Source organism: Microbacterium yannicii (assembly GCF_024055635.1).
In the GTDB taxonomy this organism is placed as follows: domain Bacteria; phylum Actinomycetota; class Actinomycetes; order Actinomycetales; family Microbacteriaceae; genus Microbacterium; species Microbacterium yannicii.
The window spans coordinates 55665-107572 of the sequence record NZ_JAMXMB010000039.1 but is presented as its reverse complement, the minus strand read 5'-3'; the positions used below and the strand labels follow the sequence as shown (position 1 = coordinate 107572).

Genomic DNA, 51908 nt, shown 5'->3' with positions numbered 1-51908 from the left:
CGACCGGCGGGCTTGTCGGAGGTGAAGAGCATGCGGGCGAGCACGAGCATCATGAGGGCGAAGCCCGCCACGAAGGCGACCGGCGCCCACCACCAGCCGACCGTGAACACCAGCACCGCGATGACGGCGAAGGTGACCAGCCAGATCGCGGCGGTGTACACGCCGAAGCGCGCGGCGGTCTCGGGCTCGCGCTCGAACCGGTTGGGCGGCTCGTTCCGCAGCGCCTCGCGGGTCCAGGCCTTGTGGCGGTTCGTCTGGGTCGCGCCGAGGAACGAGAAGAGGACGATCGAGGCGATCACTCCCAGCGCCGCGAACACGACGCCCCAGACGGGCATCGTGCCGAACGCGACGAGAGCCGCGAAGCCGAGCCCGTAGGCACCCAGCAGCGTCGCGAGGAAATACCCGGCAGCCCGGTTCTGCGGCAGCGGGTGATTCGTCGTGGTCTCTTGGGAGAGCGAGTCGCCGACCAGGAGCGCGATCCCCGTCGACGCGAGGCCGAACAGCGCGATCTGCGGACCGAGTGACAGCGGCAGCACCCCCGTCGCACCCAGGATCCCGAGCGTGATCCCGACCACCGCAGCGATCGACCACACCACGGCCCGCACGACGAACCCCGGCTTGGGACGCACGTGATGGCGCAGGACGAGCGACGCGTAGTCGTCGGCTCCGCGCTGCGGTGCGGCATCGGGCGTCTCATCGAGCAGGGCGCGCACGTCGCCGAGCTCGGCGATCGCCTGGCGCGCGGCATCGTCCGGCGTGGCGCCGGCTGCCGCGAGCTCGTCCGCGCGCGCCATCAGGTTCGCGCGCATCTCCTCCTTCAGGTCCTGGGCGTCGGGTGTCATCTCGATGCCCTGGAAGGCTTCGTCGAGGAGACGGTGGATGTCGGGGTTCATTGCTGGCTCTCCTTCACGTCGAGCAGGGCGTCTATGATGCGCCGGGTCGCGGTCCATGCCGCGACGTTGCCGCGGAACACGGCTCGGCCGGCGTCGGTGATGCGGTAGTACTTGCGGCGGCCGCCCTGGGATTCGTCGCCCCAGTAGGACTCGACCAGGCCGTCCTTCTCGAGGCGGCGGTACGTGGCGTACAGCGTGGCCTCTTTGATCTCGTGCTGACCGCCGGTCGCGTCGCGGATGGCCTTGTAGATCTCGAAGCCGTACGCGTCGCCGCGCCGGAGCACCCCGAGCACGATCGTGTCGGTATGACCGCGCAGCAGGTCGGCCGCGAACGCGTCGTCTTGTGTCATGTCCAGTACTGTATCACATCAAGTACCTGTGACCATGGAATACTTGACCAGGCCGATATCACCCCGACGCGAGTGCGATTGAGAGGGAGCGGCCCGAGGTCAGCTCGCGGTGAGCCTCTTCTTCTCGGCCTCGACGTCGAAGGTCGCGGCGGGCCAGTGCGGGTCGATCTCTTCGAGCGCCTCCAGCAGCAGGTGCTGCACCGCGAGGCGTGCGTACCACTTGCGGTCGGCAGGAACGACGTGCCACGGAGCGTGCTCGGTCGAGGTGCGCTCGAAGACCGTCTGATACGCCGCCATGTACGACGGCCAGAGCTCCCGCTCGTCGACATCGCCCGGGTTGTACTTCCAGTGCTTGTCGGGGCGCTCGAGCCGTTCCATGAGCCGCGACTTCTGCTCGTCGGGCGAGATGTGCAGCATCACTTTTACCACCCGCGTGCCGGTCTTGGTGAGGCGCTTCTCGAAGTCGTTGATCGCGGTGTAGCGACGCTCGATCTCCTCCGCCGGCGCGAGCTGGCGCACCCGGCCGATGAGGACATCCTCGTAGTGCGAGCGGTCGAACACGCCGATCAGGCCCGACGCCGGCAGACGCTGTTCCACCCGCCACAGGAAGTCGTGTTCGAGCTCCTCGGGCGTCGGCTTCTTGAAGGCCGAGAGCACGACGCCCTGCGGGTCGACCGAGCCGACCACGTGCCGGATGATGCCGCCCTTGCCCGCGGAATCCATCGCCTGCAGCACCAGCAGGACGGCGGCATCCGTCGCATCGACACGGCTGCGCGCGAACAGCCGCTCCTGATACTCGTCGAGCTCCCGGGCGCCGGCCTTCAGGTCCTCGGCGGCGTGCACCTTGTCCTTCGCATACCCGGGCGTCGAACGGGTGTCGACGTCGGCGAGCACGAAGCCCTCGCCGACACGGAGGAGATCGGCGACGTCGCCGCTCCAGTGCTTCTGACTCGAGGCGATCATGGAGCCATCATGGCGGATGCCGCGGCTCAGCGTCCCAGCGGCACTTCGATGAGCTGTCGGCCCTCGATCGGCGAGGTGAGCGCCTGGTCGAGTGCGGAGCGCGTCGTGACCCGGAGGTACTCCCAGCCGTAGGCGAGAGCCAGCTGCTCGAGGTGCACCGTGTGCGGCGTGTAGAGCACCCGATCCATCACGTCCGAGCCGGCCACGGCTGCCACTTCCAGCCCGTCGAAGATCGTGCCGCCGCCGTCGTTGCCGACCACCAGCTGCAGCCGCGGCTCCTGCTCGTGCGGAGGCAGCAGCAGGGCGCCGACGTCATGCAGCACGGCGAGGTCGCCGAGGATCACGCGCGTGACGCCCGGGCTGCCGGCCGTCTGGCTCGCCAGCGCGATGCCGGTGGCCGTGGCGACCGTGCCGTCGATGCCCGCGAGCCCGCGGTTGGCGTGCACCGGCACCTTCTTACCGGGCAGCACCTCATCGGCCACGCGCACCAGCCGCGATGAGCCGAACACGAGTCGGTCGTGAGGCCACGTGGCCCGCCAGACGGCGTCGACCAGCGCTGCGCGATCGATCGGCGCGCGGATGACCTCGAGCTCGGCGGCGATGGCGCCCAGCCGCTCACCCGGTACAGCAGACGAGAGACCGTCGGCGTCGGGGGCGGGCGGGGTGAGATCGACGGATGCCGCGCGCGACGCCTGCAGCCACTCCCCGAGCCAGTCGCGGTCGGGGTCGCCGGTCGCGACGGCGATGCGGTCGGCCGCGAACGTCGCGCCGTTGAGGTTGAGGGGCTCGCCGGGGCCGCGCACGGCCACGACCTCGATATCGGCATCCGCCAGCAACCTCGCGGTCTCGCGGCTGAGGGTCGGATGCCCGAGCACGACGACGCGCTCGACGCGCCCGCCGAGCTCGGGGTCGCGCAGCAGCTCACGGTACCCGTGCACGAGCTGGCGTCCGTAACGGGCACCGCTGACGATCTCGGCGATGAGCGGCCACCCGCCCACGTGCGCGAGCTCCTCGGCATCGGGGCCGGCGTCGGCGCCCGCGAGCACGATCGTGCGTGGTCCTCGTTCGAGGACGAGCGGCGCATCCTCCGGCTCGGTCGGGACGTCGGACTCGCCGATGCCGCCGCCGCCCTGGTACAGCGCGCCGGATGCCTCGTCCTCGACCTCGGCGTCGACGGGCGGCCCGTCGGGGTCGTCGTCGACGGCGGTCTCGAGCTCCGACGCGGGCACGCCCATCCAGGCGGGGAGCGCTCCGGCCAACGGCTCGCGGTACGGCAGGTTCAGGTGCACGGGGCCCGGCGCCCGCGTGCCGGCACCCAGCGCGGCGGCGACGGCCTCGTCGGCCAGCGCCCGCAGCATCACGCTCTGCTCGTGCGTGCCGTCGGGATCGACCGCCTCCGGCACGGGCACATCGGCTTCGAGCCGCACGGTCGGCGCGAACATCCCCGGCTGACGGGTGGTCTGGTTGGCGCCGACGCCGCGCAGCTCCGGCGGCCGATCGGCCGTGAGCAGCAGCAGCGGCACGCCGGCGTGGTGGGCTTCGAGCGCGGCCGGCAGCAGGTTGGCGACCGCGGTGCCCGACGTGCAGATCACGGCCGCCGGCATCCGTGTCTCGCGTCCGATGCCGAGCGCCGTGAAGCCGGCGACCCGCTCGTCGATGCGGACGTGCAGGCGGATCGCGCCACGGCGCTCGAGCTCGGCGGCGACCAGCGCGAGTGCCTGCGACCGCGAGCCGGGGCTCAGCACGATGTGGCGGACCCCGAGTTCCACGAGCCGGCACAGCAGCGCCGCCGCGGCATCGCTCGCGGGCGCGGAGTCGAGAGCGCCGTCGTCGGCGCGCGTCCCGCTCACGTCAGCCGATGGCCCCGCGCTGACCGCGGGCGTCGTCGTCGCCCTCGGCGGGCCGGGTCGGCGGCTTCGACTGCGGCGGGGTGCCAGGCGCGGTCGTCCCTCCGGCGGCGGCAGGAGCGATTCCGCCCGGCGCGGCTGTGTCGTCGGATGCCGCCGGTGTGCCCGGCGGGTTCCACCGGGGATCGTCGCTCTCGGAGTCGAGCTGTGCGAGCTCCTCCTCCAGGCGGCGGATGCGCTCGTCCTGGTCGCTGATGCTGCCGATGCGGCCGAGGAATTCGGGATCGTCGTCCGGCGCACGACGGGCGGCGACGGTCGAGGCGCGCATGCGTCCGACGATGAGCCAGAGGATGCCGCCGAGCACGGGCAGGAGGATCACGATGAGGATCCACACCGGCTTGCTCACCCCGCGGTGCCGGTTCGGGGGCTGGACCGCGCAATCGACGATGGTGAAGACCCAGAACGCGGTCGCCACCAGGGCCAGAATCAACAGCACCCGAGGCATCTTCCCATCCTAGGCGGGCGGGGCCCGGTGTGGGCGGCCGGCATTGCTCCGTGACGCAACCGTCGCCGAAAACCCGCGTGCGCCGCGAACGTAGGATGGACGGGTGAAAGCGCGCTCGGCCATCGTCTACTCGGTGCTGCGGCTGCTGGCATTCCTCGTGCCGTTCGGCATCCTCATGCTGTTCCCGATCATGCAGGAGTACTACTGGCTCGCGGCCATCTTCGCCGCACTCATCGGCCTCAGCCTGTCGGTGCTCTTCCTGCGCAAGCCGCTGGCCGACGCGACCTCAGGCCTCGCCGAGCGCCGCGAGCGGTCGCGGTCCGTGGCTACGGACGAGCAGGCGGAGGATGCCGCGGCCGACGCCGTCGCCCCTCCCCCGGCGCCCGACGCCGACAAGCCCGACACGGCCGCCTGATCAGCGACTCCGCGCCGCCAGCTCCTGGAAGACCTGGAGCGAGCTGTTCGGCACCCGCTCCAGCCCCTGGTCGGCGCCGCGGACGAGGTCGATCAGACCGAACTCCCGGAACCATTCGTCGGGCTGCTTCTGGTCGTAGCGGTACAGCCAGTCCACGAGCGTGAAGAACGGGAACCACGTGAAACCCACGATGTCGTGGCCTTCGGAGCGCAGGGCGGCCAGCTCCTCCGCCGAGTCGCGCAGCCACTCCTCCTTCTCTCCGGGGGTGCCGACGAGCGACGACTCGGTGATCGCGAGCGGCCCGCCGTACCGGGCGGAGTAGAGCTGCACGAGATCCCGCAGGCCTGCGGCATCCGCTCGCTGAGGGGTCATCACGCCGTCCTCGATGCGAGCCGTCGTGAAGCGCGGGTAGTAGTTGATGCCGATGACGTCGGGCGTCACAGCGTTGTCGCGGAACCACTGGAGTTCGGCGGCCGAGACGCCGTGGGATGCCAGCCAGACGCCGAGCACCGAGTCGGACTCCACGCGGCCGGTGATCAGATCGAGCGCGACGAACCTGCGCTCCTCCAGGAACTCGCGCGACACCGGCGACGTCTCGCCCTCGTAACGGAAGCCGGCGTCGACGTGCACGAAGACGGCATCGGGGTGCACGCGTGCGATCTCCTGCTGCGTGCACACCATCCCCCGCGCCAACTGCATCGTCACCTTGACGAAGCCGTCATGGCCGACGAGATAGGGCGGCCACGCGCCGTTCTCACCACACCACTCCGCGTTCACCACGGGTTCGTTGAGCGGCGTGAAGTCGGACCAGACGTCGCGATAGCGCTCGGCGACGGCCCGCGCGTACGCCGCGACCCGCTTCGGGTAGTCAGCGTTGAGGAACGAATTCTCGAGCCACAGCGGCGTTCCGTAGTGCATCAGGTCGACGATGCAGCGCAGACCCAGTTGCTCCATCTTCGCGGCCACCCGGTCGATCCACGACCAGTCGAACACGCCCGGCTCAGGCTCCACGAGGTACCAGGGGATCCCCCAGCGGAGGAACTCTGCGCCGCTCTGCGCGACGAGCTCGAGATCTTCCTCCCAGCGCGCATAGTGCTGAGTCAGCTCGTACTCGTCGAGCTTGCGATGCCCGATCCGCTCCTGCGGGATGAAGGTGTCCTCGATCCCTACGCCGTAGCGGAGTCGGCCGTCGCGATACCAGGGGGCGCCGGTCATTCGGCATCCTTTCTCAGGGGTCGTGCCCGCGTGATCACGGGACAGCTCATTTCAGTCCCGTCGTGGCGATGCCCGCGACGAAGCTCTTCTGGATGAGGAGGAAGAACACGATCACGGGCAGCAGCGCGAGCAGAGAGCCGGCCATCAGGAGTCCGTACTCCACGACATGCTGTCCCATGAACAGGGCAAGCCCGGCCGGAAGCGTCGAGGTCTGCACCTCCGACGACATGACCAGCGGCCAGAGCAGATCGTTCCAGTTGTACTGGAAGTGGAACAGACCCAGTGTGAGCAGCGCAGGCTTGGCGAGCGGCATGATGATTCCCGAATAGATGCGCCACTCCGACGCCCCGTCAACGCGCGCAGCCTCTTCCAGATCCTTCGGAAGGGACAGGAAGAACTGCGTCAGGAAGAAGATGCCGAACGCGTTGGTCATCCTCGGGATGATGAGACCCGGCAGCGTGTTCGTCAGCCCCATCCCGTTGAGCATGTCGTAGAGGGGGATGAGCGTCACCTGGAACGGCAGCATGAGCAGGAGCAGGATGCCGACGAAGACGACGCCCCGCCCTTTGAACGGGAGCCGCGCCAGGGCGTAGGCGGCCATCGAGTCGAAGAGCAGCGAGATGACCGTGACGCCGCCCGCGAAGATGATCGTGTTGATGTAGAGCCGGGCGAACGGGATGCGGTTCCACACGTCGATGAAGTGGTCCAGCGTCAGCTCCCGCGGCCACAGCGTGGGCGGGTAGCTGACGATGTCTGCCTCCGGTTTGAACGCGGTGAACACCATCCAGATGATCGGCAGCAGCATGAGCAGCCCGATGATCGTGGACACGATCGCGAGCAGCCAGCTCGTGCTGCGCTGCAGGCGCGCGGCGCGCCCGCGTGCAGGGCGACGCGCCGCCGCGGCGCGATCATCCTCGACGGTGGGGAGAGCTGTCACAGCCATCAGTAGGTCACCTGCTTCCGGCGAAGGTAGCCGAACTGGATCATCGACAGGATGAACACGAATATCAGCAGGACGAATGAGATCGCCGACGCGTAGCCGAAGCGGAGCTCCTGGAAGCCCTCGCGGTAGATGAGCATCACGAGGGTCTCCGTGCGGAAGAACGGCCCGCCCCGGGTCATCACGTAGATCTGATCGAAGGCCTGCAGCGTCGCGATCAGCGCCAGCACCATCACGAGAAGCGTCTGGTTCGACAGGAGTGGCAGCGTGATGCTGCGGAACCGCTGCCAGGGCCCCGCGCCGTCGAGACGGGCGGCCTCGTACATGTCCACCGGAATGGACTGCAGTCCAGCCAGGTAGATCACCATGTAGAAGCCGACGTTCTTCCACACGCCCACGAGCATGACCGCACCCATGGCGTAGCGCGGATCGCTGAGCCATCCCTGCTCCGGCACGATGCCGACGAAGCCGAGCCAGTAGGACAGCAGACCGATGTTGGGGTCCAGGAGGAACGCCCACGCGATCGCGATGATGCCGAGCGACACGATGAAGGGCAGAAAGATGGCCGTGCGTGCGAATGCCCGACCGCGGAACGCCTGGTTCAGCATGATGGCGAAGAGAAGAGCGAGGATCACGGTCACCGGAGTGACCACCAGCGCGTACACCACCGTGTTGGTGAACGCGTTCCAGAAGGGCGCCGATTGGAACAGCTCGACGTAGTTCGACAGGCCGACGAACTCGGCTGCACGGATGAGGTTGTAGTCCGTGAACGACAGGTACACGGCCTGGATCATCGGGTACAGCGTGAACGCGACCAGGATGATGAGCGACGGTGCCAGGAACAGCCAAGCGGTGAGGGCGCGGCGTCCGCCCGCCCGCAGGCGGCGACGAGGGGCCGCGGAGCTCGTTCCGGTCGCGGGGGGTACGGCGATCGTGGTGGTCATGAAGAGCCTTCCCGTGAGGGGCGGGTGGCGCGACGCGCACCACCCGCCTCACATACGGTCACTTGTCGAGCTCGGCCTGAGCCTCTTCGGACGCCTGTGTGAAGATCTCCTCGACCGTCCCCTCTCCATTGAGCGCCCGCTGGAGGGCAGGTGTGAACACCGTCTCCAGAATCGGCCCGCCTGCCGCCACACCGGGCATGAGCACGCGCGCGCTGTCGGCGACGTCGGGAGCGCCGAAGATGGCCGGATACGGGCTCTCGGTGATCTGGTCGGAGACGTCCGCCCGCGTGGGCGGGAAGCCGGACCCGTTGGCCCACGTGATCTGGCCGTCCGGCGAGTTCCAGTACGCGAAGAACTTGTAAGCCGCCTCCTTGACCTCGTCGCTCGCGTTCGACGGGATACCCATCGACACGACGTCGGCAAGCACCGCGTCATCGACGGGCCCCCCGAACGGCTTCGCCAAGCCGTAGTTGATGTCCGCCTCGTCGAAGCCGGTCGTCATCCACGGCCCGACGATCTCGATGGCCGCCTTCTCCGTCTGGAAGAGCTTGTCGGCGTCGGCGCCGGAGAGCCCCACAGGCGCTGCCTTCTGCTCGGTGACCAGGTCGACCCAGAACTCGAGTGCCTCGATCGACGCGGGGTCGCCGAGCATCGACGTCGTGCCATCTTCCGACACGATGCCACCGCCTGTCCCCCACAGCAGCGAGGGGAAGATCGGCACAGTCTCGTGATCGGCGAGGGCGATCGCGTATACGTCGGGCTTGCCGTCGCCGTTGTCATCTGTCGACAGCTGCGGCACCATCGCGGCGAACTCGTCCCACGTCGTGGGCGGCGCTTCGGGATCGAGTCCCGCCGCGGTGAAGAGGTCCTTGTTGTAGTACATCATCATGGTGGCGTAGTTGACCGGTACGCCGTAGTTCGCTCCGTCGAACATCGACGCCTCGACGGCGGCCGGGGTCAGCGCGGCGGCGTCGTTGGCCTCATCGTCGTAGTAGTCATCGACGGGCATGAACATGCCTTCATCGGCGAATTGCGGGATACGGGAAGCCGACATCGCGATGATGTCGGGACCGTTGTTGCCCGCGACCGACGTGAGCACCTTCTGGTACAGCGTGTCCCAGGGCATGATGTTCGTCTTGACTTCGATCTCATCCTGGGAGTCGTTGAAGTCGTCGACGACCTGCTGAAGCGCGGGCCCGTCCGGGCCTGTGAAACCGTTCCAGAAGCTCAGGACGATCTTTCCGTCGGTGGTGGTGTCGTCGGCGCTGCCGGACCCCTGGCCGGCGCAGCCGGCGAGCGTCAGCGTCGAGATGGCGATGATTGCCGTCGTCGCCGTCACGACGCGGAGGTGACCGCGGCGGGCGCTGCGGAGTGGTTGCTGTGCGTTCATCGATCTTTCTCCTTCGAGTGCCGTTCAACGTTGAACGATGGGATCGAATACTGTTATACATGACCGGTAATCGTTGAACAAGACAGGCGACTCGTGAGAGTGTGAGCGACGCCGGATCGCAGGAAGGGGTGGAGGCGATGACGCGGACGACGCTCAAAGACGTGGCGGCGCGGGTCGGCGTCTCCGCCAAGACGGTGTCGAACGTCGTGAACGGCACGGGGTGGGTCACCGATGAGTTGGCCGCTCGGGTACGGGAGGCCATCAGCGAACTGGGCTATCGGCCGAACGTCGCCGCTCGGCAACTGCGCAGCGGAAGAAGCCGCATGATCGCTCTCGCCCTCCCCGAGCTCAGCCAGCCCTACTTCGCCGAACTCGCCTCGGAACTCGTGCGCGCCGCCCAAGAGCGGTCGATCACGGTCCTCGTGCATCAGACCGACGGTCGCGCCGACATCGAGCGCCGCATCAGCGACGGCATCGACGCTCCGGTCATGGACGGGCTGATCATGAGCCCCCTGGCCCTGGGTGCCAAGGATCTGGACACACGCATCGACCCCACTCCCCTGGTGCTGCTGGGTGAGCACATCGGCGACGGCGGCTTCGCACACGTCACCGTCGACAACACCGCGGCGGCCGCGACGGCGACGGAGCATCTGCTGTCGCTCGGCTGCCGGCGGATCGCCGCGATCGGAGCCCAGACCACCGGTCCGAACGAGACCGCCGTACTCCGCCTGGCGGGCTACCGCATGGCCCTGGAGGCCGCGGGCATCGAGTATGACGACCGCCTGGTGTTCGAGGTCGACGAATTCCATCGTGCCGATGGGGCCGCGGCGGCCCGCCGCATCCTGGAATCCGGCGCGGAGCCCGACGCCGTCTTCGCCTTCAACGACCTCCTCGCCCTCGGCGCGATGCACGTCCTCATCACGGGCGGCGTACGGGTGCCCGACGACATCGCGGTGATCGGCTTCGACGACATCGAGGAGTCTCGCTACAGCACGCCCGCGCTCAGCTCGATCTCGCCGGATACGCCGGCGCTGGCCCGGCTCGCGATCGACCTGATCTACGAGGGGCCGCCGACCCCGGGCATCCACACGGTGGGTTTCACCGTCGCACACCGGGCGAGCACGAAAGGACCGACCGAATGAGCAGCCACGGAGCAGTGGACGCCACGGCGCAGGACGGAACGTATCCGAGACCCCAGCTCGTGCGCCCCCAGTGGCATGACCTGTCGGGCGAGTGGGACTTCGCGCGCGACGACGGGATGGCCGGGCAGGTGGACGACATCGTCTTCGACCGGCGCATCGTCGTCCCTTTCCCGCCCGAGTCACCGGCATCCGGCATCGGCGAGACCGGATTCACTCCGTGCGTCTGGTACCGGCGTTCCTTCGGCCGCGCCGAACTCGCCGATGCGGGGTTCGGCGCCGAAAGTCCGCGCGTGCTGCTGCACTTGGGCGCGGTGGACCACGCGGCGGAGGTGTGGGTGAACGGCCGTCTCGTGGCGACCCACTCCGGCGGTCAGTCGCCGTTCCACGCCGACATCACCCGCGCGGTGGATCCACAGGGCGACAATGCGCTGATCGTGCGCGCGATCGACCTGCCCGAAGACGTGTCGGTGCTTCGGGGCAAGCAGGACTGGCGGGAACGCCCGCACTCGATCTGGTACCACCGGACAACAGGCATCTGGCAGCCCGTCTGGCTGGAATGCGTGCCGGAGGCAGCTGTCGAGACCCTCACTTGGCGCACGGATCTGCCGACTGCGACCGTGGACGTGGATGTCGCCTTGTCGGGCGCCATCCCACGCGACGCGTGGGTACGGGTCTCGATCTCCCATGACGGCGAGCGGCTCGCCGACGTGCGCGTGCGGACCGGCGGACGGCGGCACTGTCCTGTCCGGCTCGTCATCCCCCGCCAGCTCAATGGTCAGCAGTACGAGGAGCTCCTGTGGAGTCCGGCGCGCCCGACGCTGCTGTCAGCGGCGGTGACTCTGGAGAGCGAATCGGGGACTGCTATCGACACCGTGGCCAGCTATGTGGGCCTGCGATCGGTGTCGGTCTCGGCCGCGAGCCTGCTGCTGAACGATCGGCCGATCCCGGTTCGCGCGGTGCTCGCCCAGAATTACTGGCCCGACACCCATCTCGCTGCCACCGCCGACACGCTCCGACGCGAGGTCGAGCTCATCCTCGAACTGGGCTTCAACACGGCACGCGTGCATCAGAAGGCCGAAGACCCGCGATTCCTGTTCTGGGCCGACCGGCTGGGACTCATGGTCTGGGCCGAGACCGCCAACGCCTACGCCTTCGACGAGCGCGCCATTGTCAGCCTCGTGGACGAATGGACCGCGCTCGTGCGACGCGATCAGTCACACCCCTCGGTCGTGGTGTGGGTGCCACTCAACGAGAGCTGGGGCGTTCAGCACATCTCGCATGACGCGCGGCAGGCGGCTTTCAGCCGGTCGATCGGCGATCTGACGCGCGCGCTCGACGGCACGCGGCCGGTGATCTCCAACGACGGCTGGGAGCACACTGACTCCGACATCATCACGATCCACGACTACGAGCCCGACGCCCACTCCCTCACGGAGCGCTACGGAGACCCGGCACGGCTGCGCGAGATGCTCGACGGCTTCGGCCCCGCCGGGCGGCGCATGACGGTCGGGCCACACGACGGCGCTGCGCCGGTGATCCTGTCGGAGTTCGGCGGTGTGAGCCTCGAGACGGGCGGTGCCGACGACTGGGGATACTCGTCGGCGAGCGACCCCGCCGCCTTCGAGAGGCAGGTGACCGCGATCCTCCGCGCGGTGCGGGAGTCCTCGCCACTGGCAGGGTTCTGTTACACCCAGCTCACCGACACCGGTCAGGAGACGAACGGCCTGCTGTTCGACGACAGGTCGCCCAAATTCCCGGTCGAGCGGATCCGTGCCGCCGTCACTGGCTGAGGAGCCCAGCGCCGCCGCGGCATCCGTTCTCAGCCGATGAAGGCCCACATGAGGAACGCGCCGTATGCCACCGAGGTCAGTGAGGTGAGCCCGAGCGCCACCACCAGCTCGCGCGGTTCGCGGTAGGTCCACACGATGAGCATCGCGGGCAATCCGGCGAGGAGGGCGAGGAGCGTGAGCCAGGCGATCGGGTAGCCGATCCACGCGAGGAACGCCGCGATGAGGAACGCCACCAGCACGAACACGGTGAACAGCCACCGTGTGGCGGTGCGTCCGATGAGCACCGTGAGCGTCTTCTTGCCCGCGACGCGGTCCTGGTCGATGTCGCGGAGGTTGTTGGCCAGCAGCACCGCGCAGGCGAGGAGTCCCACTCCGACGGCGCCGAACCAGGCCTCCTGCGGCAGCGCGAGCGCCTGGACCCAGGTCGTGCCGAGGGTGGCGACGAGACCGAAGAACACGAAGACGAAGAGCTCGCCCAGACCGTAGTAGCCGTACGGACGCTTGCCGCCGGTGTAGAACCACGCGGCGATGATGCAGACGACGCCGACCGCGATGAGCCACCACTGCTGCGTGCGGATCGTGATCGCCAGCCCGGCGACCGCGGCGATCGCGAAGAAGGCCAGCGCCACGAACAGCACGGTGCGCGGCTTGACCTTACGCGATGCGGTGAGACGTGCCGGGCCCACGCGGAAGTCGTCGGTGCCGCGGACGCCGTCGCTGTAGTCGTTGGCGTAGTTGACGCCGATCTGCAGCGACACCGAGACGATGAGGCAGAACAGTGCGATCACCCAGTGGAAGACGTCGGTCACCAGGATCGCCGCGCCCGTGCCGACGAGGATCGGCGTGACCGCGAGAGGCAGGGTGCGCAGGCGCGCGGCGCCGATCCAGTCCCCGACCGTGGGCTCCGGGATGCGCGCGGGGTCGCGCGAGACGCGCGCCTTCTGCGGATTCCCGCGGGGTTGCTGCTTCTTGCGGGCCGCGGTGCTGCGCTTCTTGCTGGGGGTTCCTGCCACGAATGCACATCATAGGGGTCGCGCCGATGAAGAGGAGCGCCGCACGTCAAGCCCCCTGCCGGACGTCGGCATCCTCCCCCATCATGGGGGCCATGTTGAGCATCGGATCCACCGTCCTCACGGTCGAAGACATCGGGCGCGCCGGCGACTTCTGGCGCGCGGCACTCGGGTACGACAACCGCAGCGAGCCCAGCGACGACTGGGTCATCCTCGATCCGCCGGGCAAAGCCCATTGGGCAGCGCCCGGGGCGAGCCTCGCCCTGTCGGTCACCGGCTACCCCCAGCACTTCCCGCCGCGGATCCACCTCGACCTGTACGCCGAGGACCAGGCCGCCGAGATCCAGCGGCTGCTCGGCCTCGGCGCCCGCGAGGTCGATTGGGACGGCTACCCGGACGACGCCGACTGGGTCGTGCTCGAAGACACCGAGGGCAATCGGTTCTGCGTCGTGCAGACCGGCCCGTACCCCGGTGCCGGGAGCTGACAAGGCAGCGCGAAGACGGGAACCCTGAGCTTCGGTCGTTGAGCGAGGGAGCGCCAGCGACCGAGACGAAACGCCTCGAACCTCGCGTCTGCGCCGGGTGCGCGCGTTTCGTCTCGCTCGTTCCTCGCTCGCTCAACGACCGGGGGGGACGACGGGGGTCGGCCGCCGTGTCCGCGCCGCCGACGCAGCGGCGACGCAGCGGCGACGGGTCAGTGCAGGGCGAGGACGGCGCGGCGGATCGCTTCGCGGTCGGGCTTGCCCGACGGCAGCGTGGCCAGCTCGTCCACCAGCACGAGGCGCGACGGTCGCGCGTGCGGGCCGATCTCGGCCTGCACAGCCGCGCGGGCTTCCTGCAGCTGCACGGCCTCGCTCCGGCGCAGCGCCTCGCCGCGGGAGGCGACGACGACGGATGCCTCGCCCCAGCGCTCGTCCGGAATCCCGACGACAACCGCCGTGTCGAGTCCCGGTATCCCCCGCACGATCCGCTCTACGCGGTCCAGGGAGATATTGACGCCGCCCGACACGATGACGTTGTCGATGCGCCCGCGCACCCGCAGCACGCCGTCGTCGAAGATGCCGGCGTCGCCGGTGCGGTACCACCGCGTGCCGTCGCGGTCGCGGAGGAACGCGGCATCCGTTCGCTCCTGATCACCCAGGTAGCCCGCGGCCAGAGTGGGTCCCGACACCTGGACCTCACCGTGCTCGATACGCAGCCGCACGTTCGCGAGCGGCACACCGTCGTACACGCAGCCACCGCTGGTCTCGGTCGAGCCGTAGGTCCGGACGATGCGCGCGCCGGCAGCCTCGGCGCGCTCCAGCGTCGCGGCGGGCAGCGCCTGGCCGCCGACGAGGATCGTCTCGAACGAGCGGAGGGCCGCGAGCACCGTGCTGTCGTGCGCGGCCGCATCGAGCAGCTTGGAGAGCTGTGCCGGCACGAGCGACGTGTAGGTCGGGACGCGTTCCCCTCGCTCCGACGACACCATCAGCAGGGCGGCGGCGGCGAAGGACTGCGGGGTGAACGCGCCGGAGAGGATCGCGGGCTCGCGGCCCGCGACGAGTGAGCGCACGAGCACCTGCAGCCCCGCCACGTAGCTCGCGGGCAGGGCGAGCAGCCAGGCGCCGTCCCCGATGCGGTCGGCGGTCGCCATCGCGCTCGCGGTGAGGGCGTCGCGGCCGAGCACGACGCTCTTGGGAACGCCGGTCGACCCCGAGGTCGTCACGACGACGGCGGTGCCCGGCCGGACCTCCGGCGGCAGCCCGCTCACGAGGCCGAGGCTGAGCGCGGGACCGGCGCCGTTCAGCGCGGCCCGCAGCGCCCGCAGGATCTCGCGGGGATCGTCGCCGACGACGGGCTCGAGCTTCATGCGGACATCAGCTCCTCAGAAGCGGGTCGACGCGGCGGGGTCTGGCCGTACTGATCGACCCGTCGCGCGATCTTGAGGAGTTCGTGCATGGCCGGCCTCAGAAGTGCCAGGGGTAGGGCGACCAGTCGGGGTCGCGCTTCTCGAGGAACGCGTCGCGACCCTCGACGGCCTCGTCGGTGCCGTACGCGAGGCGGGTGGCCTCGCCCGCGAACACCTGCTGGCCGACCATGCCGTCGTCGACGGCGTTGAACGCGAACTTCAGCATGCGGATCGCGGTGGGCGACTTGGTGAGGATGGTCCGCGCCATGGCGAGGGCCTCGCGCTCGAGGTCGGCGTGCGGCACGACCCGGTTCACGGCGCCCATCTCGTAGGCGCGCTGCGCCGAGTACTCCTCGGCGAGGAAGAACACCTCACGCGCGAACTTCTGCCCGATCTGGCGGGCGAAGTAGGCGGAGCCGTAACCGGCGTCGAACGAGCCGACGTCCGCGTCGGTCTGCTTGAACCGGCCGTGCTCGGCCGACGCGATCGACAGGTCGCACACCACGTGGAGCGAGTGCCCACCGCCCGCGGCCCAGCCGGGGATCACGGCGATGACGACCTTGGGCATGAAGCGGATCAGCCGCTGCACCTCGAGGATATGGAGGCGACCCGACCGCGCCTGGTCGATCGACCCGGCGCCTGGGCGCGTCGAGGGGCTTCCGGACGCGTCGACGGGCTCAGCGACCGCGTCGTCGGTCCCTGAGCTTGTCGAAGGGCCCCCGTCGCGCGCTTCGACAGGCTCAGCGACCGCGTCGTCGATCCCTGAGCTTGTCGAAGGGCCCCCGTCGCGCGCTTCGACAGGCTCAGCGACCCCGTCGTCGGTCCCTGAGCTTGTCGAAGGGCCCCCGTCGCGCGAGTCCGACGGCCCAGTGACCGCCTGCTCGTACTTGTAGCCGTCGCGACCGCGGATGCGCTGGTCGCCGCCGGAGCAGAACGCCCAGCCGCCGTCCTTGGGACTCGGCCCATTGCCGGTGAGGAGCACGACCCCGATGCGCGGATCCTGCCGGGCGATGTCGAGCGCGCGGTACAGCTCGTCGACCGTGTGCGGGCGGAACGCGTTGCGCACCTCGGGGCGGTGGAACGCGATGCGCGCGATGCGGCCGTCCTTCGAGACGTGCGAGGTGATGTCGGTGTAACCGCCCGCCTGTCCGCCCTCGCCCTGGCCCGGTGCCGGGGACCACTCGTCCTCGTCGAACAGTTCCGAAACGCTCACCCGGCCAGCCTAGGGCCGCGCGTCCGCGAGCGTCATCGGGCAACCGGACGACGCCGCCCGCAACTACCCTGGATCGGTGACCCCGACTCTTCGCTCCGTGGCCGCTGCCTCGGCATCCGCTGCCCTGCTCCTCGCCCTCGTCGCCTGCTCCGGCACACCGGACGCGGCCCCGACGCCCGCCGAGACCAAAACCGTCGCGATCCTCGACAGCGCGTGCGCCGACGACGCTGGGATCACCGTCGCGGTCGACGCGTCGGCGCTCGAAGACGGCGACAGCAAGGAATGGTGCATCGGCACGGAGGAGCCCCTCGCGGCGTCCGACGCCCTCACCCTCGTCAACGTGACGACGGAAGGCACCGACGAATACGGCGACGAGGTCGTGTGCCGCGTCAACGGCGTGCCGGCAGAGAACGCCGCGATCCCGGCGGCGGACGGCTCCGAGTACTTCGAGAAGTGCGAGTCGATGGCGCCCGCCTTCGCGTACTGGGGGCTCTGGGTGAAGCCCGCGGGCGGCGAGTGGGACTACGCCCAGGAGGGCATCTCGACCCTCGAGCTCCAGCCGGGCGAGTCTCTGGCGCTGCTCTTCACGCTGAACGGCGAGCCTGCCGCGCCGACGACCTGACATGACGTTCCGACCCGGTCCCCTGCGTGCCGCGGCGATCCTCGCCGCCGGCTTCGTGGCGGCCCGGGTCGCCTACCGCATCCTCTTCCATGGGGCCGACGGCGACGGCGTGGTGCTGCTCGACCTGCCCGCGGTGCGGCTGCCGTCGCCGTTCGCCCATGTGGTGCTGCTGGGTCCCGTCACGGTCGACGGACTGTGGGATGCCGCAGCCAGCGCCGTGCCCATCGCGCTGGCGATCCTCGCGTTCGGCGTGCTGAACGCCGTCGTCGACCTCAACCGTGTGTTCGCCCGCGCGTCGCGACGGGGACCGCTCCGTGGGATCGCACGCGCCCTCGCGATCGCGGCGGCCACGCTCCCCTCGCTGGCCGACGGCGCTCGCGCGGTGCGGTTCGCACAGAGACTGCGCGGCGAGCGCAGCGGGCCACGGATGCTGCTGCCCCTCCTCGAGCGCACGCTCGAGCGTGCCGGGGGCGTCGCCGCCGCGCTCGAGCTGCGCGGTTTCGCAGGACGAGGGCTCGACGGCGACTGCCTCGCCCCGGTCGAGGCCCAGGACGTCGAGATCGGATTCGGGCCGGCGGCCGCCGGCTCCGGCATCCGTCTCCCCTCCGAGCTCGTCCTCGACGCCGGCACGCTGGCCCTGGTGGCGGGGCCGACCGGGTCGGGAAAGTCCACGCTGCTGCGCGCACTCGCGGGGCTGCACGCGCATACCGACGGCGGCTGGACCGCCGGCTCGCTGCGGGTCGTCGGACACGAGCGTAGCGCCGTGGCGCCGCGGGATCTGGCGCAGCGCGTCGGGGTGGTGCTGCAGCATCCGCGGGAGGCGTTCGCCACGGACCGGGTGCGCGACGAGATCGGCCTGTCGCTCGAACTGCGTGGCGTCGCGCCGGTGATCACGGCAGCACGGGTGACCGAGGTCGCTGCGCGCGTGGGCGTGACGGGGCTGCTCGACCGGCCGACGCGCGGGCTGTCGGCCGGTGAGGCGACGCTCGTCGCCATCGCGGCGGCGATCGTCGAGCACCCGATCCTGCTGCTCGTCGACGAGCCGCTGGCCGACCTCGACGCCGACGCCCGCACGCGCATCGCGGGGCTGCTCGACGCCCTCGCCCACGAGGCGGGCCTGTGCGTGGTCGTGGCCGAGCATCGCGTGGCGTCGCTATCGGGCGTCGCCGACACGGTGCTGCGGATCGACGGCGATGCGGTCGTCGTCGTGGATGGTGCCGCCGAGGATGGGTCGTCGCCGGAGCCTGCGCTCGTGCCATCGAGTGGCACCGGGGATGCTTCGTCCTCGCCGGGTGCTGCCGCATCCGGTTCGGGGCGCGGCGTGGGCGTTCGGGGCGCGTCGCTGACGCCCCAGACGTACGGCATGCGCCCCAAACCCGGAAACAGGGACACAGTCTCGGTGCCGGAGCTGTCGGGTACGCCGGTGCTGCGAGCGCGTGGCATCACGGTGAGCCACCGCGGGACGGTGGCTGTCGCGGCGGCGGACCTCGACCTGCACGCCGGTGAGATCGTCGCGCTGATCGGGCCCAACGGCGCCGGCAAGTCGAGTCTGCTCACCGCGCTGGCCCTGACCGAGCGGGGGGCGCGCATCGAGACGGTGGGCCGCATCGCGTTGGTGCCCGACGCCTCCGACGACCTGTTCGTGCGCGATACCGTCGCGGCGGAATGCGCCCGTGCTGACCGGCGCGCCATCCGGTCGCGCGACGCGACGCTCGCACCGGCGGCGCACGGCGACGGCAGGGAGGCGAGCCCGTCCACCGCTGCGCGGTTCGCGCGCTTCCTCGGGCAAGATCCGGAGGGGTCGGAGTTCGCGGCGCTTCTCGCCCGCCACCCACGAGACCTCTCGGTCGGCGAGCGACGCTGCCTCGCCATGGCCGTCCAGCTTTCGACCCGCCCGACCGTGCTGATGCTGGACGAACCGACCCGCGGCCTCGACCCGGCGGCGCAGCACATGGTGCGCGACGCTCTGAACACTCTCGCAGGCGACGGCACGGCGGTACTCGTCGCGTCGCACGAGCCGGACTTCACCGCGTCGGCCGACCGTGTTCTCGAGATGCGCGCCGGCATGCTCGCCGAGCGCGCCCATCCCCCCGGCTCGCCGTCCCGGAATCCAGACGCGCCGGCGTCGCCCGCGTACCGTTCGCAGGATCCCTGGCCGGATCCGCACGCCGATACACAGCGCCGGCCGCGGGATTCTGCGGCCGCTTCGCGTGCGGGGGCCGCAACGCCCGCAGGTGTTCCTGAGAACGGTACGGCGGCACATGCGGCGGGCGCCGGGCGCTCGGGAACCGCCGCGGACGCGGCATCCGTTCCCCACTCGCCGCACGTCAGCCCTCGGCGCCACGGCCGGCACCGCGCGGCCTTCACCGCCCTCGTCGCCGCCAACCTCGTCGCGCTGGCGGCGTTCTGCTGGCCGCTGGTCGCGACCGCGGTGCCCGCGCAGGCCTACGCGGCAGTGCCGGTCGCGGCGCTCGCGCTGATCCCCCTCGCCGCGCTGGTGGTGGTGGCGACCCTCGACAGCACGGTGCGCTCCGCCCACATGCTCGCCCTGCTCGGCACGCTGGCGGCGATCGGTGCCGCGGTGCGCATCGCCGGCACCGGCGTGGGCGGGGTCGAGGCGGTGTTCATCCTGCTGATCCTCGCCGGCCGAGCGTATGGCGCCCGCTTCGGGATGCTGCTGGGCCTCGCGACCATCGCGCTGTCGACCGTCATCACCGGCACGTTCGGGCCGTGGACGCCGTTCCAGATGTTCGCCTGCGCGTGGGTGGGCGGTGTTGCGGGCCTGCTGCCCCGCCGGCTCTCTCGCGCCGCCGAGATCGCGATGCTCTGCGTCTACGGCGTCGTCGCGTCGTACGCCTTCGGGCTGCTCATGAACCTGTGGTTCTGGCCCTTCGCGGTCGGCTACGGCACCGGCATCTCGTACGACGGCGGGGCGCCGCTCGACGTCAACCTCTCGAGCTTCCTGCTGTACTCGCTGGTCACCTCGACGCTCAGCTGGGACACCCTCCGCGCCATCACGACCGTCCTGGGCCTCGTCGTGGTCGGCCGGCCGATCCTCGCCGCCCTGCGCCGCGCGAAGCCGCTGACGGATGGGGCTCACCACGACTGGTCAGACTGGCGATCGCGGCGGGATACGGCATCCGAATCCGTCGCGCACCGCCGTTGATGAGGGACCGAGCGTAGAATCAGAGACCGCATCAATTGATGCGATTCTCGATGCGAGGAGGATCATGCGTACGACCGTGACTCTCGATGACGAGCTTCTGACACGCGCCGCTGAGCTCACCGGAATCCACGACCGGAGCGCGCTGCTGCGCTCTGGACTTGAAGCGCTGATTCGCAGCGAGAGTGCGCGCCGCCTCGCCGCACTCGGCGGGACCGACCCGCACGCCGAAGCCCCGCGACGGGACCGCTCGGCGTGACGAGTGCACCCGGTCCGGCCGCCGTCGTGCTCGTCGACACGTCGGTATGGATTGATCACCTGCGCAGCGGCAATGCCGTCCTCGCGGCACTGCTCGAAGCCGATCGCGTCGCCGCGCACGCCCTTGTCATCGAGGAGATCGCTTTGGGTACGCTCGCCCGCCGCAATGACGTCATCGGCGGCCTCGAGAGGCTTGTCCGGCTCCCCGACGCGTCGCACCGCGAGGTGCTCCACCTCGTGACGACCTTCCCGCTCTGGGGTCGCGGTCTCAGTGCTGTCGACACACATCTCCTGGCCTCCACACTCATCACGCCGGGTGCGCGGCTGTGGACGCGCGATAAGCGCCTCCACACAGCAGCCGCCGAGCGTGGCGTCGCCTACACGCCGTAGCGACCGCCTCGCGGCGTCAGGCCACTCCCGTGCGGTGACGGATGCCGCGGGCCGCGGCATCCGCTCTCCTCCACGTCCGGGTCAGACCGAGAAGTACTTCGCCTCGGGGTGGTGGAAGACGAAGGCGTCGGTGGACTGCTCGGGGTGCAGCTGCAGCTCCTCGCTGAGCTCGACGCCCATGCGCTCGGGCCGGAGCAGCTCGACGACCTTGCGGCGGTCCTCCATTTCGGGGCACGCCGGGTAGCCGAGTGAGAAGCGGGCCCCGCGATACTCCAGCTTGAACAATCCGGCCGTCTCCGCGGGATCCTCCGCCGAGAAGCCGAGCTCGGAGCGGATGCGGGCATGCCAGAACTCGGCGAGCGCCTCGGTCAGCTGCATCACGAGCCCGTTGAGCTCGTAGTAGTCGCGGTACTTGTCCGCGGCGAACAGCTTCGCGGTCACCGAGTCGATGTGCGCGCCCGCCGTCACAAGCTGGACAGGCATCACGTCGACAGCGCCGGACTCGCGCGAGCGGACGAAGTCGGCGAGGCACAGGTGGCGGTCGCGGCGCTGACGCGGGAAATGGAAGCGGAGGCGCTCGGTGCCGAGCCCTTCGGCAGGCTCAGAAATCGGGGAGAGCGACCCGCCGTCGGGCGCGAGCAGGCCCGGCACCCCGAGCACCCCCGTCGGGTCATCGCCGTGGTGCAGCACGACGACGTCGTTGCCCTCCGACACGACCGGGAAGTAGCCGTACGCGACCGACGCGTCGAGCATGCCCTCGCCGAGGATGCGGTCGAGCCAGTAGCGCAGCCGCGGACGCCCCTCGGTGTCGACGAGCTGCTCGTACGATGCGCCGTCGTCGCCGCGGCCGGGCTTCAGGCCCCACTGCCCCATGAACGTCGCGCGCTCGTCGAGGAAGGCGGCGTAGTCGTGCAGCGCGATGCCGCGGACGATGCGCGTGCCCCAGAACGGCGGCGTCGGCACCGGATTGTCGGATGCCACGTCCGAGCGCGCCGGCATCGCCGCCGGCTCGGTGAGCGTGAGCTTCGAGCCGGCCGCGTGCCGCCGCTTCTTCAACGCCGGGAGTCCGACCGACGCCGGGTCGGCGCCGCGCGCGATCTTCACGAGAGGCTCCATCAGCGCGAGGCCCTCGAACGCATCACGGGCGTAGCGCACCTCGCCGTCGAACAGGGAGGCGAGGTCGTCCTCGACATAGGCGCGCGTGAGCGCCGCACCGCCCAGGATCACCGGCCACTTCGTGCCGAGCCCGCGGGAGCGGAGCTCTTCGAGGTTCTCCTTCATGACGACCGTCGACTTCACGAGCAGGCCGGACATGCCGATGACGTCGGCGTTGTGCTCCTCGGCCGCGGCGATGATGTCGGCGATCGGCTGCTTGATGCCGAGGTTGACCACGTCGTAGCCGTTGTTGGTGAGGATGATGTCGACGAGGTTCTTGCCGATGTCGTGCACGTCGCCGCGCACCGTGGCGAGCACGATGCGGCCCTTGCCCGAGGCATCCGACTTCTCCATGTGCGGTTCGAGCAGCGCGACAGCGGTCTTCATCACCTCGGCGGACTGCAGCACGAACGGCAGCTGCATCTCGCCCGCGCCGAACCGCTCACCGACGATCTTCATGCCCTCGAGCAGGTGGTCGTTGATGATCTGCAGCGGCGCCAGCCCGCCCTCCCGCGCCAGGTCGAGGTCGGCCTCCAGCCCCTTGCCCTCGCCGTCGATGATGCGGCGCTCGAGCCGCTCGCCCACCGGCAGCGCGGCGAGCTCGGCGGCACGTTGATTGCGCAGCGCCGCGGTGTCGACGCCGGCGAAGAGGTCCAGCATCCGTGCCAGCGGGTCGTACGTGACGTTGCCGTCGGCGTCGTACTCGCGGCGGTCCCACACCAGGTCGAGAGCGACCTTGCGCTGTTCGTCGGAGATCGAGGCGAGCGGCACGATCTTGGCCGCGTCGATGATGCCGGACGTGAGCCCGGCCTCGACGGCCTCGTGGAGGAACGCCGAGTTCAGCACGCTGCGCGCGGCCGGGTTGAGCCCGAACGACACGTTCGAGACGCCCAGCGTCGTGTTGATGCCGGGGTACTTGGCCGAGATCTGGCGGATCGCCTCGATGGTCTCGATCGCGTCGCGGCGCGTCTCCTCCTGGCCGGTCGCGATGGGGAACGTCAGGCAGTCGACGATGATGTCACTGACACGCAGGCCCCACTCGCCGACCAGCTCGTCGATGAGGCGCGTCGCGATCTGCACCTTGCCCTCGGTGGTGCGGGCCTGGCCGTGCTCGTCGATCGTCAGCGCCACGACGGCGGTGCCGTGCTCCTTCACGAGCGGCATGATGCGGCCGAAGCGCGAGGTCGGGCCGTCGCCGTCCTCGTAGTTCACCGAGTTCACGACGGGGCGTCCGCCGATCAGCTCGAGCCCCGCGGCGATGACCGCCGGCTCGGTCGAGTCGACGACGAGCGGCAGCGTCGAGGCGCTCGCCAGGCGCGACACGACCTCGCGCATGTCGGCGGCGCCGTCCCGTCCGACGTAGTCCGTGCAGACGTCGAGCAGGTGCGCGCCCACGCGGATCTGGTCGCGGGCGATCTCGACGCAGTCGTCCCACCGCTCCTCGAGCATGGCCTCACGGAACGCCTTCGAGCCGTTCGCGTTGGTGCGCTCGCCGATGGCGAGGTACGAGGCATCCTGCTGGAACGAGACATGCTGGTACAGCGACGCGACGCCGGGATCTTCTTCGTGGCCCTTCGACAGGCTCAGGGACCGCACCCCGTCCCGTCCGGCATCTGCGTCCGGTCCCCGAGCCTCGTCCGGTCCCTGAGCCTGTCGAAGGGGACTCAGCCGCTCGACGACCGCGGCGAGGTGCTCGGGCGTCGTGCCGCAGCATCCGCCGACGAGACCCAGCCCGAACTCGCGCACGAACTGCTCGTGCGCCGTCGCCAGCTCGGCCGGAGACAGCGGGTAGTGCGCGCCGTTCGCCCCGAGCACGGGAAGCCCGGCGTTCGGCATGCACGCGACCGGCACGGTGGCGTGCTTGGAGAGGTGCCGCAGGTGCTCGCTCATCTCGGTCGGCCCCGTGGCGCAGTTGAGGCCGATCGCGTCCACGCCGAGCGGCTCGATCGCAGTGAGCGCCGCGCCGATCTCGGACCCCATGAGCATGGTGCCGGTGGTCTCGACGGTCACCTCGACGAAGATCGGCAGACGGATGCCGCGGCTCACGATCGCCTGTCGACAGCCGTTGATGGCGGCCTTGGTCTGCAGGAGGTCCTGCGAGGTCTCCACGAGGAAGGCGTCGGCGCCGCCGTCGATGAGCCCCTCGGCCTGCAGCGCGAACGTCTGCTTGAGGTTGTCGTAGGTCGTGTGGCCGAGGCTCGGCAGCTTCGTGCCCGGCCCCATCGAACCCAGCACCCAGCGCACGCGTCCGTCGGCGGCCTCGGCCGCCTCGGCCCGCTCACGCGCGATGCGCGCCCCCGCGGCAGCCAGCTCGGCGATGCGGTCGTCGATGCCGTAGTCGCCGAGGTTCGACCAGTTCGCGCCGAACGTGTTCGTCTCGACGGCGTCGACGCCGACCTCGAGGTAGGCGTCGTGGATCGCGGCGACGACATCCGGCCGCGAGACGTTGAGGATCTCGTTGCAGCCCTCGAGGCCCTGGAAGTCGCCGTCGATCGAAAGGTCGTAGCGCTGCAGCATGGTGCCCATCGCGCCGTCGGCGATGACGACCCGCTCGCGCACACCCTCCAGCAGCTGCTGCGAGCGCTCCGGACGCGGCACGCCGTCGATGTCGAGGGCGAAGCGGGGAGCGGGCGGCGCAGCGGTCACCCCGTGATTTTAGTCGCGGGCGCGCCCCGCCGCCCGGTTCGTGACGCCCCGCGCCGGCGCAGGCTCGGGACGCGGCATCCGTCCCCGCTCAGGCGTTCTTCGAGTCGCGCCAGCGCAGCCACGACCGGATCAGGTCGTAGTCCCAGTCGGGGCCCTGGAAGCCGAGGGTGAACAGCCGCACGCCGGCGTCGTACAGCTCATCGGCGAAGCCCTCGCCGCGCTGGTGCAGCTCGTTGGAGATCACGAGGTTCGACGTGTCGCGCTGCTCGCGCTCGGACCACTTCTCGATGACATCGAGCTTGTGCGCCAGCTGGTCGGGGCGCACGAAGCTGTGCCAGATGTCGGCGTGCCGGGCGACCAGACGCAGCGTCTTCTGCTCGCCCTGTCCGCCGATCATGACAGGGATCTCGCGCGTGGGAGCCGGGTTGAGCCTCTGCCAGCGGGCCTCGATGCGCTCGAGTCCGGCGGCGAGGTCGTCGAGTCGCGAACCGGCGGTGCCGAAGTCGTAGCCGTACTCCTCGTAGTCGCGGGCGAACCAGCCGGAGCCCGTCGCGAAGATGAAGCGGCCGACGCCGTCCTTCGCCGAGATGTGGTCGACGGTGCGGGCCATGTCGGCCTGCAGGTCGGGGTTGCGGTAGCTGTTGCAGTTGACCAGCGCACCGAACTCGACGCGCTCGGTCTGCTCCGCCCAGGCGGCGAGCATGGTCCACGACTCGAAGTGGAGACCGTCCGGGTCGCCCGACAGCGGGAAGAAGTGGTCCCAGTTGAAGAGGACGTCGACGCCCATCTCCTCGAGACGGAGGACGGCGTCGCGGAACGCGGAGTACGGGGCGTGCTGGGGCTGCAGCTGCACGCCGAGGCGCACAGGAGTATCGAGGAGGGGCATGCCAAAAAGACTAGGGCCGCTGCGAGGGGGCGATCCTCGTTCGAGGAGGATTGCCGAGATGAGGACGCGCAGCGGCTCGCGCGTCCTCATCTCGGCGCAGCTCCTCAGGTGAGGACCGCGGGCGGGTCAGCCTCGGCTGGCCCGCCGCGCCTTCATCGCAGCATCCACCGTGTCCCAGATGGCGATTCCGGCGATGACGAAGCCGATCACCACGTTGACGATCACGCCCACCTTGGCGCCGTCGTCGGCGACGATCGTCGGGAAGAACTCCGGGTTGATCAGCCGCCCCTCGAACAGCAGCCACAGCGCCGGCACCGCGAGGACGAGATTCAGGATGCCGTTGGCCACGGCGAGCGCGGGGGTCCAGCGTCCGACCGCATAGACCACGATCGCGAGCACCGCTTCGAGGGCCATCAGCAGGAACAGCCCGATGATCCACCACGGCCACAGCCCCGGATCGAGGAAGGGCAGCCCCGGCTGCGTCGGCGCGAGTCCGACGAAGTGGTCCCACAGGACGACGCCCGCGAAGATGGCGAGGAACGCGAGCGAGGTCACCATGTCGCCGAGTCCGGCGCCGCGCTGGCGCGGCTCGGGCAGCTGGTCGGGCGTCCAGGGTCCGCTCGTCATCGTCTCGTGCCCGGTGCGCTCCAGCACCACGAAGACGAGGGTGGTCCAGAACCCGATGTGCACGACCACCGTGAGGAGGAGGGGCACGACGGCGCCGACGATCTCGCCGAAGGTCGCCCCCTCGAGCACCATGGCGAGCGAGACGCCGAACGCGGCGCACGCCGGGACGATCCACAGGAGCAGCTTCAGAAGCCGCCACCAGTCCAGGAAGTATCGCGGGCCGACGAGCCACAGCGGCCGGTCGGTGTACCCCGCGGCGAGCTTGTCGGGGTCTCCCAGGTCGGTCAGGACGGCGCGTTCCGCCGATGCCTGGTCCTCCCCCTCCCCGAGGCGCGCCTCGATCTGGTCGTCGATCGAGCCACGCAGCTCGGCGGCGAGGTCCGCGCGCTGCGCCTCGGGCACGGTGCGCATCGCGGCGTCGACGTAACGGTCGGTGAGCGTCGCGGTTGTCATGTCGGTTCTCCTCAAGTGCTGGTCGTGATCAGTGCCGACGGTCAGTGCTGAACGTCGGGGGTCGGAAGGTCGTCGATCGCCGCGGCGATCGCGCGGAAGTCGTCGGTGAGCGATGCCGCGAGCCGAGAGCCCGCGGCGCTGGTGCGGTAGAACTTGCGGGGCCGCGACTCGTCGGTGTTCCACTCGCTGGTGAGGAACCCCTGCTTCTCAAGGCGTCGCAGCAGCGGGTAGAGCGTGTTCGCGTCGGTGGCGAAGCCGTGCTGCCCCAGTTCTTCGAGCAGCCCGTACCCGTACCCCGGGTTCACGAGCAGGCGCAGGCATGCGAGCACGACGGTGCCGCGACGCAGCTCCTGCAGGTGCGTCTCGAGGATCTCGGTTTCACTCATGTCTCACACCATACTGTGCGCCACACACCATCGTCAAGGACACATTGTCGGATCGCTCGCGCCCCCGGGTCCCGGCCGCATCCCGCGCTCCGTGTTCGGTCCGTCGCAGATGCACCGGCGCGCCGATTCGTGTACCTATTCGACGGACGAACGGGGAGAGGCGAGGATGGGGACGTGAGCAATGACGCGAACCGGCCCGCCCTGAATGAGCTCCTCGACACGGCGCGCGTGGTCGCCCTGCCGCTGGCGACGAGGTTCCGCGGCATCGACGTGCGCGAAGCGCTCCTCTTCGAAGGCCCCGAGGGCTGGGCCGAGTTCTCGCCGTTCCCGGAGTACGGCGACGCGGAGGCCGCGACGTGGCTCGCTGCAGCCATCGAGGACTCACGGATGCCGCGGCCCGCCGCCCGCCGTGAGCTCATCGGCGTCAACGCCACGGTGCCGGCGGTGGCCGCGGCATCCGTCCCGGCCGTGCTGGCGCGGTTCGACGGCTGCCGGACGGCGAAGGTCAAGGTCGCCGAGGCCGGTCAGCTGCTCGCCGACGACGTCGCCCGCGTCCGCGCCGTGCGCGAGGCGATGGGCCCGGAGGGGCGCGTGCGCATCGACGCGAACGGCGCCTGGAACGTCGACGAGGCGGAGCGTGCGCTGCACGCCCTCGCGGAGTTCGACCTCGAATACGCCGAGCAGCCCTGCGCGACCGTCGACGAACTCGCTGAGCTGCGGCGGCGCGTGAAGTACATGGGCATTCCGATCGCGGCCGATGAGAGCGTGCGCAAGGCCGCGGATCCCCTGGCCGTGGCCCGTGCCGGGGCGGCGGACCTGCTGGTCGTCAAGGCGCAGCCGCTCGGCGGCGTGCGCCGAGCCCTCGAGATCGTGGCGGAGGCGGGGCTCCCGGCCGTGGTCTCCAGCGCCCTCGACACGTCCGTCGGGCTGTCGATGGGCGTCGCGCTCGCTGCCGCGCTCCCCGAGCTCGACTACGACTGCGGGCTCGGGACGGCGTCGCTGTTCACCGCCGACGTGGTCGATCCGCCGCTGGTGCCGCGTGACGGCTTCCTCGCGGTGGGCCGGGTCGCGCCTGACGCGGCGCTGCTCGACGCGCGCGCGGCGTCCGCCGAGCGCCGCGCCTGGTGGCTCGACCGCCTGGCGCGGTGCTACGCGGTGCTCGACTCGGACGCTGACCCTTCGCCCACCCCCTGACGCTTCCTGCCGCGCGCCGACGGAGCGCCGGCGGTCCAGGCTGCATGCTGTCAGCGGCGATCCGCCGAGGTCTCACCCCGCTCGTCTCGCCGGCTGACAGCCTCAGACGGGTTCGATGATGACCTGCGCGACGCGGGCGAGCTCCTCGTTGATGCGCAGACGCATCTCCTCGTCGCCGAGCCCCGCCATCACGGCCCGCACGGACGCCGCCTCCCATACGGTGAGCATGAGCCGAGCAGCCTCGTCTGCCGGAACCCGGAATCGCAGTGCGCGTGCTGCGCCGATGTCGGAGATGATCTGTGCGACGTTGCGCAGCATCTCCTCGTCCTGCGCGAGGTAGGCCAGGGCGAGCGCCGGCGTGCGGAGGGCGCGGATCCGAATCTCGCTCATCAGCAGCACGCCGAGGCGGTCGTCGGCCGAGACGTCGAGGATCTGCTGCACGATCTCCAGCGCGTTGGTGGGCATGAGCTCGAGGGCGCCCTCGCCCTCCAGCGCCGCCACGCGCTCCCGCACCACGGCGACGCGACCGCGCGCCACCGAGCCGGCGAGCTCGAGGAACAGCTCGTCCTTGGTCTCGAAGTTCGAATAGAACGCGCCGCGGGTGAAGCCCGCGCGTTCGCAGATCGCCTCGACGGATGCCGCATCCAGCCCGACCTCGGCGAAGACCAGGGCTGCGGCATCCAGCAGCTTCTGCCGGGTCGCTTCGCGGCGGCGTGACATGCCTGCCACTTCCATCACGGGGGTGTCGCTCATCGGTCCTCCTTGCCGCCAGTCTCACACGGACTACTCAGGTTGGGGCGGGCAACCCGCCTTACGATACACTCATGTATCCGATACAGCGCTGTATCGACGCAACCCCCACCTCATACCCGTAATACGGAGGCGCTGTGTCGACCCTTCTCTATGCGCTCGGCCGCTGGACGTACCGCCACCCGTGGCGGGTGCTCGTCTCGTGGGTGCTCCTGCTCGCCCTCGCCGGCGGCGGTGCGGCTCTGTTCATGAAGGGCACCGACAACTCGTTCTCGATTCCCGGGACCGAGGCTCAGGAGGGCATCGCGCTCCTGGACCGCAGCTTTCCACAGGCGAGCGGCACGAGCGCGCAGCTGGTGATCGTCGCGGCCGACGGCGACCAGGTCGACGAAGAGCCCTACGCGACCGCGATCGACGACACCGTCTCGCATCTCGAAGACCTCGACGGCGTGATCGCCGTCACCGACCCCTTCAACGAGATGGTCACCGGCATGGTCGCCGACGACGAGTCGGCGGCGATCGTGCGCCTGCAGTTCGACGGTCAGTCGACCGATGTGTCGGACGAGACCAAGGCAGGTCTCGAGGATGTCGCCGACGATCTCCGCGAGACGCTGCCCGAGGGCTCGCAGGTCGCCATGGGCGGCGATCTCTTCTCGACCTCGGTGCCGGCCCTCTCGCTGATCGAGGCGGTGGGCGTTCTGATCGCACTGTTCGTGCTGATCGTCACGTTCCGCTCGTTCGCGGTCGCCTGGTTCCCGCTGGTGTCGGCCCTGATCGGGGTCGGCCTCGCGATCGCCCTCATCTACGTCTCGACGGCGTTCGCGTCGATCTCGTCCACCACCCCGATGCTGGCCATCATGCTGGGGCTCGCGGTGGGGATCGACTACGCCCTGTTCATCGTCGCCCGACATCAGGATCAGGTGCGCGCGGGCGTCGAACCCGAGGAGTCCGCTGCGCGCGCGACCGGCACGGCCGGCTCGGCCGTCGTGTTCGCCGGTGTCACCGTGCTCATCGCACTGATCGGCCTCGGCTTCGCCGGCATCCCGTTCCTCACGACCATGGGCAACGCCGCGGCGGTGGCGGTCGCGATCGCCGTGGTCGTCGCCATCACCCTGACCCCCGCGCTCCTGGGCTTCGCCAAGGGCCGTGTCGCCGGCTGGGGCCACCGCAGGAAGCGCCGGGGAGTCTCGCTGTCGCGCCGCAGCGCGACGGGACCGTCTGCCGAGCCCGAGGACGCGCTTCGTCTCGCTGGCGCTCGCTCAGCGACCGGGGACCTGGACGCCGGCGCTCGCTCAGCGACCGGGGACCTGCACGCCGGCGCTCGCTCAGCGACCGGGAATACGGAAGCGGGCGCTCGCTCAGCGACCGGTGACCTGGCCGCAGATCCCACTCCGGTCGCTGAGGATGCCACCCCGGCGGCGCCCGTCAAGAAGACGAACCGGTGGGTGCAGCTGGTCACCAACCACCCGGTCGTCACGACCATCGCGGTGGTGCTGACGCTCGGGGTCATGGCGATCCCGGCCGCGAGCCTCGGCCTCGCGCTGCCGAACGCGGGCCAGCAGCCCGAGTCCAGCCAGGCACGCCAGGCGTACGACCTCACCGCCGAGCACTTCGGCCCGGGGGCGAACGGCCCGCTCATCATGACGGGCACCATCGTCACCTCGACCGACCCGCTCGGTCTCATGGCCGACCTCGCCGACGAGGTCGAGAAGGTGCCCGGCGTCAAGGAGGTCGCGCTCGCGACGCCGAACGAGACCGCCGACACCGGCCTCATCCAGATCGTGCCCGAGACCGCGCCGGACGATCCCGCGACCGCCGAGCTCGTGCGCGCGCTGCGGGAGCTCGCTCCTGAGCTCAAGGACGAGTACGGCGTCGACCTCAAGGTGACCGGCTTCACCGCGGTGGGCATCGACATCTCGGACCGTCTGGGCGCCGCCCTGCTGCCGTTCGGCATCTTCGTCGTCGGCCTGTCGCTGGTGCTGCTGATGATCGTGTTCCGCTCGATCTGGGTCCCGATCAAGGCGGCCGTCGGCTACCTGCTCTCCGTGCTGGCCGCCTTCGGCGTCGTAGCCGCGGTGTTCGAGTGGGGCTGGGGAGCGGAGCTCCTCCACGTCGATCGCACCGGGCCGGTCATCAGCTTCATGCCGATCATCCTGATGGGTGTGCTGTTCGGGCTGGCGATGGACTACCAGGTCTTCCTGGTCAGCCGCATGCGCGAGGACTACGTGCACGCCCGCCGCGCGGCCGCCGGCCACTCGACCCGCAGTCGCCGTGACATCGCCCTGGGCGCGGTGCGGTCGGGCTTCACCGCCTCGGCGCGTGTCGTCACCGCGGCGGCGATCATCATGTTCGCCGTGTTCGCGGCGTTCGTTCCGGAGGGCGACGCGTCGATCAAGCCGATCGCGCTCGGCCTGGCCGTCGGCATCGCGGTGGACGCCTTCCTCGTGCGCATGACGCTCGTGCCCGCCGTCATGGCGCTGCTCGGCGACAAGGCGTGGTGGATCCCCCGCTGGCTCGACCGGATCCTCCCCCACTTCGACATCGAGGGCGAGGCCGTCGAGCGCGAGCTCGCGCTCGAGTCCTGGCCCGAGCCGAACACGACCGCGGTGGTGGTGGGCGAGGGCGTGGGCGTCCGGGCGGATGCCGGCGGCTCCGCCGGCGAGGTCGTGCTGTTCGAGGATGCCGCGTTCCGCCTCGAGCCCGGCGGCACTCTCATCGCGACCGGCGACCCGCGCGCGGCGCGCGCATTCGCGCTGACCCTGGCCGGGCGGCTCGCGCCGACCGACGGCAAGCTGCGCGTCGCCGGCCACCTGCTGCCGGAGCGCGGCGCCTGGGTGCGTGCCCATGTCGGACTCGCTCTCCTCGGCGACACCGAGGATCGACTGCCCGCGCTGCGCCGCGCCCTCGCCGGCAAGGCGACGCTCGTCGTCGTCGAAGGTGTGGACGCTCTGGATGCCGCCGAGCGCGACCAGGCGGGTGCCCTGCTGCGCGACGCCGCGAGCGCACTGCGCGGCGGTGGCGGCAACGGCATGCTCACTGTCGTCGTGACCTCGCGAAGCGAGAGCGCCGCGCTCGCGCTCCTCGCCGACGCGCATCGCCCCGACGTGGCCTCGCTGGCGCTGCGCTCGGGCGCTCCCCTGACCACCCCCACCGCAGAGGTGAACGCATGACCCCGAACTGGATCACCACGGCCGTCGAGCGCGCACGCTCCCGCCGGCCCGTCACCTGGCTGACGCTCGTCGGCGTGCTGCTGCTGCCCGTCGTCATCGGCGGCATCCTCGTCGCCGCGCTGTACAACCCGGTCGAGCGCCTCGACAGCCTCACCGCCGCGATCGTGAACGAGGATGAGCCTGTCACGATCAACGGGCAGACGGTGCCGCTCGGCCGTCAGCTCACCGCCGGTCTCGTCGAGGGGTCGGACGAACTCGACAGCAACCTGACCTGGACGATCTCCAACGAGGAGGATGCCGAGGCCGGCCTCGCCGACGGCACCTACGCCGCGGTCATCACGATCCCGGAGAACTTCTCAGCAGCCGCCACCTCCACGGCTCCCGGTTCGACGCCCGAGAAGGCCACCATCGAGGTCACCACGCCGCCCGACAGCCTCATCGTCGACGACGCGATCACCGCCCAGGTGGCGACCGCGGCAGCGTCGAGCATGGGCACGCAGTTGTCGAGCGTGTACCTCGAGAACGTGTTCCTCGGCTTCACGACGCTGGGCGACCAGCTCGGCACGGCTGCCGACGGAGCGACCCAGCTCGCCGACGGCGCGGCCCAGGCCGCCGACGGTGCCGCCCAGCTGCCGGGCGGCATCTCGCAGCTCGCCGACGGCAACGCGCAGCTGGCGGACGGCGCGTCACAGCTCGCGGGCGGGCTCAACCAGATCGCGACCGGAATCGGAGGCGCCGCCGACGGGGCGAACACCATCGCGTCGGGCCTCGATACAGCGGCGGCGGGTGTGCAGAACCAGAAGCTGAAGGATGCCGCGGGCCAATCTGCGAGCAACGCCGACCAGGCCACGAAGCAGGCGGGTGCGCTCGCCCTGACGCTCGGCAATCCCGCACCGGAGACACCGGGGCTTGCTCAGCAGCTCGGCGCGCTGGCCGCCCAGTGCGTACCCGCGGTCTCGGGTGATGCGTTCTGCACTCAGTTGCAGGCCGCCGCGGCGACCGCTGCCACCGCGGCGCAGAGCGCCGGCGCGCTCGCCACGAGCGCCGGCACGGCCGCCGCGTACGCGAACGGCACCCTGACAGGGCTCACCACTCTGATGGACGAGACGAGCGCCGGCCTCACCCAGGCGGCGAACGGCACGCGCGATCTCGCCGCCGGTCTTGTCCAGCTCCAGTCCGGGACGAGCCAGTCCGCGAACGGCGCATCCGGCCTCGCCGACGGCGCCACGCAGCTCGCCTCGGGCGCCACGCAGGCGGCGGACGGCGCGACGAGCCTCGCCGACGGCGTCTCGCAGCTCGCGACCGGCACCTCCGACCTCGCGAGCGGCCTGACGACGGCATCCGAGTCCCTGCCGTCGTACACCGACCAGCAGGCCACCGATCTCGCCTCCGTCGTCGCCGACCCGGTCGAGGCCGACGGCGTGGGAACCTCGCTCTTCGGTGCGTCGGCGGTCCCCCTGCTGGCGACGCTCGCGCTGTGGTTCGGCGGACTCGGCACGTTCATCGCGCTGCAGGCCGTGTCACGCCGCGCTCTCACCTCGCGGCAGCCGTCGGCGCTGCTCACCCTGCGGTCGTTCGCTCCCGCGGCCGGGCTCGGCGCGCTGCAGGGCGCGCTCGTCGCCGGCGTCGTGCAGCTCGCCGCCTCGTACGGCTGGGGCGAGTGGTGGGCACTCGCCGGCGTCTGCGTCGTGGCCGGCATCGCCTTCGCCGCCGTGAACCAGGCACTGGTAGCCGTGTTCGGCGGCGCCGGGCGCTGGATCTCGGCGCTGATCGGCGTGCTCACCGTCGCCACCGGCGTGGTCTCGACCGTGCCGGGCGCGCTCTCGAGCGTCGCAGGTCTGATGCCGACGGCCCCCGCCTACAACGGCATGCTGGCGGCGCTCACCTCGGCATCGGGGCTCGGCGCGGCCTTCGCCGGGCTGATCATCTGGACGCTGCTCGCGCTCGTCGCGACGATGATCGTCGTCGCACGCCGCCGCAGCACCTCGGCACGGGCACTGCTGAAGGCGACGCCCGCCACCGCGTGATCCCCACCAGTTCGAGCCCGGTCGACGTGTCGCCCGGGCTCGAACTGTTCCCGCAGGGGTTGCCCTCCGCCACACCGGCCGCCATGATCATCGCGTGACCACCCCCTCTGCCGCGGCTCGGCAGCCCGGCTCCGCGCGTCTGCCCCCGCGCTGGTTCATCCGGAGCGCATGGGTCGTTCATCGCGCGATCTACAACGTCACGGGCGGGCGCCTGGGTCTACGGCCGCCCAGCACGAAGGTCTGGGGCATGATGCGTCTGCACACCGTCGGCCGCCGCTCGGGTGCCCCGCGGGCCGCCATCGTGGCGTACGTCGAGGACGGCCCCCGCCTGGTCACGATGGCGATGAACGGCTGGGGCGACCCGCCGCCGGCGTGGTGGCTCAATCTGCAGGCCCGGCCCGCGGCATCCGTGGATCTTCCGGGCGAGCGGCGGAACGTGGTCGCCCGCGAGGCGCAAGGCGCGGAACGCGAGCGCCTGTGGGAGGTGTTCCGCTCACTCGAGGGCGGCGACGACCTGGACGCGCACGCCTCCCGCCGCAGCCGCGAGACACCTCTCGTCGTCCTGGAACCCGCCCCGGCCACACGCTGACCCGCCGGGGTTCCGCCCACGGCATGTCGTCGCGGTCACGTCATGGCGGACGCGCGCCGGGGCCTCGTTCAGCTCAAGCCGGAATAAGCGTGCAGGCCCTTGAAGAACATGTTCACGATCGTGAAGTTGAAGATCACTGCGGTGAAGCCGATGATCGACAGCCAGGCCGACCGCGAGCCCCGCCATCCGCGCGTCGCACGCGCGTGGATGTAGCCGGCGTAGAGCACCCAGATCACGAAGGTCCACACTTCCTTCGTGTCGAAGCCCCAGTAACGGCCCCATGCGTCGTTGGCCCAGATGGAGCCGGCGATGAGCGTGAACGTCCAGAATATGAAGCCGAGGATCGCGAACCGGTACGCGAGCGACTCGAGGGCCTCGGCGCTCGGAAGGGTCCGGAGGAAGCCGGGGCCGGTCTTCGCGGGGGAGGCGGCGGAGGTGCCGACGGCGTCCTGCGCGCTGGCCACGGCGGCGATCCGCGCCTCCCGCCGCGCCTGCATCAGCTGGAGCACCGACAGGCCGAATGCGAGCGAGAACAGGGCAGTCGCGAGCGACGCGACGAACACGTGGATGACGAGCCACACGGACTTCAGCGGATCCATCAACGGCACGATGTCGGTGTAGAACCAGATGGCCGTCCCGCCCAGCAGCACGACGACGAGCCCGGTGATGAAGGTTCCGAGGAATCGCAGGTCGTAGCGAAGAAGCACGCCGAGGTACACGGCCACGATCAGGAGTGTCCCCGTCAGGGCGAACTCGTACATGTTCGACCACGGCACACGGCCGGCGGCGATGCCGCGGGTCACGTCGCCACCGAGATGGAACAGGAAGCCGAGCACCGTCAGCGACGTGCCGATGCGCGCCCACACCAGGCGCGCACGGCGGCCGACGGGGGCGTTGAGCGCCTCCTCCGACGCGGTCTCCTGCGCACGCAGCTGGTCGACGATGCCGCTTCCCGCTGACCCCCGGCCGCCGCCGGCCGCAACGAGCTCGCGCTCGCGTGCCGTCTGGGCCGCGGCATCCTTCGCCTCCACCGCCACGGCACCCCGCCTCGCCAGGTCGACCGCGTACGCGATGAACGCGAGCGCGTAGATCGCGATCGCCGTCCAGACCAGCAGCACCGAGACGGAGTCGAGGGTGAGAGGGGAGGCGTCAGGCATGGTCCTCAGTCTACGTCGGGGGTCGATTCGGGCCGGGCGGGGCGATCCCCGGCCGGCTCGCGGTCTGCCAGCGACACGAGATGGCGCTGTGCGAATTGTGCGACGGCGCCGTCGAGCGCGGGGTCCTCGCCGCGGGCGAGGCCGGCGTACTCGAGCTGCACGGTGTGACCCTGCGGCGTCGCCCTGACCCACATGCGCCGGCGCGGGATGAACAGCGCCGCGAGCAGGCCCGCGGTCGCCAGCACCGCGAACAGCAGCACCCAGGTGGCAGCGGCATCGCGATGGACCGACAGCGACACGTAGCGCTTGACCGAGTCCTGGAATCCGTTCGCGCCCTCGGGCGCCTCGTTCTCGAACGTGACGCTGCCGAGGCCGTCGGGCAGGTCGACGGTCTCGCCGGGCTTGAGCTCGAGCGACGCGGCACCCGAATCGCCGCCGGCGAGCTGTGTCATCTCCGCGGGATCGAGGGTGTACACCGACTTCGGCACGCCACCGTCGATGCCCAGGTCACCGGCGTACACCCAGAAGGTGAGCATCGGATACTCGAGGTCGCCGTACACCGACGTGAGTGCGCCGCTGCCGAGCTCCTGCGCCGTCGGGTAGAAGAAGCCGACCATGCCGACCTGCTCGCGCAGTCCGTCAGGCACCTTCACGACGCCCTGCGAGGTCATGTGGTTGTCCTGCGGCAGGAACGGCACCGGCTCGGAGAACACCACGTCGCCGTCACTGTTGCGCACGGTGATGGTGGGCGCGTAGCCGTTGCCCATGAGGTAGACCTTGTCGCCCGCGATCTGCAGCGGGTGATTCACCCGCACCTCGCCCGACTGCGCGGCGGCGTCGGGGAACTGGGTCGTCAAGTGGGCGACGAAATCGCCGGCCTGCCCGGCGCCCTGCTGGCCGGGCGTCACGTACGACAGCGAGAAGTCGTCGAGCGTGAGCGCATAGGGCGTGAGGGCGTCCTCGTCGACGAACCGGCCGGGGTTGAACGACGTGTAGTCGAGCATCGTGTTGACCCACGTGCGGCCCTCGATGATGACGGTCTGCCCGGTGTAGGTGAATCCCCCGCCGATGCCCACGGCCAGCAGCACGCCGACGAGCGACGCGTGGAAGACGAGGTTGCCGGTCTCGCGCAGATAGCCGCGCTCGGCCGAGACCGAGAACGACCGGGCGCCGTCGTACCTCGCCACGCGGTAGCCGGCTTTGCGCAGCTGGTGCTGCGCGGCTTCGATCGCCGTCGCGGCGGCGGCTGCGGCATCCGCGTCGTCCCGGCACTCCAGGATCTCGGTGCGATGAACGTCGAGCCGCGACAGCCGTGCGGGCGTGCGGGGAGGCTGCGCGCGCATCGCCTTGTAGTGGTGCCTGGTGCGCGGGATGACGCAGCCGACGAGTGAGATGAACAGCAGGATGTAGATCGCCGAGAACCAGGGCGACGTGTAGACGTCGAAGAGGCTCAGCTTGTCGAGCACCGGCGCGAGGTCGGCGTTGTCCACGAAGTACTGGCGCACGCCGTTGGGGTCGGCGCTGCGCTGCGGTACCAGCGAGCCCGGCACCGCCGCGATGGCGAGGAGCAGCAGCAGGACGAGCGCCGTCCGCATCGACGTGAGCTGGCGCCATCCCCAGCGCAGCCACCCCACGACGCCGAGGGCCGGCTGGGTGATGGCCTCGTCGGTGGCCGCGGGGGCCGCCGAATCGGCGTGATCGGCGGGCCGCAGCATCCCTTCGACCGGGTCGGAGACGTCCGCCCCCTCGGGAGCCGAGCCCTGCGGGGCGTCAGAGCGGGGCCGGGACACTGGCGAACACCCCCTGCAGCTGGGCCATGACGGCGGTCCAGATGCCCGTGACCATCAGGAGGCCGAGCACGATGAGAAGGCCGCCGCCGATCAGGTTCACGACGCGGATGTGGCGGCGCACGAACGAGACGGAGCGCGTCGCCCAGCCGAAGCCGAGTGTGAGCAGGAGGAACGGGATGCCGAGTCCCAGCGAGTAGGCGACGCCGAGGAGAGCCGCACGCGCCGCCGATCCGGAGTCGAACGCCATGGTGAGGATGACGGCGAGCGTGGGGCCGATGCAGGGCGCCCAGCCGATGCCCAGGGCGATCCCCAGGAGCGGCGCGCCGATCAGCCCGAGGTTGCCGCGCACCTGCGGCCGCGTGATGCGCTGCGCGATGCCGAACCACCCGATGAAGACGAGCCCCATGGCGATGATGACGACCCCGAGCACGCGGGTGATGAGGTCGGCGTACTCGAGCAGGAAGCGCCCGAGCGTGCCACCCAGCATCGCCATGCTGACGAACACCACGGTGAACCCGGCGATGAACAGCAGCACGCCGAGCACGAGCCGCCCGCGGCCGAGTTCGACGTCGACCGCTGGTTCGACGCGTTTCGTCTCGGTCGCTGAGCCGGCACCGGTCGCTGAGCCGGCACCGGTCGCTGAGCCGGCACCGGTCGCCGGAGCGAGGTCGGTCCCGGTCGCTGAGCCTGTCGAAGCGCCCACGGCGACCCGTGCCGGACGAGGGCTCACGGCACCGCCGATGAAGCCGAGGTAGCCGGGCACGAGCGGGAGCACGCACGGCGAGAGGAACGAGATGGCACCCGCGAGGATCGCGATGGGGATGGCGATGAGCAGCGACCCGTCGGCGACCAGTGCGCCCAGGTTCACGACTCCTCCAGCGTCTCGCGGACGATGGTCTCGAGGATCGACGCGTCCTCGATCTGCCCCACCAGGCGCGCGGCGACGCGGCCTTCCTTGTCGAGCACGAGCGTCACGGGCACGGCGTTCAGCGGGCTCTCCCCGGCGAACGCGAGCTTGATCGAGCCGTCCTCGGTCGCCAGTGCGCTGGGGTAGGTGACGCCGTACGTCTCGGCGAACGCGCGCGATGCCTCCGCGCCGTCGTACAGGTTCACGCCGAGGAACGCGACATCCTGCCCCTCGAACGCGGCGTCGGCCGCCGCGAGCTCGGACGCCTCGACGCGGCACGGCGCGCAGCCCGCGTACCAGAAGTTCACGACGAGCACGTCGCCCGCGTAGTCGGCGCTGGAGGTCGTGCCGCCGTTGTCGAGCACGCCTTCGAAGTCGACCGGCTCGGTGCGATCGGCGGCCGCGATCTCGTCGACCGCGAAGCCGTCGGCCGCGACGAAGCCCTTGTTGTCGCCGGACCGGTACTGATCGGCGAGGGGGTCGCTGGTGCACGCGGCGAGACCCGCGATGAGGCCGACGACGAGGAGAGCGGATGCCGCCGCCTGCGTTCTGCGCGTCGCCCGCGTCCCTGCCCACCGACCGGTCATACCGCCCCCACATCCACGGCGCCGGCCGTCGACGCCGGTTCGGCGTAGGCGGTCTCGGTCCACTTCTTGTCGACCATCTCGAAGCTCGTCACGCTCGACAGCGCGCAGCGGCGCGCGCGGGGATCGTGCCGGAGCGGCAGCCCGGCGACGGCGAGGTGGGTGATCCAGATCGGGAGCTGATGCGACACGATGACGACGTCGCCGGCGTCCGCGGCATCCCATGCCTGCGTCATCGCCGCATTCATGCGGCCCACGACGTCCGCGTACGGCTCGCCCCAGCTCGGGAGCGCGGGCTTGCGCAGGTGGCGCCAGTTCCACGGGTTGACCACCGCGATCGCCATGCGCTTGCCCTCGAAGACGTTGGTCGGCTCGATGACGCGCTCGTCGATGACGGGGGCCATGCCGAAGATCTCGGCGAACGGCTCGGCGGACTCCTGGGTGCGCTGCAGCGGCGAGCACACCAGCGCCGAGACGGGACGGTCGAGCGACTTCACGTACTCCGCCGCCTGCCGGGCCATGCGGCGGCCGTCTGCGCTCAGGCCGTAGCCGGGGAGTCGCCCGTAGAGCACGCGGGCGGGGTTGTGAACCTCCCCGTGGCGCACGAGATGAAGGCGAGCTGCGGGCACCGCCCCAGTCTACGTGGGCCTCATCTATGGGCCGGCTGAGCGTCCTCCCAGGTTCCGCGTGCGTCCCACCGGAGCCGCACGCGGAAACACACCCGCTCGCGGTCGCTGCCCGGGAATCGAGCGGCTCGGACTTAGTCGAGTTCGAGTTCGCCGCGGTTGTCGCGGGAATCACGCGCGGCGAGCGCCTCGCGCACCCGTGCCACGACGAACCAGGCCACGGCCACCGCGGCGACCGCGATGACGACGTACTGGAGGATGTCGGCGTACCGCTCGACGATGTGCCAGGACGCACCGAGGAAGTATCCCGACAGCACGAAGATCGAGTTCCACAGCAGGCTGCCCGCCGCCGTCAGCAGGGCGAACCTCCACACCGGCATGCGCGTGATGCCCGCGGGAATGGAGATGAGGCTGCGGAAGATGGGGATCATGCGGCCGAAGAACACCGCCTTGCCGCCGTGCCGCTGGAACCACGCGACCGTGCGGTCGATGTCCTCGGGCTTCAGCAGCGGGACCTTCGCCGCGACCGCACGCAACCGGTCGACGCCGAGCCACGCGCCCAGGCCGTACAGCAGCAGCGCCCCGATCACCGATCCGGCGGTCGTCCACACGAGGGCCTCGACGACGGTGAACGAGCCGCGGCTCGCCGCGAGCCCCGCCATGGGCAGGATGACCTCGCTCGGCAGCGGCGGGAACAGGTTCTCCATCGCGATCGCGATGCCGGCGCCGGCCGGGCCGATCACGTCCATGAGTGAGACCGCCCAGTCGGCGAGCGTGCTCAGCCACGAGCCGTCGGTCGTCGTCGCAGTGGTCATTCGTCGGATCCCCGTCCGTCCGTCGGCACCTGGTGGCGGCGGCCGCCACCGTTCGGCGCGACGAGTCCACGCTACGGAAGGAGGATGAACGGAACCTTGGTGCAGACCCCCCGAAGCCCGTGGGGGCTGGCGGAGCTCGCTGTGATCGTGCGCTGCAGATGACGACGCGACGCGTCAACGTACACTTGTCCCTCGTGACTGAACGCGTTCTCGTCAACCAGCTCAAGGGCCTCGCCGACGGCCCCGTCTCCGTCTCCGGATGGGTCGAGACCGTCCGTGATCAGAAGAAGGTGCAGTTCGTCATCCTTCGCGACGAGACCGGGGCGGTGCAGCTGGTCAACCCGGCGACGCGTCCCGCGGAGGACGGTTCGGAACAGGATGCCGCGGCCCTGGCGCTCACGGACCTCATCTCGAACCTCGCCACGGGCACGTTCCTGACCGTCAGAGGTGAGCTCAAGCACGACGAGCGCGTCAAGCTCGGCGGCGTCGAGATCAAGATCGGCGGGCTCGACATCGCGGCCGCCGCCCTCCCCGAGACGCCCATCGCCGCGGACAGTGGCATGGACAAGCGCATGGACTGGCGCTTCCTCGACCTCCGCCAGCGCCGCAACAACCTGATCTTCCGCGTGCAGACGACCCTCGAGCACGCCTTCCGCTCTTATTGGATCGAGCGAGACTACATCGAGGTGCACTCGCCGAAGCTCATGGCCTCGGCATCCGAGTCCAACGCCGAATTGTTCTCGCTGGAGTACTTCGGCGACCAGACGGCGTACCTCGCGCAGTCGCCGCAGTTCTTCAAGCAGATGGCGCAGGTCGCCGGGTTCGGCAAGATCTTCGAGATCGCCCCCGCCTTCCGCGCCGACCCGTCGTTCACCTCGCGTCACGCGACCGAGTTCACCTCCGTCGACGCGGAGATCAGCTGGATCGACTCGCACGAAGACGTCGCCGCGATGCAGGAGGAGCTGCTGCAGACCGCATTCCAGGCGGTCAAGGACAAGCACGGCGCCGAGATCGAGGAGCTGTTCGGCCTCGAGGTGCAGGTACCCGCCATCCCGTTCCCGCGCATCCCGCTCGCCGAGGCGCGCGAGATCGTGAAGAGCCGCGGCTACGAGATCCCGCGCACCGACGGCGACCTCGACCCCGAGGGCGAGCGCCAGATATCGGCGTACGTCGAGGAGACCTACGGCCACCAGTTCGTCTTCATCACCGACTACCACCCCGAGATCCGCGCCTTCTACCACATGCGCGACGAAGAGACCGGGCTGACGAAGTCGTACGATCTGCTGTTCAAGGGCGTCGAGATCACGACCGGCGCGCAGCGCGAGCACCGCGTCGACGTGCTGATCGAGCAGGCGAAGGAGAAGGGACTCGGAGCCGAGCACCTCGACTTCTACTTCGACTTCTTCCGCTACGGCGCCCCGCCCCACGGCGGATTCGGCATGGGTCTCGCCCGCGTGCTCATGCTGCTGCTCGGCGAGTCGTCGATCCGCGAGGTGACGTACCTCTTCCGCGGCCCGACGCGCCTCGCCCCCTAATGACCGTCGGATCCGCTTAGGGACGAACCCCGATGCGATGAGCCCCCTCCCCCACCAGGCTGTGTCCGGGGGAGGGGTTTCGTCATGTCAGAGTGCGAGCTCAGGGGGTCATCAGAATGAGTCAACGGAGAATCCGGTCACGCGCCGTGCTGGCTGTCGTGACAGCGGCCGCGGCGGTCATCGCGATCGTGTCGGCCGGCGCGCCGGCGATCGCGGCCGATCCCGTGGCGACGAGGATCATCGCTACCGGGCTGGACAACCCCCGGCAGGTGTCCGTCGGCGCCGGCGGCACCGTCTACGTGGCCGAGGCGGGAACCGGGGGCGCCGGCCCCTGCCTCCCCAATCCCGAGGACCCCACCGCGAGTGTGTGTCTCGGCGACACCGGGGCCGTGACCGAGATCCGCCACGGCACGCAGACGCGCGTCGTCACGGGACTCCCCTCACTCGCGGGGGCGGACGGTTCCGGCGCCACCGGCCCATCGGCGGTCAGCGTGCGAGGCAACAACATCGCGGTCCTCGTCGGCCTCGGGGGCAACAGCGAAACGCGGGCCCTGCTCGGAGCAGGCGGCGCGCGGCTCGGCACCATCCTCACCGGTCGCCTCGGCCAGCCACTGACCGTCGCGGCGGACGTCACCGGCTACGAGGATGCTGCCAACCCCGACGGGGCACAGCTCGATTCGAACCCCAGCGGGTTCGCGGACGTCAACAGCAAGCGCTGGACCGTCGCGGACGCGGGAGCGAACGCGATCGTGACGATCGGCGGCAATCTCGCCCCCGCCACGGTGGCCGTCCTGCCGCCGACATCGGGCGTGCCGCCGTGGGGCGGCGATCCGATTCCCGCCGAGGCGGTTCCGACCCAGGTCGTCCTCGGGCCCGACGGGGCGTACTACGTGTCCCAGCTCGTGGGCTTCCCGTTCCCGCCCGGCGCATCCAGCATCTGGCGTGTCGTTCCGGGTCAGCAGCCGACCGTCTACGCGACGGGCCTGAGCAATGTGACGAGTCTCGCATGGCAGCACCAGACGCTGTACGCCGTTCAGATCAGCGACGGCAGCCTGCTCAGCGAGGAGCCGCCGATCGGCTCGCTGCGGCGGATCGTGCCAGGCGGCGATGAGCATCCCGCGGTGCTGTCCGGCCTCTTCGCCCCGTACGGCGTGGCGATCTCCGGCACGACGGCGTACGTGAGCGTCGGCGCGGTCCTCCCCGGCGGCGGTGAGGTGCACGCGGTCGAATTGCGCTGAGATCCCGAGAAGGGCGGGTCGCCCGGTCTGCTGCCACGGACCGGGCGACCCGTCGCGCGTTCGGACACTACCCCACCCGCTGCGGTGCCCCGCCGGGTGGCCGGGATGCCATTCGCCAAGCCACGTACCTCGTCCGAGGCCCGACGCTGCTCTCCGCCTGACGCGGACAGCGCTGACGCGGACAGCGCTGACGCGGCCATCGCGGACGCACGGATGTGGTAATCCTCGAGGGTGACGATCACCCTCGACGGACTTCAGAACTTCCGCGACCTCGGCGGCCTCCCCCTCGCGACCGGTGGCAGCGTCCGCTCCGGTGTCCTCTACCGTTCCGAAGGGCTCATCGGCCTGACGGATGCCGGCGTCGCAGACCTCTCGGCGAGCCCGATCGGCGTCATCGTGGACTTCCGCACCCCGATGGAGCAGGCGAGCGCGCCCGACCGCCTGCCCGCTGATCGCGCGGTGGAGGTGGTCGAGCTGTCGGTCCTCGAAGGGGCACTCACGGGCGCCGCCGGCGCGGCAGCGCAGGCCGACGGCCCCGTCGACACCGGCATGGCGAAGCAGATCCTCGCGACGCTCCCCCGTCTCGGCGAGTTGTACGTCCAGATGCTCGAGCACGGCGCGCCCGCATTCGCCGAGGCGGCGCGCCGCATCGCCGCACCCGGGCTGAGGCAGTCGCTGCAGGACCCGGTATCCGACAGCCACCCCGCGGGGGTCCTCGTCCACTGCACCGCCGGCAAGGACCGTACGGGTGTCGCGGTCGCGCTCATCCTCGACGCGGTCGGCGTCGACCGGGACGCCGTCGTCGCCGACTACGCCGTCTCGGAGCGCAACCTTGCCGGCCCGTGGGCCGACCGCATGCTCGCCGGCATCGAGCAGATGGGCGCGCCGCTGACGCCCGAGCTCCGCGAACTGGTCACCGGCACACCTCCCGCAGCGATCGAGCAGGCGCTGGCCTGGCTCGACGAGCACGGCGGCGCTGCGGCGTACCTGCAGTCAGGCGGCCTGACGGACGCCGAGCTCGGCGCACTGCGCACCCGGCTCGCGGGCTGAGCCTAGGCATCCGTATCCCGCTCTCGGCGCGCGCGCCGCTCCTCAGCTGCTGAGCGCGGCGCGCAGGCGGTCGGGCGAGACGCGCCAGTGGCCGTGCAGCTGCCCGTCGATCAGCACGACGGGGATCTTCTCCCACCACTGCGCGTAGAGGGCGGGGTCGTCGGCGATGGAGAGCTCCTCGACGTCGACGGCATCTTCGGGGAGCTCGGCCACGACCGTTTCGACGACCTCGCGGGCGACATCGCAGAGGTGGCAGTCCGGTTTGCCGATGAGGGTGATCGTCGTCACACCGGCACCGCGGTCACGCGTCGACCGGAAAGCCGGCCGCGATCCACTCGTTCGTGCCGCCGTCCACGTTGGTGGCATCGTAGCCGCGCGCCTCGAGGGCCTCGACCACGCGGCCCGAACGGCCGCCGACGGCGCAGATGACATCGAACGCACCCTCGGGCAGTTCGTCCAGTCGACCGCCGATGGTGGACATCGGGATGTTGATCGCCCCGGGGACGTGTCCTGCGGCGAACTCGTCGACCTCGCGCACGTCGATCAGTGGGATCTCGGTGCGCTCACGCCGCTGCTGGATGCTGATGGACTTCATGTCGGCCTCTCGGGTCGCGGACTCCGCAAAGGCGGAGCAGTGGCATACACGAAGCGCCCGTCCGGAGACAGGCGCTTGGTGCGGATGCCGCTTACTTCTTGTTGCGGCGCTGGTGGCGAGTCTTGCGAAGCAGCTTGCGGTGCTTCTTCTTCGCCATGCGCTTGCGGCGCTTCTTGATGACAGAACCCACGGAAAACCTCACTATGTCGGGGTCTGGGCGCGGCGTGTGCGGCGCCCGGGAACGAGCAATTACGAAAAATGCCTCGGATCAGTCTAGCCGACGTCGGCGATCGGCCGTTGCAGAGCTTCGGTGACGGCGGATTCGGGCACCCGATAGCTGCGGCCGAACCGGACGGCGGGCAGTTCTCCGGAGTGCACGAGGCGGTAGACCGTCATCTTCGACACACGCATGAGCTCGGCGACCTCGGCGACCGTGAGGAAGCGCACATCGGACAGCTCAGCCATGTCGATTCCTTCCCCAGAAGTACTGGACACACTCTAGAGCGCGCGGGACCCGTGTGTAAACAGGTGCCCCTGTGAACTGTGTGACAAGTGGTGCCGATGTGATCGGTGTCACGACTCCGAGCGCTGCCGTGCCTTCCGGTCGCGCGCCTCACGGGCAGCCAGCCGTTCGAGCTTGCGCGCGTCGCGCAGCGCCTTCTCCGCCTGCCGCACCGCCTTCTGCGCCTCGCGGAACTTCTTGTCGTCGGCGATGTCGGCATCGTCGAGCGTGACCCACTGCGTGCGCACGCCCCGGCGCCCTTCGGCGGCGGCGGCGATGTAGGCGGCGACGCCGTCGAGGCCTCGTTCCAGCGCGAAGGCGAACGGGTCCGACTCGTCCAGGAACGCACCCGCCTCGATGGCCGCGCGCAGCGAGGGGTACGCCTCCGCGGTGATGAGCGCCCGGAACATCGCGTCCTCATTGCGGGCGATGGTGTCGCTCCCGACACCCTGCTCCCGCTCCACCCGCGCGTAGCCGGCGAGCACCGTGCCCGCCCAGTGCGCCGTGCCGGTCACGAGCAGCATCACGGCCAACCGCTCCTCGTACGTCAGCGGCGTCTCATCCAGCGCGCTTATTCCGGCATCCATCCACGCGGCAGTGTTGGGAGTGGCCGGAACACCCGAGATCGGGATGTCGAGCACCCAGGGGTGCCGCAGGTAATGCTGCAGCTGCTCGCCGAACAGCGCCTCGAGGCGCTCCCGCCAGCCGCCGGCCTCCCGCGAGGCCTCCGACGGCGAGCCGGTGGCCTCCTCCTGCATGAGCAGCACGAGGTCTTCTTTGGCGGTGACGTATCGGTACAGCGACATGGGCGTGAAGCCGAGTTTGGCGGCGACGGCGGCCATCGACACCGCGCCCAGGCCCTCGGCATCCGCGATCTCGATCGCCGCCTCCACGATGCGCTCGACGCTCATCTCTCGCTTGGGACCACGCTGCGGGGTGGCGGCGACGCCCCACGCGAGAGCGATGCCTCGCGGAAGCTCGGGCTCGACGGCATCGGTCATCTCGTAAGTCTAGGACTGTCTATCACGTAAACAGTGTGTTACCGTCATAAACAGTTAATGTCATACACAGTTTTGGCCATACACAGATGGAAGAGAGAGGAAGTCCCATGCCCGACCGCACCGCTCCGCCGGTCATCGTCGTCGAGGGCCTGCGAAAGACGTTCGGCCGCCAACGCGTGCTCGACGGTCTCGACCTCGAGGTCGCCCGCGGCGAGGTCTTCGCGCTCCTGGGCCCGAACGGCGCCGGCAAGACCACGACCATCAACATCCTCACGACGCTCGTCCACCCCGACGCCGGCACCGCCACGGTCGCGGGCATCGACGTGGCGCGCGAACCCGAGCAGGTCAAGCGCCGCATCAGTCTGACCGGCCAGGCCGCCGCCGTGGACGACGTCCTCACCGGCACCGAGAACGTCGTCATGATGGGTCGCCTCTCAGGCCTCCCCCGCCGGCCGGCCCGCCACCGCGCGGCAGAACTGCTCGCGCGCTTCGGGTTGACGGATGCCGCATCCCGCCGCGTCGGCACGTACTCCGGCGGCATGCGACGACGCCTCGACCTCGCGCTCAGCTTCGTCGTCGCGCCCGAGGTGCTCTTCCTCGACGAGCCGACGACCGGACTCGACACCCGCAGCCGCCGCGAGCTGTGGGACGTCATCCGCTCGCTCGCGGAGGCGGGCACCACGGTCTTCCTGACCACGCAGTACCTCGAGGAGGCCGACCAGCTCGCCGACCGCATCGCCGTGCTCGACGGTGGCCGCATCGTCGCCACCGGCACCGCGGCGCAGCTGAAGTCCCGCGTCGGCGGCGACACGGTCGAGCTGCATGACGCCCACGGCGACCTCGTGCACGAGGTCGCCACCGACGGATCGGTGACCGGGCTGCGCCGGGCGCTCGACGTGCTGGACGAGTCCGGCGCCGAGGGCGTCGTGACGCTGCGGCGACCGAGCCTCGACGACGTGTTTCTCGCTCTCACCACCCCCGACGGTCGCGGCGAGCGCGCCGACGACCGCCGGGCCGACTCGCTCAAGGAGATCGCATGACCACTGTCACCGCCTCGCCGACCATCCCCGCACTGCGTCCGCGGGTGAGCGGGCTCACCGCCGAGAGCGTCTTCGTCGGCCGCAGCCTCCTGCACTCGCTGCGCGACGGCGAGTCGCTGCTGATGGCGATCATGCTGCCGGTGATGCTCATGCTGATGTTCACGTGGGTGTTCGGTGGGGCGATCGACCCCACCGGCGACTACGTGAACTACGTCGTACCGGGTGTGATCCTCACGTGCGCCGGCTTCGGCGCCGCCTCGACCGCCGTCTACGTCGCGGGAGATATGAAGGCCGGCATCATCGACCGGTTCCGTACGATGCCGGTGCGCGCGAGCGCCGTGCTCACCGGGCACGTCGTCGCGAGCCTGCTGCGGAACCTCCTCGCGACCGCCATCGTGATCGGCGTCGCGCTGCTCGTGGGGTTCCGCCCGACCGCGGGGTTCTGGGGCTGGGCCGGCGCCGTTGCGGTGATCTCGCTCTGGATCCTCGCGATCACGTACCTGTTCGCGGCGATCGGGCTCGCCTCCGGCAGCCCCGAGGGCGCCAACGGCTACGGCTTCATCATCCTGTTCCTGCCGTACCTGTCGAGCGCCTACGTGCCCGTCGAGACGATGCCCGAGTGGCTCCAAGGCGTTGCGCAGTACCAGCCGGTCACGCCGATCATCGAGACGATCCGTGGCCTCCTGATGGGAACGCCCGTCGACGACACCGTCGGCTGGGCGATCGCCTGGTGCCTCGGCATCCTCGTCGCCTCGTTCGTGTGGGGCGCCTGGCTGTTCCGCCGCAAGGCCGGGCGCCGGTAACGCGGCGGGCGCTTCGACAGGCTCAGCGACCAACCCGGTCCCTGAGCCTTTCGAAGCGTCACCGCCCGGGGAGGCGCTTGAAGGCGTTCTCGAAGGCGTGCTTGGCGGAGGCGGCCGCCCGGCCGACCACTTCAGCCGCGTGCGCGGCGGAGTCGGGCAGACCCGCGACGCCTTCGCCGGCGAGCACCCCATCGCCGTCGCCGTCGAGGAAGGGAACGAGCCAGTCGTCGACCTCGTCCAAGGGCTCGGCCGAGAGGCTGTAGTAGCGATGCTGCCCCTCTTCGCGCACCGAGACCAGATGCGCGTCGCGCAGCACCTTGAGGTGCTTCGACACCGTCGGCTGGCTTGCGCCGAGCTCGGTGACGATGTGCGACACGCTGGTGCCGCGTTCTCCGGCGGATGATCGGTCGAGCAGCAGTCGCAGGATGTCGCGACGCGTTCCGTCTGCGATCACGTCGAAGATGTCCGCCATGTGCTCAGATTAGTCGGGAGCCCTGCGGAGTACCATGAGCAACAACCGGCCCCCCAACCGAATCACAGGTGCTGGGTTCACGAAGCCCGCACGCACCAGGAGGACCCGTATGACGGATGGCAGGCGCGCCGCCCCCGTCACGGGCATGGGCCGCCTGCGTGCACTCGGTCACGCGTTCATGGAGTTCTTCCGCGACCTGACTCAGCGCTCCCCCGCCCGGTTCGCGATCCTCATCTTCCTGTCGTTGATCCTGCTGTTCACAGGGCTCTTCTCGCTTCCCATCGCCGCGGCCGACCGTCAGGTGACTCCGTTCGCCGATGCCTTCTTCACGGCGGTGTCGACCATCTGCGTCACCGGCCTCGCGACGGTCGACATGGCCACCCACTGGTCGGCGTTCGGTCATGTGCTGGTCTTCGTCGGCGTGCAGATCGGTGCGCTCGGCGTCTTGACCCTCGCGTCGATTCTGGGCCTGGTGATCTCGCGCCGACTGGGCCTGAGGGCCAAGCTCATCGCCGCCAGCGACTCGAATCCCCTGCGCACGCACGGCGGACCGGTCAACGAGGGCCAGACCGTGCAGCTCGGCCAGATCGGCAGCCTGCTCGCGACGGTGGCGCTGTCGACACTCGTCATCGAAGGGTTCCTCGCGATCCTGCTGTTCCCCGGGCTGTTGATCGCCGGCGTCCCCTGGCACGTCGCGCTATGGGAGGCCCCGTTCTACGCCGCGATGTCGTTCACGAACACCGGGTTCACGCCGAACGCCGACGGTCTCGAGCCGTTCCGGCACGACTACTTCTTCCTGACGGTGCTCATGGCCGGCGTGTTCCTCGGCTCGATCGGCTTCCCCGTCATCTACACGCTTCTCCGCGAGCGATGGAGGGTGCGTCGGTGGTCGCTGCACGCGAAGCTCACCCTCATCACGACGGTGATGCTGTTCTTTCTGGGCGGCGCGGTCTTCCTGATCCTCGAGTACGACAACCTCCTGACGCTGGGCACGAAGGACGCGTGGGACACGACCTTCCAGGCGTTCTTCCTCTCGGCGATGACGAGATCCGGCGGCTTCGCCATCCTCGACATCGGTGAGCTGAATCAGTCGAGCCTGCTTGTCGCGTGCATGCTCATGTTCGTCGGCGGCGGCTCGGCATCGACGGCCGGCGGCATCAAGGTCACGACTCTGGCGGTCATCGCGCTCGCGGTCGTGTCCGAGGCGAAGGGCCGTGCGTCCAACCAGGTGTTCGGCCGCCGCATCCCGAGCGACGTCCTGCGCGTCGCGCTGTCGGTCGTGGCGTGGGGATCCACCATTGTCGCGCTGTCGACGATCATCATCACCCAGATCACCAAAGCCGACCTCGGCGACGTTCTCTTCGACGTCATCTCGGGCTTCGCCACTGTCGGGTTGTCGACGGGTCTCACCGAGACGCTCCCGGATCCCGCTGTGTATGTGCTGGCGATCACGATCGTCATGGGTCGCGTTGGTACAGTGACTCTCGCGGCGGCCGTGGCCGCATCAACCCGTTCGCAGCTGTATTCGCTGCCCGTGGAAAGGCCGATCGTTGGTTGAGCGAATCAGGGGCGATGCGCCCGTTCTCGTGATCGGCCTCGGTCGATTCGGCGCCGCCTGCGCGGGTGAGCTCGATCGGCTCGATCGCGAGGTGCTCGCGATCGACGAGAACCTCGATCTCGTGCAGAAGTGGTCGGAGCGCGTCACCCACACGGTGCAGGCCGATGCCAAGAACATCGACGCGCTCAAGCAGATCGGGGCGCAGGACTTCTCGGTAGCCGTCGTCGCGGTCGGCTCATCGATCGAGGCATCCGTCCTCATCACGGCCAACCTGGTCGACTTGAAGGTGCCGCAGATCTGGGCCAAGGCGGTGTCGCAGTCGCACGGCAAGATCCTCGCCCGCGTCGGCGCCAACCACGTCATCTACCCCGAGCGGGAGGCCGGCGAGCGCGTCGCCCACCTCGTCAGCGGCCGCATGCTCGACTTCATCCGCTTCGACGACGACTTCGCGCTCGCGAAGCTGTACCCGCCCAAGTTCATCCGCGGCGTCGGACTCAACGAGTCCGGAGTGCGCACGAAGTACAACGTCACCGTGGTGGGCGTGAAGAGCCCGGGCAAGCCGTTCCGCTACGCCGAGGCGAACACCGTCGTCACCAACCACGACCTCATCATCGTGTCGGGAACGAACTCCGACATCGAGCGCTTCGCGTCGCTCGAGCGCTGAGACCCCCTCCCGGATGTCCCCGCCGCGCGGCATACTCGCGGCATGACAGAGCGCAACAGGACGGATGCCGCGGCCCGGCGATGGGTCGAAGCCTACGAGAACGCGTGGAAGACGAACGAGCCCGATGACATCCGGGCCCTGTTCACCGAGGACGCCGCCTACTTCACGAAGCCGTGGGGCGATCCGTGGGCCGGCGCCGACGCCATCGTCGCGGGCTGGCTGGAGGCACGCGACGAGCCGGGCACGTACGAGTTCGAGTGGGAGATCGCCGGCATCGACGGCGCCCGCGTCTTCGTGGACGCGCGCACCGACTACGCCCCGAACGACGACCTGCCCGACGGGCGCATCTACCGCAACCTCTGGGTCGTCGACCTCGACGAGGACGGACGGGCTCGCTCGTTCACCGAGTGGTACATGAAGCAGCCCCGCGACTGACACGCCGCGGAGGGCTCATCGGCCCTGGGCGAGTTCCCGGGCACGCGCCAGCGCCGCGTCCGTCGCCGCCACGAAGACGTCGTCGAGACGTGCCTCCTGGAACACGGCGATCGCCCGCTCCGTCGTGCCCTTCGGACTCGTCACCCGCCGGCGCAGCTCGGCGGGGTCGTCACCGGATGCCTCGAGCAGCGCCGCTGCGCCGATGAACGTCTGCTCGGCCATGAGCCGGGCCTCGGCGTCGGAGAAGCCCTTGCCGGCGGCCGCCTTCGTGAACTCCTCCACGAGGAGGAAGAAGTACGCCGGACCGGAGCCCGA

The 51908-nt window shown here is 70.2% G+C and carries 50 protein-coding genes (1 of these 50 only partly in view); 20 read left to right on the top strand and 30 right to left on the bottom strand.

Features of this window, described 5'->3' with window-relative positions:
- From NCG93_RS17685 to NCG93_RS17665, 5 genes are all read right to left on the bottom strand, one after another.
- Window positions 1–893 (bottom strand): permease prefix domain 1-containing protein (locus NCG93_RS17685; RefSeq protein ID WP_194413057.1); only part of this gene is annotated, 893 nt, incomplete at its 3' end.
- Window positions 890–1243 carry a PadR family transcriptional regulator gene (locus NCG93_RS17680; RefSeq protein WP_194413056.1) on the bottom strand — a complete coding sequence of 118 codons (354 nt, stop codon included), beginning with the start codon at window positions 1241–1243 and terminating at the stop codon, window positions 890–892. The genes NCG93_RS17680 and NCG93_RS17685, both read right to left, overlap by 4 nt.
- A gap of 99 nt (window positions 1244–1342) precedes the next feature.
- Window positions 1343–2206, bottom strand: a complete 864-nt coding sequence (locus NCG93_RS17675; RefSeq protein WP_194413055.1) for a polyphosphate kinase 2 family protein — start codon at window positions 2204–2206, stop codon at window positions 1343–1345.
- A 26-nt stretch (window positions 2207–2232) separates the two neighbouring features.
- Window positions 2233–4056: a 2-succinyl-5-enolpyruvyl-6-hydroxy-3-cyclohexene-1-carboxylic-acid synthase gene (menD, locus tag NCG93_RS17670; RefSeq protein WP_194413054.1), complete on the bottom strand. Its 1824-nt coding sequence runs from the start codon at window positions 4054–4056 to the stop codon at window positions 2233–2235.
- Between the two features lies 1 nt (window position 4057).
- On the bottom strand, window positions 4058–4558 hold the full coding sequence (locus tag NCG93_RS17665; RefSeq protein WP_194413053.1) for a PLD nuclease N-terminal domain-containing protein: 501 nt from the start codon (window positions 4556–4558) through the stop codon (window positions 4058–4060).
- A 103-nt stretch (window positions 4559–4661) separates the two neighbouring features.
- Here NCG93_RS17665 and NCG93_RS17660 point away from each other — a divergent pair, with 103 nt between their 5' ends.
- Window positions 4662–4973, top strand: coding sequence for a DUF4229 domain-containing protein (locus NCG93_RS17660; RefSeq protein ID WP_194413052.1), 312 nt, complete (start codon window positions 4662–4664; stop codon window positions 4971–4973).
- Here the strand turns inward: NCG93_RS17660 and NCG93_RS17655 are convergent, their stop codons facing one another.
- From NCG93_RS17655 to NCG93_RS17640, 4 genes are read right to left on the bottom strand one after another with little or no spacing between them, the layout of a single operon-like run.
- Complete coding sequence (locus NCG93_RS17655; protein ID WP_194413051.1) at window positions 4974–6188, bottom strand: family 1 glycosylhydrolase; 1215 nt, start codon at window positions 6186–6188, stop codon at window positions 4974–4976. It lies immediately after the preceding gene.
- A 46-nt stretch (window positions 6189–6234) separates the two neighbouring features.
- Window positions 6235–7131 (bottom strand): carbohydrate ABC transporter permease, encoded by an 897-nt coding sequence (locus tag NCG93_RS17650; protein WP_241741588.1) that lies wholly within the window; start codon window positions 7129–7131, stop codon window positions 6235–6237.
- Window positions 7131–8072, bottom strand: a complete 942-nt coding sequence (locus NCG93_RS17645; protein ID WP_194413050.1) for a carbohydrate ABC transporter permease — start codon at window positions 8070–8072, stop codon at window positions 7131–7133. The genes NCG93_RS17650 and NCG93_RS17645 overlap by 1 nt, the downstream gene beginning before the upstream one ends.
- A 58-nt stretch (window positions 8073–8130) precedes the next feature.
- Window positions 8131–9462, bottom strand: coding sequence for an ABC transporter substrate-binding protein (locus NCG93_RS17640; protein ID WP_194413049.1), 1332 nt, complete (start codon window positions 9460–9462; stop codon window positions 8131–8133).
- Window positions 9463–9599: 137 nt separating this feature from the next.
- Here NCG93_RS17640 and NCG93_RS17635 point away from each other — a divergent pair, with 137 nt between their 5' ends.
- Both NCG93_RS17635 and NCG93_RS17630 read left to right on the top strand, forming a co-directional pair.
- A complete protein-coding gene (locus NCG93_RS17635; RefSeq protein ID WP_194413048.1) occupies window positions 9600–10604 on the top strand; it encodes a LacI family DNA-binding transcriptional regulator in 1005 nt (334 codons plus the stop codon).
- Window positions 10601–12394, top strand: a complete 1794-nt coding sequence (locus NCG93_RS17630; RefSeq protein ID WP_194413047.1) for a glycoside hydrolase family 2 protein — start codon at window positions 10601–10603, stop codon at window positions 12392–12394. The genes NCG93_RS17635 and NCG93_RS17630 overlap by 4 nt, the downstream gene beginning before the upstream one ends.
- Before the next feature lie 29 nt (window positions 12395–12423).
- Here NCG93_RS17630 and NCG93_RS17625 read toward each other — a convergent pair whose 3' ends face one another.
- Window positions 12424–13407, bottom strand: coding sequence for a 1,4-dihydroxy-2-naphthoate polyprenyltransferase (locus tag NCG93_RS17625; RefSeq protein WP_194413046.1), 984 nt, complete (start codon window positions 13405–13407; stop codon window positions 12424–12426).
- A 92-nt stretch (window positions 13408–13499) separates the two neighbouring features.
- On the opposite strand from NCG93_RS17625, the gene NCG93_RS17620 reads away from it, so the two are divergent.
- Complete coding sequence (locus tag NCG93_RS17620) at window positions 13500–13889, top strand: VOC family protein (RefSeq protein WP_194413045.1); 390 nt, start codon at window positions 13500–13502, stop codon at window positions 13887–13889.
- Between the two features lie 209 nt (window positions 13890–14098).
- On the opposite strand, the gene NCG93_RS17615 is transcribed toward NCG93_RS17620, so the two are convergent.
- Both NCG93_RS17615 and NCG93_RS17610 read right to left on the bottom strand, forming a co-directional pair.
- Window positions 14099–15253, bottom strand: a complete 1155-nt coding sequence (locus tag NCG93_RS17615; protein WP_194413044.1) for an AMP-binding protein — start codon at window positions 15251–15253, stop codon at window positions 14099–14101.
- 97 nt (window positions 15254–15350) lie between these two features.
- Window positions 15351–16505 (bottom strand): 1,4-dihydroxy-2-naphthoyl-CoA synthase, encoded by a 1155-nt coding sequence (locus tag NCG93_RS17610; protein WP_194413043.1) that lies wholly within the window; start codon window positions 16503–16505, stop codon window positions 15351–15353.
- A gap of 76 nt (window positions 16506–16581) precedes the next feature.
- On the opposite strand from NCG93_RS17610, the gene NCG93_RS17605 reads away from it, so the two are divergent.
- The 4 genes from NCG93_RS17605 (at window position 16582) to NCG93_RS17590 (ending at window position 20938) form a co-directional block, all read left to right on the top strand.
- Window positions 16582–17127 carry a hypothetical protein gene (locus NCG93_RS17605; protein WP_194413042.1) on the top strand — a complete coding sequence of 182 codons (546 nt, stop codon included), beginning with the start codon at window positions 16582–16584 and terminating at the stop codon, window positions 17125–17127.
- A 1-nt stretch (window position 17128) separates the two neighbouring features.
- Entirely contained in the window at window positions 17129–20293 is a 3165-nt protein-coding gene (locus NCG93_RS17600; protein WP_194413041.1) for an ATP-binding cassette domain-containing protein, read from the top strand.
- Between the two features lie 64 nt (window positions 20294–20357).
- Window positions 20358–20549, top strand: a complete 192-nt coding sequence (locus NCG93_RS17595; RefSeq protein WP_194413040.1) for a type II toxin-antitoxin system VapB family antitoxin — start codon at window positions 20358–20360, stop codon at window positions 20547–20549.
- On the top strand, window positions 20546–20938 hold the full coding sequence (locus NCG93_RS17590; RefSeq protein ID WP_194413039.1) for a type II toxin-antitoxin system VapC family toxin: 393 nt from the start codon (window positions 20546–20548) through the stop codon (window positions 20936–20938). Before NCG93_RS17595 ends, NCG93_RS17590 begins: the two co-directional genes overlap by 4 nt.
- 81 nt (window positions 20939–21019) lie before the next feature.
- Here NCG93_RS17590 and metH read toward each other — a convergent pair whose 3' ends face one another.
- The 4 genes from metH to NCG93_RS17570 all read right to left on the bottom strand — a co-directional run bounded on the left by metH (window position 21020) and on the right by NCG93_RS17570 (window position 27091).
- The gene (gene metH / locus NCG93_RS17585) at window positions 21020–24739 is read right to left on the bottom strand and encodes a methionine synthase (protein ID WP_194413038.1); all 3720 of its coding nucleotides are present in this window, start codon (window positions 24737–24739) and stop codon (window positions 21020–21022) included.
- A gap of 88 nt (window positions 24740–24827) precedes the next feature.
- Window positions 24828–25625: an LLM class F420-dependent oxidoreductase gene (locus NCG93_RS17580; RefSeq protein ID WP_194413037.1), complete on the bottom strand. Its 798-nt coding sequence runs from the start codon at window positions 25623–25625 to the stop codon at window positions 24828–24830.
- A 126-nt stretch (window positions 25626–25751) separates the two neighbouring features.
- A complete protein-coding gene (locus NCG93_RS17575) occupies window positions 25752–26705 on the bottom strand; it encodes a permease prefix domain 1-containing protein (RefSeq protein WP_194413036.1) in 954 nt (317 codons plus the stop codon).
- A 41-nt stretch (window positions 26706–26746) separates the two neighbouring features.
- Window positions 26747–27091 carry a PadR family transcriptional regulator gene (locus tag NCG93_RS17570; RefSeq protein ID WP_194413035.1) on the bottom strand — a complete coding sequence of 115 codons (345 nt, stop codon included), beginning with the start codon at window positions 27089–27091 and terminating at the stop codon, window positions 26747–26749.
- Between the two features lie 174 nt (window positions 27092–27265).
- On the opposite strand from NCG93_RS17570, the gene NCG93_RS17565 reads away from it, so the two are divergent.
- Window positions 27266–28285, top strand: a complete 1020-nt coding sequence (locus tag NCG93_RS17565; protein ID WP_194413034.1) for an o-succinylbenzoate synthase — start codon at window positions 27266–27268, stop codon at window positions 28283–28285.
- Between the two features lie 102 nt (window positions 28286–28387).
- Here NCG93_RS17565 and NCG93_RS17560 read toward each other — a convergent pair whose 3' ends face one another.
- Entirely contained in the window at window positions 28388–29038 is a 651-nt protein-coding gene (locus NCG93_RS17560) for a TetR/AcrR family transcriptional regulator (protein ID WP_194413033.1), read from the bottom strand.
- 134 nt (window positions 29039–29172) lie between these two features.
- On the opposite strand from NCG93_RS17560, the gene NCG93_RS17555 reads away from it, so the two are divergent.
- The 3 genes from NCG93_RS17555 (at window position 29173) to NCG93_RS17545 (ending at window position 34821) form a co-directional block, all read left to right on the top strand.
- A complete protein-coding gene (locus NCG93_RS17555) occupies window positions 29173–32205 on the top strand; it encodes an MMPL family transporter (RefSeq protein ID WP_194413032.1) in 3033 nt (1010 codons plus the stop codon).
- Window positions 32202–34232, top strand: a complete 2031-nt coding sequence (locus NCG93_RS17550; RefSeq protein ID WP_194413031.1) for a YhgE/Pip family protein — start codon at window positions 32202–32204, stop codon at window positions 34230–34232. The genes NCG93_RS17555 and NCG93_RS17550 overlap by 4 nt, the downstream gene beginning before the upstream one ends.
- Before the next feature lie 94 nt (window positions 34233–34326).
- Complete coding sequence (locus NCG93_RS17545) at window positions 34327–34821, top strand: nitroreductase/quinone reductase family protein (protein WP_194413030.1); 495 nt, start codon at window positions 34327–34329, stop codon at window positions 34819–34821.
- 68 nt (window positions 34822–34889) lie between these two features.
- Here the strand turns inward: NCG93_RS17545 and ccsB are convergent, their stop codons facing one another.
- The 6 genes from ccsB to NCG93_RS17515 form a co-directional block, all read right to left on the bottom strand.
- On the bottom strand, window positions 34890–35978 hold the full coding sequence (ccsB, locus tag NCG93_RS17540; protein WP_194413029.1) for a c-type cytochrome biogenesis protein CcsB: 1089 nt from the start codon (window positions 35976–35978) through the stop codon (window positions 34890–34892).
- 5 nt (window positions 35979–35983) lie between these two features.
- Window positions 35984–37693, bottom strand: a complete 1710-nt coding sequence (gene resB / locus NCG93_RS17535; protein ID WP_194413764.1) for a cytochrome c biogenesis protein ResB — start codon at window positions 37691–37693, stop codon at window positions 35984–35986.
- Between the two features lie 55 nt (window positions 37694–37748).
- Window positions 37749–38636: a cytochrome c biogenesis CcdA family protein gene (locus NCG93_RS17530; RefSeq protein WP_194413028.1), complete on the bottom strand. Its 888-nt coding sequence runs from the start codon at window positions 38634–38636 to the stop codon at window positions 37749–37751.
- Window positions 38633–39262 carry a TlpA family protein disulfide reductase gene (locus tag NCG93_RS17525; protein ID WP_194413027.1) on the bottom strand — a complete coding sequence of 210 codons (630 nt, stop codon included), beginning with the start codon at window positions 39260–39262 and terminating at the stop codon, window positions 38633–38635. Before NCG93_RS17525 ends, NCG93_RS17530 begins: the two co-directional genes overlap by 4 nt.
- Window positions 39259–39888, bottom strand: coding sequence for a histidine phosphatase family protein (locus tag NCG93_RS17520; RefSeq protein ID WP_194413026.1), 630 nt, complete (start codon window positions 39886–39888; stop codon window positions 39259–39261). The genes NCG93_RS17525 and NCG93_RS17520 overlap by 4 nt, the downstream gene beginning before the upstream one ends.
- Window positions 39889–40019: 131 nt before the next feature.
- The gene (locus tag NCG93_RS17515; protein ID WP_194413025.1) at window positions 40020–40700 is read right to left on the bottom strand and encodes a DedA family protein; all 681 of its coding nucleotides are present in this window, start codon (window positions 40698–40700) and stop codon (window positions 40020–40022) included.
- A gap of 194 nt (window positions 40701–40894) precedes the next feature.
- Between NCG93_RS17515 and aspS the strand changes: the two genes are divergently transcribed.
- The 3 genes from aspS (at window position 40895) to NCG93_RS17500 (ending at window position 44523) form a co-directional block, all read left to right on the top strand.
- Window positions 40895–42235 carry an aspartate--tRNA(Asn) ligase gene (gene aspS, locus NCG93_RS17510; RefSeq protein ID WP_194413024.1) on the top strand — a complete coding sequence of 447 codons (1341 nt, stop codon included), beginning with the start codon at window positions 40895–40897 and terminating at the stop codon, window positions 42233–42235.
- Between the two features lie 146 nt (window positions 42236–42381).
- Window positions 42382–43473, top strand: coding sequence for a ScyD/ScyE family protein (locus NCG93_RS17505; protein WP_252787589.1), 1092 nt, complete (start codon window positions 42382–42384; stop codon window positions 43471–43473).
- Window positions 43474–43704: 231 nt separating this feature from the next.
- Window positions 43705–44523: a tyrosine-protein phosphatase gene (locus tag NCG93_RS17500; protein ID WP_194413022.1), complete on the top strand. Its 819-nt coding sequence runs from the start codon at window positions 43705–43707 to the stop codon at window positions 44521–44523.
- A 42-nt stretch (window positions 44524–44565) separates the two neighbouring features.
- Here the strand turns inward: NCG93_RS17500 and NCG93_RS17495 are convergent, their stop codons facing one another.
- The 5 genes from NCG93_RS17495 to NCG93_RS17475 form a co-directional block, all read right to left on the bottom strand.
- Window positions 44566–44811: a glutaredoxin family protein gene (locus NCG93_RS17495; protein WP_194413021.1), complete on the bottom strand. Its 246-nt coding sequence runs from the start codon at window positions 44809–44811 to the stop codon at window positions 44566–44568.
- Window positions 44812–44824: 13 nt separating this feature from the next.
- On the bottom strand, window positions 44825–45118 hold the full coding sequence (locus tag NCG93_RS17490; RefSeq protein WP_194413020.1) for a rhodanese-like domain-containing protein: 294 nt from the start codon (window positions 45116–45118) through the stop codon (window positions 44825–44827).
- A 91-nt stretch (window positions 45119–45209) separates the two neighbouring features.
- The gene (locus NCG93_RS17485) at window positions 45210–45308 is read right to left on the bottom strand and encodes a 30S ribosomal protein bS22 (protein WP_003792170.1); all 99 of its coding nucleotides are present in this window, start codon (window positions 45306–45308) and stop codon (window positions 45210–45212) included.
- Between the two features lie 83 nt (window positions 45309–45391).
- Entirely contained in the window at window positions 45392–45583 is a 192-nt protein-coding gene (locus NCG93_RS17480; protein WP_163618319.1) for a helix-turn-helix domain-containing protein, read from the bottom strand.
- Window positions 45584–45691: 108 nt separating this feature from the next.
- Complete coding sequence (locus tag NCG93_RS17475) at window positions 45692–46621, bottom strand: TetR/AcrR family transcriptional regulator (protein WP_194413019.1); 930 nt, start codon at window positions 46619–46621, stop codon at window positions 45692–45694.
- A gap of 107 nt (window positions 46622–46728) precedes the next feature.
- On the opposite strand from NCG93_RS17475, the gene NCG93_RS17470 reads away from it, so the two are divergent.
- Window positions 46729–47661, top strand: coding sequence for an ATP-binding cassette domain-containing protein (locus tag NCG93_RS17470; protein ID WP_194413018.1), 933 nt, complete (start codon window positions 46729–46731; stop codon window positions 47659–47661).
- The gene (locus tag NCG93_RS17465; protein WP_194413017.1) at window positions 47658–48464 is read left to right on the top strand and encodes an ABC transporter permease; all 807 of its coding nucleotides are present in this window, start codon (window positions 47658–47660) and stop codon (window positions 48462–48464) included. The genes NCG93_RS17470 and NCG93_RS17465 overlap by 4 nt, the downstream gene beginning before the upstream one ends.
- Before the next feature lie 58 nt (window positions 48465–48522).
- On the opposite strand, the gene NCG93_RS17460 is transcribed toward NCG93_RS17465, so the two are convergent.
- On the bottom strand, window positions 48523–48936 hold the full coding sequence (locus tag NCG93_RS17460; protein WP_194413016.1) for an ArsR/SmtB family transcription factor: 414 nt from the start codon (window positions 48934–48936) through the stop codon (window positions 48523–48525).
- A gap of 145 nt (window positions 48937–49081) precedes the next feature.
- On the opposite strand from NCG93_RS17460, the gene NCG93_RS17455 reads away from it, so the two are divergent.
- The 3 genes from NCG93_RS17455 to NCG93_RS17445 are packed head-to-tail and all read left to right on the top strand — an operon-like array spanning window position 49082 to window position 51593.
- Window positions 49082–50494 carry a TrkH family potassium uptake protein gene (locus NCG93_RS17455; protein ID WP_194413763.1) on the top strand — a complete coding sequence of 471 codons (1413 nt, stop codon included), beginning with the start codon at window positions 49082–49084 and terminating at the stop codon, window positions 50492–50494.
- A complete protein-coding gene (locus tag NCG93_RS17450; protein WP_194413015.1) occupies window positions 50487–51158 on the top strand; it encodes a potassium channel family protein in 672 nt (223 codons plus the stop codon). Before NCG93_RS17455 ends, NCG93_RS17450 begins: the two co-directional genes overlap by 8 nt.
- Window positions 51159–51200: 42 nt before the next feature.
- Window positions 51201–51593, top strand: a complete 393-nt coding sequence (locus NCG93_RS17445; RefSeq protein ID WP_194413014.1) for a YybH family protein — start codon at window positions 51201–51203, stop codon at window positions 51591–51593.
- Window positions 51594–51608: 15 nt separating this feature from the next.
- Here NCG93_RS17445 and proC read toward each other — a convergent pair whose 3' ends face one another.
- Window positions 51609–51908: the end of a pyrroline-5-carboxylate reductase gene (gene proC, locus NCG93_RS17440; RefSeq protein ID WP_194413013.1), read on the bottom strand. Its footprint extends 546 nt past the window's final position; only the last 300 of its 846 coding nucleotides appear in the window; its start codon lies beyond the right edge, outside the window; its stop codon occupies window positions 51609–51611.

Bases quoted from the DNA above. Each gene is read 5' to 3' on its own strand.
- NCG93_RS17680 (WP_194413056.1), bottom strand. From the start codon at position 1,243: ATGACACAAGACGACGCGTTCGCGGCCGACCTGCTGCGCGGTCATACC.
- NCG93_RS17675 (WP_194413055.1), bottom strand. From the start codon at position 2,206: ATGATCGCCTCGAGTCAGAAGCACTGGAGCGGCGACGTCGCCGATCTC.
- NCG93_RS17665 (WP_194413053.1), bottom strand. From the start codon at position 4,558: ATGCCTCGGGTGCTGTTGATTCTGGCCCTGGTGGCGACCGCGTTCTGG.
- NCG93_RS17655 (WP_194413051.1), bottom strand. From the start codon at position 6,188: ATGACCGGCGCCCCCTGGTATCGCGACGGCCGACTCCGCTACGGCGTA.
- NCG93_RS17650 (WP_241741588.1), bottom strand. From the start codon at position 7,131: ATGGCTGTGACAGCTCTCCCCACCGTCGAGGATGATCGCGCCGCGGCG.
- NCG93_RS17645 (WP_194413050.1), bottom strand. From the start codon at position 8,072: ATGACCACCACGATCGCCGTACCCCCCGCGACCGGAACGAGCTCCGCG.
- NCG93_RS17640 (WP_194413049.1), bottom strand. From the start codon at position 9,462: ATGAACGCACAGCAACCACTCCGCAGCGCCCGCCGCGGTCACCTCCGC.
- NCG93_RS17635 (WP_194413048.1), top strand. From the start codon at position 9,600: ATGACGCGGACGACGCTCAAAGACGTGGCGGCGCGGGTCGGCGTCTCC.
- NCG93_RS17630 (WP_194413047.1), top strand. From the start codon at position 10,601: ATGAGCAGCCACGGAGCAGTGGACGCCACGGCGCAGGACGGAACGTAT.
- NCG93_RS17620 (WP_194413045.1), top strand. From the start codon at position 13,500: ATGTTGAGCATCGGATCCACCGTCCTCACGGTCGAAGACATCGGGCGC.
- NCG93_RS17615 (WP_194413044.1), bottom strand. From the start codon at position 15,253: ATGAAGCTCGAGCCCGTCGTCGGCGACGATCCCCGCGAGATCCTGCGG.
- NCG93_RS17600 (WP_194413041.1), top strand. From the start codon at position 17,129: ATGACGTTCCGACCCGGTCCCCTGCGTGCCGCGGCGATCCTCGCCGCC.
- NCG93_RS17595 (WP_194413040.1), top strand. From the start codon at position 20,358: ATGCGTACGACCGTGACTCTCGATGACGAGCTTCTGACACGCGCCGCT.
- NCG93_RS17580 (WP_194413037.1), bottom strand. From the start codon at position 25,625: ATGCCCCTCCTCGATACTCCTGTGCGCCTCGGCGTGCAGCTGCAGCCC.
- NCG93_RS17575 (WP_194413036.1), bottom strand. From the start codon at position 26,705: ATGACAACCGCGACGCTCACCGACCGTTACGTCGACGCCGCGATGCGC.
- NCG93_RS17570 (WP_194413035.1), bottom strand. From the start codon at position 27,091: ATGAGTGAAACCGAGATCCTCGAGACGCACCTGCAGGAGCTGCGTCGC.
- NCG93_RS17560 (WP_194413033.1), bottom strand. From the start codon at position 29,038: ATGAGCGACACCCCCGTGATGGAAGTGGCAGGCATGTCACGCCGCCGC.
- NCG93_RS17550 (WP_194413031.1), top strand. From the start codon at position 32,202: ATGACCCCGAACTGGATCACCACGGCCGTCGAGCGCGCACGCTCCCGC.
- ccsB (WP_194413029.1), bottom strand. From the start codon at position 35,978: ATGCCTGACGCCTCCCCTCTCACCCTCGACTCCGTCTCGGTGCTGCTG.
- resB (WP_194413764.1), bottom strand. From the start codon at position 37,693: ATGCTGCGGCCCGCCGATCACGCCGATTCGGCGGCCCCCGCGGCCACC.
- NCG93_RS17525 (WP_194413027.1), bottom strand. From the start codon at position 39,262: ATGACCGGTCGGTGGGCAGGGACGCGGGCGACGCGCAGAACGCAGGCG.
- NCG93_RS17515 (WP_194413025.1), bottom strand. From the start codon at position 40,700: ATGACCACTGCGACGACGACCGACGGCTCGTGGCTGAGCACGCTCGCC.
- NCG93_RS17490 (WP_194413020.1), bottom strand. From the start codon at position 45,118: ATGAAGTCCATCAGCATCCAGCAGCGGCGTGAGCGCACCGAGATCCCA.
- NCG93_RS17480 (WP_163618319.1), bottom strand. From the start codon at position 45,583: ATGGCTGAGCTGTCCGATGTGCGCTTCCTCACGGTCGCCGAGGTCGCC.
- NCG93_RS17475 (WP_194413019.1), bottom strand. From the start codon at position 46,621: ATGACCGATGCCGTCGAGCCCGAGCTTCCGCGAGGCATCGCTCTCGCG.
- NCG93_RS17470 (WP_194413018.1), top strand. From the start codon at position 46,729: ATGCCCGACCGCACCGCTCCGCCGGTCATCGTCGTCGAGGGCCTGCGA.
- NCG93_RS17465 (WP_194413017.1), top strand. From the start codon at position 47,658: ATGACCACTGTCACCGCCTCGCCGACCATCCCCGCACTGCGTCCGCGG.
- NCG93_RS17460 (WP_194413016.1), bottom strand. From the start codon at position 48,936: ATGGCGGACATCTTCGACGTGATCGCAGACGGAACGCGTCGCGACATC.
- NCG93_RS17455 (WP_194413763.1), top strand. From the start codon at position 49,082: ATGGGCCGCCTGCGTGCACTCGGTCACGCGTTCATGGAGTTCTTCCGC.
- NCG93_RS17445 (WP_194413014.1), top strand. From the start codon at position 51,201: ATGACAGAGCGCAACAGGACGGATGCCGCGGCCCGGCGATGGGTCGAA.